This is a genomic window from Pseudomonas sp. Irchel 3H3 (assembly GCF_900187635.1).
In the GTDB taxonomy this organism is placed as follows: domain Bacteria; phylum Pseudomonadota; class Gammaproteobacteria; order Pseudomonadales; family Pseudomonadaceae; genus Aquipseudomonas.
Genome location: NZ_FYEC01000028.1, coordinates 1 through 57,671 on the forward strand (window position 1 = coordinate 1; position 57,671 = coordinate 57,671).

The window sequence follows — 57,671 nt, forward strand, 5'->3', positions numbered from 1 at the left end:
GATCAGGTCGGCTTTCAGGCCGCCTCGCTTTGTTTTTGATCCTGGGCGCCCCGTTAACCACGCTGGCCGTACTTCGATATTGATTTGGGGGGTAAACCGGCAGGACGCCGGTTTAGCCGCACTGGGCCAGGGAGGGCCCATTGCGGCGGCCCCCCAAATCAATGTCGGAGTACGGGCATGCCGAGCCTAAGCGAGGCACCGAGTGGTGGGGTAAGAGCGTTTTGCTTACTTTTGCGCTGTTCAAAAGTGAGCCGCCGTCAGGCGGAACCATAGGAGGCCGTTACCGCAAAAATGGATATGTACTCGGTCTAAGCCAACACCCTGGTGCAACGTCGCACCACAGTTGTGTAGATACCTATGCCGCGATAGCCATATCAGCTCGCGCGCTAAAACCGACTCAATCGGCGTCGCTGAGAATCAGGCTGCGGTAATGCCCCGGGTTGGACCCCGACCACTTGCGAAACGCCTTGTAGAACGAGCTGGTATCGGCAAACCCCAGGCGGGCGGCGATGTCGCTGAAGCTGATGGCCGGTTCGGCCAGCCAGACAATCGCCAGCTCCTTGCGCACGCTGTCTTTCAAACCCTGGTAGGTCTGCCCCTCTTCCGCCAGGCGCCGGCGCAGGGTCGAGGCCGACATGCACAGCTGTTGCGCCAGGCTTTCGGTCTCCGGCCAGGTGTGCGCCGGCAGATGCCGCAAGTCGTGTTTGATGCGGCTGGCCAGGCTTTGCGGGTCACGGTATTTGACCAGGATGTTGGCCGGGGCATGGGCCAGGAAGCGCTGCAGCTCTTGCACACTGCGCTTGAGCGGCAGGTCGAGGCAGTCGGCCGCGAAGATCATCCGGGTCCGTGGCCGGTCGAATCGCAGGTTCTCGGAAAACATCACCTTGTAGTCGTCGCAGAACGGCGGCTCGGCGCAACGCAGTTCAATGGCCAGGATCGGAATCCGTCGCCCCGCCAGCCAGCAGGCCACGCCGTGGACGATCATCCAATAAGTGAAGTAGGTGAAGGCGCGACGCGGTTGCGGGTCGTCTTCCAGCAGGACGATCTCCGCCAGGCTCTGCTGGTGCACCAGTTGCGCTGGCAGGCGCTCGAGCATCAGCGACAGAAAGCCCAAGCCGCTGTTCAGACCTGCCGCCAACGTCGGCTGGGCCATGGCGCACTGGCAGAGAAAGGCCAGGCTGCCGGATTTCAGCTGGCGCGGGTCCATGCCGAAGAACTCGTCGTCGCGCCGCCGCGCCAGCAGCCGCCACAGCCGGGCGTAGGCGGTAGCCGGCACCCGGGCGTCCGCCACCTCAAGTAACCGCGGCTCGATACCGACCTTGAGCAGCACTTCATGACTGGCGGCACCCGGCTCGCAGCTTTGTAACAGCGCTTCGCGCACCAGGTGAATGGAGATGCTGTCTTTTTCCGACATAAAGCGTGGCGACCCGGTTTTTATTTGAGGGCCATCTTAACGTACCGGCTGGCCAGTTGGCCCCCGATCAACGGCAAGGCGCTGACTCAATCGCGAAAATGCCTCTGATCAGCGCAACGACCCTTCCTTGGAATTGGTTCAGCCTTCGTTCAGGTAAATGTCAATCAACCTCGACTGACAATGAGTATCATTATGTTACAACTTAGCTTGCTATCTATCTCGACGGTGCTGAATGCTGGTTCCTTTTCTGATCATGCTGCGCGAAGGCATTGAAGCGGCGTTAATCGTCGGCATCATTGCCAGTTACCTCAAGCAAACCGGGCGCGGGCACTGGCTGCCGGCGGTGTGGATCGGCGTGTTTCTCGCCGCCGCACTGGCCCTGCTGGTGGGCGCTGGCCTGGAATTGATGAGCGCGCAGTTCCCGCAGAAACAACAGGAGTTGTTCGAGGCAGTGATCGGCCTCGTGGCCGTGGCCATCCTCAGTTCCATGGTGTTCTGGATGCGCAAGGTCGCCCGCTCCATCAAGCACTCGCTGCAGTTGTCCCTGGAGCAGGCCATGAGCAGCTCCCGGCATCAGGTCGGCGCCTTGATCGCCATGGTGTTTTTCGCTGTGGCCCGCGAAGGCCTGGAAACCGTGTTCTTCCTGCTGGCGGTGTTCCAGCAGAGTAGCGGCCCGGCAGCGCCAATCGGTGCCCTGCTCGGCCTGGGCCTGGCGATTATCGTTGGCTGGCTGATCTACAGCGGCAGCATGCGCCTGAACCTCGCGGCGTTCTTGCGCTGGACCGGGCTGTTCATTGTGTGGGTGGCCGCCGGGATTCTCGCCAACTCGGTGCAGGCCCTGCATGAAGCCGGGGTGTGGAATCACCTGCAACAGGTGGTTTTTGACCTCAGCGCCAGCCTGCCAATGGACGGCCCACTGGGCTCGGTGCTGGCCGGCATGCTCGGCTACCAGGACGCGCCCACCGTCAGCACCCTCGGTGCCTACGGGATTTATCTGCTGGTGGCCCTGGTGCTGTTGTGCCTGCCGGTCAGCGCACCCGCGAAACCGCCAGCCAGCCCCTCCTCTTCCGCTTCCGCTTCCGCTTCCAGTCAGTAAGGGCATACATGTCAAGCCAGGTCCCCCTTTCATCCTTGCCACCCCGTACCTTGCACTGGGCGCTGGCCGGTTCGGTGCTGGTGATGATCGCCGCCGGTGGATTGTTCTACTACGCCGCGCACATGGCCGCCGCCAAGCGTCAGGCGCACCAGGGTGAAATCACCGTGACCATCCACCCCCACAGTTGCGAACCCAACGCCCTGACCGTGCCGGCAGGCCCCACCAGCTTTCGCATCGTCAACCGCTCCGAGCGTGCCGTGGAATGGGAAATCCTCGATGGCGTGCTGGTGCTCGAGGAACGGGAAAACATCGCCCCGGGCCTGAGCCAGGTGATCAACGCCGACCTGTTGTCAGGCGACTACAGCATCACCTGCGGATTGCTCAGCAATCCCCGCGGCACCTTGCACGTGACCCCGACCGCCGCGTCCGAAGCCGCCGCCAAGGCCCGGCCTTCGATGCTCGCGTTTGTCGGCCCGCTGTCGGAATTCCGGGTCTATCTCAGCACCCAGGGCACCGAGTTGATCAAGGCGGTCAGCGCCTTGCAGCAAGCCATCGATGCGGGAGACCTGGTGCAGGCCCAAGCCCTGTACATGCCTGCGCGCATTGCCTATCAACGCCTGGCCCCGGCGGCGCAACGCCTGGCCGAACTGGATAACGCGATCAATGCCCGCGCCGACTACTTCGAGCAGCGTGAGCAGGACCCGCAGTTTGTCGGCTTCCACCGGATTGAATACAGCTTGTTCGAGCAGCGCAGCACCGCGGGCCTGGGACCAATCGCTGCACGCCTGTTGGCTGATGTCGGCCAACTCAAGCAACAACTGCTGGCGCAATCGCTGCCGCCCGGACAACTGGTGAGCAGTGTCACGCGCAACCTGCGCAGCATCGCCCAGGTGCGCGCCAGCAGCGGTGAAGAGGAGCGCTACAGCCACAGCGACCTCAACGGATTCACCGCCAACCTGGCGGTCAGCCGCAAAGTGCTCGATTTGCTGCGCCCCTTGCTGGTCAAGAGTGCCAGCCCGCTGTTGGCGCAGATTGATCGTGCAGCCAGCGACTTCGAAACCGAGCTCAATGACCTGAACGCCCAGGCTGGCGACCGTGGCTATGAGCGCCTCAACGCCGACCAGCGCCAGCGCATCGCCGATCGGGCCAAGGCCCTGGCTGACGCGCTCGATGGCATCGATCCCGCCCTTGGCCTTTCCGGCCTGTAAGCAGAAGACCAACGACAGATGAACCATTCAGATCCATTCAGTGCCCAGCGTCGCCGTGTGTTACTGGGCATGGGGGCCGCTGGCATAGCGCTGGCGGGAAGCGCCCTGAGCTGCCCGGCCATGGCCGCCAGCCCAGCACAAGTCACCCAGGCCCCAAGCAGCGACAAGACCGAGGACCGCCAGCGTTTCCACGGTCAGCACCAGGCCGGCATCGTCACCCCACGCCCGGCCGCCGGCATGCTGGTAGCCTTTGATGTGCTGGCCAGCGACCGCGACGAACTCGAGCGCCTGTTCCGCACCCTCAACAGCCGGATCGCCTTCCTGATGGCCGGCGGCCCGGTGGCTGAGCTGGACGCCAAGCTGCCGCCGCTGGACTCCGGGATTCTTGGCCCGCAGGTAACGCCGGACAACCTGACCATCACCGTGTCGGTGGGCGAATCGCTGTTCGACGAACGTTTTGGCCTGGCGCCCGTCAAGCCCCACCGGCTGATCCGCATGCACGAGTTTTCCAACGATGCACTGCAGCCGGATCTTTGCCACGGCGACCTGAGCCTGCAGTTCTGCGCCAACAGCGCCGACACCAACATTCATGCCCTGCGCGACATCGTCAAGAACCTGCCGGACCTGCTGCTGGTGCGCTGGAAACAGGAAGGCAGCGTACCGCCGCAGGCACCGGCCAAGCCCGGGGTCGCGGCGCAAAGTGCGCGTAATTACCTGGGTTTTCGCGACGGCTCGGCCAACCCCGACTCCAACGACCCCGGCAGCATGCGCCAAGTGGTCTGGGTCCAGCCCGGCAGCACGGAGCCGGCCTGGGCCGCCCATGGCAGCTATCAAGTGGTGCGGATCATCCGCAACCTGGTGGAGCGATGGGACCGCACGCCCCTGCAGGAACAGCAAAGCATCATCGGCCGGGTCAAGACCACAGGCGCACCCCTGGACGGTACCCATGAGAACCAAGTGCCGAACTACACCAGGGACCCCCACGGTCAATTGACCCGGCTGGATGCCCATATCCGCCTGGCCAACCCGCGCACCGCCGCGACCCAGGGCAATCTGATCCTGCGCCGGCCGTTCAATTACTCCAATGGCGTGAGCAAGAACGGCCAGCTGGAAATGGGCCTGTTGTTCATCTGCTACCAGGCCGACCTGCTCAAGGGCTTCATCACCGTGCAAAACCGCCTCAACGGCGAACCGTTGGAGGAGTACCTCAAGCCCATTGGCGGCGGGTACTTCTTCAGCTTGCCGGGCGTCACCGACGACCAGGACTTCATCGGTCGCTCACTGCTTGGCGCTGCACCGGCCATGACCAGGGCCTGATTGCACCTCACACCCCACCCACGGAACCGTCCCATGAACAAATCGCCTCTCGTTTTGCTCGCAGCCCTTGGTTTGCTCCACGCCCCTCTCCCGGCCTTCGCCGCCACGGCACCGCTGGACCTGGTGGGGCCGATCTCCGACTACAAGATTTACGTCACTGAACAGTTGGATGAACTGGCCAGCCACACCCAGGCGTTCACCGCCGCAGTGAAACGCGGCGACCTGGCCACCGCGCAACAACTCTATGCGCCAACCTGGGTGTACTACGAGTCGATCGAGCCGATCGCCGAACTGTTCAGCGACCTCGACGCGTCCATCGACTCCCGGGTCGACGACCATGAACAAGGGGTCAAGGCGCCCGACTTCACTGGCTTCCACCGCATCGAATATTCACTGTTCGCCGAGCACACCACCGAGGGTCTGGCGACCCTGGCGGACGGTCTCGACAAGGACATCAAGGACCTGCAGGCCCGAGTGGCTGGCCTGACCTTCCCACCGGAAAAAGTGGTGGGTGGCGCGGCGGCCTTGCTCGAAGAAGTGGCGGCGATCAAGGTTTCCGGCGAAGAAGATCGCTACAGCCACACTGACTTGTATGACTTTCAGGGCAACATCGACGGCGCGAAAAAAATCGTCGACCTGTTCCGTGGGCAACTGACGCAGCAGGACCAGGCGTTCGTGGCCAAGGTCGACAAAAACTTCGCCAGCGTCAACAGCATCCTCGCCAAGTACCGGACCGCCGACGGTGGCTTCCAGACCTACGACAAGGTCAAGGACCGCGACCGCAAGGCCCTGATCGGACCGGTCAATACCCTGGCCGAGGACCTGTCGACGCTGCGGGGCAAATTGGGATTGAACTGACGTCCCCCAGTCCCCTTCCTGGTGAGTGTATGCAAAATCTTCCAGCAGCAACAAAACACAGTGCGAGCGAGCACACTCGCTATGGGGCCGGCCCCATCGCTAGCAGGCTAGCCCACAAGGGAAATTCGTACACCAGGAAAAGCCAGGCCGCCTCGCCTAATGCCGATCAGTTAAGCGATGCTGTCAATTGTAGGAGCGAGCTTGCTCGCGAAAAACGTCAACGATAACGCGTGTATTCAGTATAAACGCGGCGCCGTTGAGTTCTTCGCGAGCAAGCTCGCTCCTACAAAAGGGCTTAACTGATCAGCATTAGGCCGCCTCGCCCGCTTTTATCACTCAGGCCGACTGCCAGGACACAGGCCCATGGTTACTACATATATCGTTAGCCTGCTTCCTTTTATCCCAACCGCACGCCATGATGCCGGGTACCGCCCGCCCGCGAACGAGCTCCCATGTCTGCGCAGCAAACACCCCCCGTCAGTTCCATGGCGATCACCCTGCAGATCGTCTCCATCGTGTTCTACACCTTTATTGCCTTTATCTGCATCGGCCTGCCGATTGCGGTGCTGCCGGGTTATGTCCACGAACACCTGGGGTTCAGTGCGGTGGTGGCCGGGTTGACCATTGGCTCGCAGTACCTGGCCACCCTGCTCAGCCGGCCCATGGCCGGGCGCATGTGTGACAGCGTCGGCACCAAGCGTGCAATTGTCTATGGACTGCTGGGGATCCTGCTCAGCGGCGTGCTGACCCTGGCCTCGACCCTGCTGCAGAGTCTGCCGCTGCTGAGCCTGGGCATCCTGATCTGCGGCCGGTTGTTGTTGGGCGTTGCCCAGGGCCTGATCGGCGTCGGCACCATCAGTTGGTGCATGGGCCAGGTCGGCGCCGAACACACGGCGCGCTCGATTTCCTGGAACGGCATTGCCTCCTATGGCGCCATCGCCATCGGCGCGCCACTGGGGGTGGTGATGATCGACGCCTGGGGCTTCGCCAGCCTGGGGATTGCCCTGGCCGTGCTGGCAGCGGCCGCCTTGCTGCTGATTCGCAACAAACCCTCGGTGCCGGTGATCCGTGGCGAGCGCTTGCCCTTCTGGTCGGTGTTCGGGCGTATCGCGCCCTTTGGCGCCAGCCTGAGCCTGGCCTCGATCGGCTATGGCACCCTGACCACCTTCATCGCCCTGTTTTATGTCAGCCGTGGCTGGACCGGCGCGGCCTACTGCCTGACGGTGTTTGGCCTGTGCTTCATTCTCGCGCGGCTGCTGTTCATCTCCTGCATCAACCGCTTCGGCGGGTACAGCTCGGCCATCGCCTGCATGAGCATCGAGACCCTGGGGCTGGCGCTGTTGTGGCTGGCCCCCTCGACGACTGTGGCCCTGATTGGTGCCGGGCTCGCAGGCTTTGGCCTGTCCCTGGTGTATCCAGCCCTCGGCGTGGAAGCGATCAAGCAAGTCCCGAGCAGCAGTCGCGGCGCCGGCTTGAGCGCTTATGCGGTGTTCTTCGATCTGGCACTGGCGATTGCTGGTCCCTTGATGGGAGCCGTGGCGTTGAACCTGGGGTATTCGTGGATCTTCTTTGGCGCAGCGCTGTTGTCGATCAGCGGCTTGGGCCTGACCTTGCTGCTCAAGCGCAGGCACCTGCGGGGCTAGTCACTGCGTCAGGACCCATGTTCCTCGCTGACAGTCTGCAGCCCGGCACGGCTGGGTTTGCCCAGGGTGCGTGAGAAAAACGCGGCAGCTTCGGTGATCAGGTTGCGGTGAATGTCCTCGCGGTCGACGCCATCGGCATCGGTGCACAGGGCCGCCATGGCCAGCCGTTGTTCAGCGCTGCACGGCGCCATGAACACAAAGTGCCCGGCCCCGGCCAGCAGCTTGAAGTCCGGCGCGGTCGGTAGCTTGCGCGCCAGGGCCGCCGCGTTCTTGTCCACTGCCACCAGCTTGTCGCCATCGCCACTGTAGAGCAGCACCGGCACATGCACTCCCGCCAGGGTTTGCCGGCCGAACTTCAGGCTCAGGGGCGCCATCAGCATCAAGGCGTGGACCCGTGGATCGGCGACCGGTTGCAGGTCGTCACGGTCGACGATCAGTTCGCCCTGGGTGTTACAGGCGTCGCGATCCTCCGGGCGCTCCAGGCAGTAGCGGCGCAAGCGATCGAGGTCGGGAGTGGCGCCGGACAGAATCAATGCAGTTTCACCACCGGCTGAATAACCGATGACCCCGACCTGCTCGGGATTGACGAATGGCGCCAGCAGCGGATCAGCCAGGGTCGCGGTGATGGCCTCGGAGATCTGGATCGGCCGCCCGTACAGGTTGCTCAAGGTGCCGAGGCGGCTGTGGTCCTTGGAGTTGTCGCCGGGGTGAATCACCGCCACCACCACAAAACCCTTGCGGGCCAGCGCCGTGGCGAGGTCGTGCAGGGCCAGGGGCGTACCGGTGTTGCCGTGCGACAACATCAGCAGCGGGAAACGGCCGATGGCGACCCGGGCATCTTGCGTGGCCTGGATTTGATAGCCCTCCAGCATGCTGGGGTGTTCGATGCCAGTCGACGGATAAAACGCGATGGCGGACATTGGTTGCAGGTCCAGCGGGTCGAGAAAGCTCAGGGAGTGGTAACCGACGCTCCAATGTGGGGTCAGTCGGGGTGCGGCGTGCACTGAATTCAGGCTGCCCAGCAGGCAGATCAGTAACAGTGCCCACAGACGCGACATGGCATGCCCCACCTTGTTAACCGATTGGTAGAAATATCGAGCTCAGCGCGAAGCTGGCAAACCTGAATTGCATAACCCCACTGCATAACCCAAGCCATTCTCACGCTGCGGGAGCGGCATTTTTAAGCGGACACAAAAAAACTGCGCGCCTTGATCGTTTTACTCTCGATCAAAGCGCGCAGTCCAGTGGTTGACGCAAGCTTTACGCAGCGGCGAACAGTTGCTCGCTGATGTGCACCTGAGCATCGCTCATGGCTTTGTTGCGAACCTCATCACCGTAGGCCAGGCCATGGGCACGGACAAACTCGATGTCGGTGATGCCCATGAAACCGAGCATGACTTTCAAATACTCTTCATGGCCAACACCGGTCGGTTGACCGGCATGCAGGCCGCCGGAGGTCGACACCAGCACCACTTTCTTGTTGCCGCACAGGCCTTCAGGGCCGGCCTCGGTGTAGCGGAACGTCTGGCCGGCGACGGCGATGCGGTCGAACCAGGCCTTGAGTTGGGTGGGGATGGTGAAGTTGTACATCGGCGCGGCAATCACCACCGCATCAGCGGCGAGGAATTCGGCCAGGGTCGAAGCACTCAGTTCGGCTTCGTGCTGCTGCGCGGCGTTGCGCAGTTCGGCGGTGGTGCCGGCAGCAACCAGGGTCGCGGCAGAAAAGTGGCTAATGGCATCGCTGGCCAGGTCGCGGTAGGTCACCTGGGTGGCCGGGTCGGCGGCTAACCAGGCCTGGACCACACCCTGGCTCAACTGACGGGAAGCGGAGTTGTCACCTAGGATGCTCGAATCGATATGCAGAAGTTTCATGTGGGATCTCCAAGTGAGGATCGCCACCGGGCGATCAAGTTGAGACAATCCTACAGGTGAATCCAATGGACGATTAGTCGGCAACAATGTGATAGTTCGTCCCACTGATAGGACAATCGAGCGCGCCATGCAAGATCTCAATGACCTCTACTATTTCGCCAAGGTGGTCGAAGCCGGCGGTTTCGCTGCGGCCGGGCGGTTGCTGGGGATTCCCAAGTCGCGGTTGTCACGACGCATCGCCGAGCTGGAAGAACGCCTGGGTGCGCGCCTGCTGCAACGGACGACCCGGCAACTGAAGCTGACCGCAGTGGGTGAACGTTACTTGCGCCACTGCCAGGCCATGCTGCTGGAGGCGGAGATGGCCGATGAAGCGGTGGCCAGCATGACCAGCGAGCCGCGGGGACGCTTGCGGGTGTCGTGCCCGGTGGGCCTGGCCCATGAGTTCCTGCCGAGCGTGATCAGCACGTTTCTCGAACGCTTCCCCCTGGTACAACTGGAGATGCAACTGCTCAACCGCCGGGTCGACCTGGTCACCGAAGGCATCGACGTGGCCTTACGGGTCCGTGATTTGGGCGACGAGGACCCCTTCCTGGTGACCCGCCGCCTGCGCCAGGCGCAAACAGTGCTCGTCGCGACCCCGGCGTTCCTGCGCGAGCGCCAGATCGAACACCCCGACGACCTGAAAAATGTGCCGGTACTCGCGGCCCTGGAAGCCGATCGCCTGGTGCATTTGCGCATGCTCGACGCGCAGGGGCACAGTTGCGACTTGAGCCTGGAGGCGCGCCTGGGCATCGATGACTTTGTCGTGCGCAAGGCCTGCACCCTGGCCGGGTTGGGTTTCACCATTTTGCCGATGCTGTATTGCGAACAGGAACTGGCCGACGGCACGCTGGTGCAACTGCTGCCCCAGTGGTCGCTGCCCGGTGGCTGGTTGCAGGCCGTCTATCCCCATCGGCGCGGCGTGTTGCCGGCGGTGCGGGCGTGGATAGACCATCTGACTGAATCGTTCAAAGGCTGTGGAGATCGACTGCTATGAAAGCCAAGGTGATGAGCGAACAACAGGTCGCCGACTTCTGCCTGACCCTGCCTGGGGCCCGGGAAGATTACAAATGGGGGGGCGTGCGGGTGTTTTCGGTAGCGGGAAACAAGATGTTCGCCCTGCAGAATCTACGGGGCGACTCATTGGCGTTCAAGGTGGACAAGGAGTTGTTCCTCGGCCACGTCGACCGCCCGGGGATAGGACCGGCGCCTTATCTGGCGCGCGCCCAGTGGATCATCATGCAGCCCCCCTACCCGCTGGGGGCCGCTGAGCTGCAGGGCCTGTTGCAACGTTCCCACCAACTGGTGGTGAGCAAGTTACCCAAGCGGGTGCAGGTCGGCTTGCTCCTTTAAAACAGGCTGAACAAGCCGGCACCGAGGAATAACTGGTCGATCCAGAACACCTGATGCAGCAGCACGATGATCCAGAACACGACCTGGAACGAGACCTTGCGGGTCTTGTGGCGGAACACTTGCTGGGCCAGCAACGCGCCCGGCCAACCGCCGGCCAGCTCCACTGCGTGCAGGACGTTTTCCGGGGTGCGCCAGCGCTCGGTACGGGCCTTGCGCTTGTCACTCCAGTACAGCAGGAATGCCAGGACGCTGACCACGCCGTAGGCCGCCAGCGCCAGCGGCGAGCCCCCGCGCAGCCACAACAGGCTGGAACCGATCAGCGGCAAGGCACACAGGCCCAGGAAGATCAGGCCCTTGAGCCGCGGATGCTGGATGGCAACACCGTTGCGGGGGGCGTTCACGCCTTGGCCGCCGTCCAGTCGATCCAGCCGAACTGCCAGGTCGCCAGGATCAACAGGCCGAAAGCTATCCGGTACCAGGCAAACGCCGCGTAGCTGTGGCTGGCGATGAACTTGAGCAGGCCTTTGACCGCGATCATCGCAAAAATGAACGCGGTGACAAAACCCACGGCAAATACCGGCAGGTCCGAGGCCTGGAACAGGTCACGGTACTTGTAGCCCGAGTACACCGCGGCACCGACCATGGTCGGCATTGCCAGGAAGAATGAGAACTCGGTGGCCGCCTTGCGCGACAGGCCGAACAGCAGGCCGCCGATAATCGTCGAGCCGGAGCGCGAGGTTCCCGGGATCATCGCCAGGCACTGGGTGAAGCCGATTTTCAGTGCATCTTTCCAGGTAATGTCATCGACCGTCTCGGCGCGCACGCTGTGCTGGCGACGCTCAGCCCACAGCATGACGACCCCGCCCACCACCAGGGCCGTGGCCACGGTGATCGGGTTGAACAGGTAATGGTGGATCAGGTCGGCGAAAATCACCCCCAGGACCACCGCTGGCAGGAAGGCAATCAGCAGGTTAGCGGTAAAGCGTTGCGCATTGCGCTGGGTCGGCAAGCCGATGACCACGTCGAGGATCTTGCGGCGAAACTCCCAGACCACCGCGAGAATCGCCCCGAGCTGGATGATGATGTTGAATGCCATCGCCCGCTCGCCACCAAAATCGAGCAAGTCCGCCACGATAATCTGGTGCCCGGTACTGGAAATCGGCAAGAACTCGGTCAGCCCTTCTACAACCCCAAGAATCAACGCCTGTATGGCCGTCCAAAGATCCATCAATCCCCCATGAAGCGATGCCCCTGGCATGCCACGTTATCTAGTTTTTTTGGTGTTCACTGCGCTCAGCGTAGCTGAATGGCAAGGCGTACAGGATCTATCGGAACCGGTAAAAATCCTGTGAAAAATCAGCACGGATTCAGGTTTTCCCGTGCGCGGCCGAAATCCTATCAGACATGCCCGGCCAGTGCTGCGCCGTCATGGGACTTCAGTCGTATTGGCGTACTGGCAAAAGCATGCCCTTATGCTGGCGCTGGTTGATGACAAGAATAAGAACCTGGAGTGACGCACTATGAACAGCTTGCGCAGTATGTCGATCAGCCGGCGGTTGTGGCTCATCCTGGTAGTGGCTGTGCTGATGCTCTTGACCCTGGGTTTGCTGATGCTCAAGCAGATTCATGACGACCTGTATCAAGCCAAGGCAGAAAAGACCCGCCATGTGGTTGAAGCGGCCAGCGGCGTGCTGGATTACTACCGGCAACTGGAAACCGCCGGCACCCTGACCCGCGACGCGGCGCAACAGCAGGCCCTGAGCGTGGTCCGCGGCTTACGCTATGAGCAGAGCGACTACTTCTGGATCAATGACCTGACCCCGGTGATGGTCATGCACCCCACCAATCCCAAGCTGGATGGCCAGAACCTGTCGGCGATCAAGGACCCGGACGGCTTTGCCCTGTTCAACGAGATGGTGGCCATCGCCAAGGCCAAGGGTGCCGGCATGGTCGACTATCGCTGGCCCAAGCCGGGCGCCAGTACACCGGTGCAGAAAACCTCCTACGTCAAATTGTTCGAACCCTGGGGCTGGGTGATTGGCTCGGGGGTCTATATCGACGACATGCAACTCGAGTTCCGGAGCCAGGTGCGGGAAGCCTCGCTAGTGGGCCTGGGCATTGCGCTACTGATGGCCCTGCTGGTGATGCTGATCGCGCGCAGCATTGTGCGGCCCCTGCAGGAAACCGTGGACGCCATGGCCAACATCGCCAGCGGCGAAAGCGACCTGACCCGCAGCCTCGACACCCACGGCCAGGACGAAGTGACCGAACTGGCCAGGCATTTCAATGCCTTCACCGCCAAATTGCGCGGAGTGATCAGCCAACTGCAGGTATCGGCCAGTGCCTTGGGACAATCCTCCACGGACTTGGGCGATAACGCCGCGCAAGCCCAGTCCCGCAGCCAGCAGCAGTCGCAACAGATGGAGCTGGTGGCAACCGCCATCAATGAAGTGACCTACGGCGTACAGGATGTCGCCAAGAATGCCGAGCACGCCGCCAGCGAAATGCGCGATGCCCAGACGCAGGCGCACCAGGGCCAGGTCAACATTGACGGCAGCCTGCAGCAGATCGATCAGTTGTCCGCCACCATTGAACAGGCGGTGCAAGTGATTCGCACCCTGGCCAGCGAAAGCACCCAGATCGGTAGCGTACTGGAGGTGATTCGCTCCATCGCCGAACAGACCAACCTGTTGGCCCTCAACGCTGCTATCGAAGCGGCCCGGGCCGGCGAACAGGGCCGCGGTTTTGCCGTGGTGGCCGACGAGGTGCGCCTGCTCGCGCAACGCACGCAGAAATCCACCGCGCAGATCCAGACGATGATCGAACGCCTGCAAAACCATTCGGAGGCTGCCGTGCAGGTGATCGGCGACAGCAGCCGAGCCTCCCAGTTGACCATCGAGCAAGCCGGACTGGCCGGTGCCAGCCTGCATGCCATCGGCCAGGCGCTGCACAACCTCAACGGCCTCAATGCGTCCATCGCCAGCGCCACCCTGCAGCAGGCCCACGTGGTCGAAGACATCAACCAGAACGTGACCCAGGCGGCCGGCCTGTCACACAGCACCGCCCTGGCAGCGCAGCAATCGAGTGCGGCGAGCGTGCACTTGAAGGAACTCAGCGAACAGCTCAATGGACTGCTGAGACAGTTCCGGGTTTAGTGCGAGCTTCTAGCGATGTTCGTCAACGATGACGCGTATTGACTGGATGCACGCGGGCGCCCGCTCCTACAGGACCGCGCGTAACCCTTGTGGGAGCTGGCTTGCCAGCGATGGTCGTTAACGATTGCGCGCCAAGCCTGGCTCAACGCAACGTGCTCGAGGTCTTCGCAAGCAGACGGAGCGCCGCCCGGCTCGCATACAAGGCCCGCTGGCGTTCACGCATGTGTTGGCATGCCCTCGATTTGCGGCGCTGCTGTACAATCGGCGCCCTCTTCGACTTCCCCAAGGAACCGCCATGTCCGGGCTTGAACTGTTTGCCGCCACGCTCGGCGTGATCGCCGTCTGGCTGACGGTCAAACAGAATCCCTGGTGCTGGCCGATCGGCCTGGTCATGGTGCTGCTCTACAGCTGGATTTTTTTCGAGGTCAAACTCTACTCGGACATGTTGCTGCAGGTGGTCTACGCCGGCTTGCAGCTGTATGGCTGGAGGCAGTGGACGCGCGGTGGCGAAACCCGCCACGGCCGGCAAGTGACGCGCCTGGGCAACGCAAGCATGCTGCGCGACCTGTCCTTGGGCGCAGTCGGAAGTCTGTTGCTGGGCGCCGCCATGGCCCATTGGACCGATGCCGCGCAGCCCTGGCTGGATGCCGCATTGACTGGTTTCAGCCTGGTTGCCCAGTGGTGGATGGCACAAAAGCGGGTGCAATGCTGGCCGTTGTGGATCGCCGTGGATGTGATCTTCGTCGGGCTGTTCCTCTATAAGGGCCTGTACCTGACGGCAGCGCTCTATGCGGTGTTTACCCTGCTGGCGGTCCAGGGCCTGCGCGAATGGCGGGCCGACCCGGCGCTGCGCACATGAAGGTGGTGGTCCTCACCGGCCCGGAATCCAGCGGCAAGAGCTGGCTGTCGGCCGAACTGCACCAGCATTTCGGCGGGCTGCTGGTGGGTGAATACGTGCGCTACTTCATCGAGCAGAACCCGCGCGATACCTGCCTGGCCGATATCCCGCAGATTGCCCGGGGCCAGTTGGCCTGGGAGGACAGCGCCCGGGTGCAACAGCCGGCGTTGCTGATTCTCGATACCCACTTGCTGAGCAACATACTCTGGAGCCAGACCCTGTTTGGCGACTGCCCGCCCTGGATCGAAGAACAATTGCTCGCCCGCCACTACGACCTGCACCTGCTGCTGTCCCCGGAAGCGGTGGAATGGACCGACGACGGCCAACGTTGCCAACCACAATTGGAGCAACGCCTGGCGTTCTTCGATGCCACCCGTGGCTGGTTGCAGCAGCAAGGACGCAAGCTGCAAATCATCGAGGGTGACTGGGCCCAGCGGCGGCGTCTGGCGTTCACTGCGGTAGAGCAATTGCTCCAGGTTTAACCCCTCAAAGCGGCCTTCGAGCCGCCCTTTTGCCCCGGTTCCGGGGCCCAAGTGTCCATTCCTGAAACACCTACATGCAGCGAAACCGCCGATACAAGCGGGTTCACCGCGTTGTCACGCGCACTGTTACACCACTGATACAGCCCCGCCAGAACCCTTGTTCCAGAGCTTTACCTCGACCCCTGCCACGTGCTGGCGGCGTGCCCTGTCTCATGCTTGATACAGTGCCAGCCGGTGATTACCCGGTTGAATCGCCAAGTCGTTGAATTCATGTAAAAAACAAAAAGCGGCACAGCTTCTGCTCTCTCCCTGACAACGCTGACAGGGCCAGCGCATAAAAGAGAAGGAGCGCCGACATGGAGAATAACGATAAAGGCTTTACCCGCTTGCTGATGTTCGGATGCGCATTGAGCTCCGTGCTCAGTATGCCGGTCCAGGCTGAGGGTAATGGCGTCATCGTGCTTCAACGTGACGTCCAGCCCCGCTCCATCGGCAGACAACCTTTCGACAAAGACCCCTACCCCACCACCGTCAACGCCAACCCGTCCGCACGGGTCGTGCAAGCCACCAACAACGAACTGAGTGACGGCGACTTTGCCGGCATCAATAGTGGCTATCGGGTGATCAATCAAAACGTTGTACCCAACCCCAAAAGCGGCGCCGGGATCAACGTACTGACCAATCCCAATGGTCTGCCCGGCATGTCGGCCGGACACGGCGGCGGCAGTGGCAACGCGATCTCCGGCACCATCACTCGCACCATCAATATCGGCCTGTCGCCTTTGACCAACATGGGGAAATGAGATGAAGCGCACCCTGATCTTCATTGCCCTGCTGGGCAGCACCTGCGCGATGGCCGACTCCGCTGTCAACGTCGTGAACAACTCGACCCTGAGCAACTCCGGGGCCAACTACAAAGGCAACATGATGATGAACCAGGCTGCCGGCGACCAGCAACAACAGGTCAACAGCCGCGCCATTGCGATCGGTACCGAGGCTTCGGCCAGCGGCAACCTGCGCCAGTCCATCACCACGCCTGCCGACCGCTCGATGAACGCAACCAGTGCCATCACGGGCAACGCGTTCAGTAATGGCAACGGCGCACTGGGTGTAAACCAGTCGGCCGGCGCCAACAACCAGATGATCAATGCCATGCGGATCAGCGTCAGCGCCGTACCGCAAAGCATCGACGACAGCGTCCTGTCCCAACAGAACGTGGCGCTGTTACCAGACTCAGGAGCAACTGGCACTTCGCAAGGCAGCCGCCAGGTCGTTACCAGCGACCAGGCCTTCACCGGCAGCCGAGGAGTGATACAGGTGAACCAGAGTGCAGGGGTGGGGAACCGAATGGCTAACACCCTGAGCATCCGGGTCGCTGACTGACCCAAACCGCAGTGCGATTAGAAAGTACCAACACTTAACCAACTAATAAGCACGGAGAAACACCATGAAACCTACAACAGCTCTGAAACCACTGGTTTTCGCTCTGGCAGCGGTCATGGCAATTGCGGCTCAGGCCGATGGCGGCAAACGTCATCATCCGACTAAACCACAAGGTCCAACCCTGGATCAGATCCTGTCCATCACCGCCGGTGCTGGCGCCGCGATCCTCGACGAACAGGACAGCAGCGACAACAGCGTGCTCAACCAAGGCACCAACAACAATGCCAAGGCTGATAACTCGCTCAATGGTTCCAACGGCAACATGGGCGCCAACGTTGCAGCCGGTGCTGGCAACCAGCAAGACAACGCTGCGGCGATCGCCACCGCCGATGAAAAATTCATCTTCGGCAGCGCCGTTGCGCTCTCCAGCGCCACTCAAACCAACACCGATAACTATGTGAAAAACCGCTCCACCCAAAACAACGCTACGCTTAACAACTCAGCCAACAACGGCTCCGGCAACATTGGTGTCAACGTGGCTGCTGGCGACTTCAACCAACAGAAAAACAACCTCGCCATTGCTGTTTCGGCAGGTCGCGTAGCCACGGCAGCCGCTGCGGCCAACCAGACTTCTACTGGTCTTGAAGTGGAAAACAAAGCGGATCGCGTAACCAAAGTGGTTGACCTCAAAGGCAGCTTCAAAGCCCACGGCAGCTACAAAGGCACCGGCTACGGCACCATTGACGGTGGCAAAAAAGGTCACGACGACGACGACAGATATGGCGGTGGCAACAACAAAGATCAGAAATTCACCTTCAAAGAACAAGGAAGTATCGAACTGGCTGGCTACTGGACTCAGCAAGTGCTGACCAAAGATGGCTGGAAAAACCCAGTGGTCAACAATGCTTCGATGACCGGCTCCATGAATGGCTTCTCGGGTAACGGCGGTGCCAACGTTGCAGCAGGCGTGGGCAACCAACAAAGCAACTCGCTGTCCATCGCTGCAGGCTGCAAAGCTTGCCCTGGCGGCAACAGCTTCTAACTGCGAAGACCAAGGAAGCCCCGGAAACGGGGCTTTTCTTCAGACCCTACAAGGCGTATCGACCATGCGTGTTGCTGCCCTCTCACTGATGCTTTGTCTGACTGGCCTGACTCAGGCTGCACAGATGCCAGTGGCCGCCCTTCCCGGCGGCGTCATGGTGTACAAAGAAGTGCAAAGCTTGCGCGAGCGCAAATTCGCTGACCTGGTCCAACAGAAAACCGATTTCAGTTGTGGCGCCGCCGCGCTGGCAACGGTGTTACGCCAGGCCTACTGGCTGGATGTCGATGAAGAGCACGTCATCAAAGGCATGTTGGTCAACGCTGACCAGGACCTGGTACGTACCCAGGGTTTTTCCATGCTGGACATGAAGCGCTACATAGAAAGTATCGGCATGCGTGCCCGGGGCTACCGGATCCCTCCGGAAAAACTGGAAGCGGTAACGATTCCCGTAGTGGTTCTGATGGATATTCGTGGTTACAAGCACTTCGTGGTGCTACAGCGGGCACAAAAAGACTGGGTGTACATCGGTGATCCGGTCCTGGGCCACAAACGTTATTCCCACGAAGACTTTGTCAAAGGTTGGAACGGTATTGTGTTTGCCATCATCGGCCCCGGTTACGACAAGGCCAACGCCTTGCTCGATCCACCGGCACCGCTGACTGCCAAGAACAAGCTGGACAATTTCAACCCTGTCAAAGATGCCGAGTTGATGGAGTTTGGATTTATTCAGAGCGATTTCTTCTAGGCGCTCAATAAATATAAAGGAGCAGTTGGACGCTCCAGGAGCCGAAGATGAAAACTTCACATTGGGTGGTCGCCGCATGCTTGGCTGCGAGCTTTCCGTCGCTCACCTACGCAGGTTTTACCCCGATAGAGATCAAAGACTCGGAACTGGCTCAGTTGCGCGGTCGTTACGTCATGCCCGGGCGGATCATCAGCTTTGGTGTGGTCATGAGCAGTACCTGGCGCAATGCCAGTGGCGACATCATCGGTGCCTCCACTTCCATGCAGATTCAGTCCTCAACGGTCAAACCACAGTTTTACGTGTCGACCGTGAATGAGCCCGGCAAAGGCGGCCATACGCCACAACAGGGCAGCGGCAACGTAATAGGCGGCAACGCCTTGAGCACGACCCAGGGCATCACCCAGACCGTGCGTGCCGCGGGCGATGGTAACAGTGCCTACAACGATGTCGGTATCAACGTCAAAGAAGCTTCCAGCGCTCCGGCGCCAATCACTCCGCCTGCGGGCAGTCAGATATTGACCGCTGGCAACACCATCAATGCCAGCAACGGCGCCGGCTCGATCGCCGTGACAGCCACCAGTGGCGGCATTCAGATGGCCATCTCCGCCAACAATAATCAGGGTAATGCCCTGCAGCAAGTCGCCCAGGGTGGACTGCTGCAAAACACCCGCCTGCTGGGCAACAGCAACGTGGTGAATAACCTGACTCAACTCAACGTGGTACTCAATAACAATGGCCCAAGCGCCGGCGCGTTGGATTGCAACCTGAGCCAACTCACAGGACTACGCAACATGGGATATTGAACTACGCTGACTTTCGACCATTGGGCTCAAAGGGACGGCTTATTTCATGTATCGATCGGTGTCATTACGCGCGGTTGTATGTCTGAGTACTCTATTCCCCGCTGCACTGCTTCAAGCAGCGACTGACCCGGACGTAGAGTCCCTGAAACAAGAACTTCTGGAGTTGAAACAACGCTACGAAGTCCAGCAAAAAGCCCTGGCGGTGCTCGAGCAGCGAGTCCGCCAGGTTGAAGATCAACCGGCCGAACCGCCGCCAAAACGGCTGGCCAAATCGCCCGCCGACATGCGCGGCAATAATCAGGTCGCCGGTACAGGCGCCGGGGCAGCATCAGGTGGGGCCGCTGGGGGCGGAGGCGCCAAGGGCAGTTCCTACGGCCAGTCGCTGGCCGACGACACCCAACCGGCACAGAGTGTGTCGAACCTCTATGACGAAGCCAGTGGCTTCTTCGGTGGCGGCAAGTTCAGCGTCGAGACCGGCCTGACCTACGCCCGCTACGACTCCCGGCAACTGGTCCTCAACGGTTTCCTGGCCCTGGACTCGATCTTCCTCGGCAACATCAACCTGGACCGGATCAAGTCTGACACCTGGACCATGGACGTCACCGGACGCTACAACCTCAACAACCGCTGGCAGTTCGACCTCAACGTCCCCCTGGTCTACCGCGAGTCGACCTATCAGTCCGGCGGTGCATCTGGCGGTTCGGCAAGCGTCACCACGGAGGAGACGGTGACCCAGGACCCAACCATCGGCGACGTCAACTTCGGTGTCGCCTACAAGTTCATGGACGAGTCGGTCACCGCCCCGGATGCGGTACTGACCCTGCGCGTCAAGGCGCCGACCGGCAAGGAGCCGTTCGGCATCAAGTTGCGCCAGGTCAGCGACAATACCAACCTGTTCGTACCGGATGACCTGCCAACCGGTAACGGTGTCTGGTCGGTTACCCCAGGGATCTCCCTGGTCAAGACCTTCGATCCGGCCGTGCTGTTCGGCTCCCTGTCCTATACCCACAACCTGGAGGAGTCGTTTGACGACATCAGCGCTGACGTCAACCAGAAGACGCCGGGCAAAGTGCGCCTGGGCGACAGTTTCCAGATCGGCGCGGGCGTCGCGTTCGCCTTGAACGAGAAAATGAGTATGTCGTTCTCGGTCTCCGACCTGGTGCAAAAAAAGAGCAAGCTCAAGCCTGATGGCGGCGACTGGCAATCGGTGACGTCCAGCGACGCCAACGCCGGCTACTTCAACGTCGGCATGACCGTGGCGGCCAGTGACAACCTGACCATCGTCCCCAACCTGTCGATCGGCCTGACCGACGATGCGCCGGACTTCACCTTCAGCCTGAAATTCCCTTACTACTTCTGACCCCTGTTACACAGCAAAAGGCCCGCTGCGAGGTGATCGCAGCGGGCCTTTCACTTTCACCCCGCCCTAGCGGATCTGGTGCTTGTGCAGCAAGCGGTAGAACGTTGGCCGGGACACCCCCAGCACCCGGGCGGCGACACTGAGGTTGTCGCTGTGCCGGTTAAGAACATCACACAAGGCCTGGCGTTCGGCCCGGGTCTTGTAGTCTTCCAGGGTGCCCATGGGCGTGGCGATCGCCTGATGGCTGATCAAGCCGAGGTCACGGGCCTCGATCTGCCGGCCTTCGGCCAACACCAGGCCGCGGCGCACCCGGTTCGCCAGTTCACGGACATTGCCCGGCCAATCGTGCTTGCCCATGGCCACCAGGGCGTCCTCGCTGAAACTGCGGGGCCGGCGTCCGGTTTCCTGGCTATAGAAGTGGGAGAAATGGTTGGCCAGCATCGACAAGTCGCCATGGCGCTCGCGCAAAGGCGCGGTAATCACTTGCAGGACATTGAGCCGGTAATACAGGTCTTCGCGAAAGCGCTTGGCCTCGATGGCCGACTCGAGGTCTACGTGCGTGGCGGCCAGTACCCGCACATCCACCGGAATTGGCTGGCTACCGCCTACCCGCTCGATATGTTTTTCCTGCAGGAAGCGCAACAGGTTGGCTTGCAATTCCAGCGGCAGGTCGCCGATTTCGTCGAGAAACAGCGTGCCGCCATGCGCGGCCTCGATGCGGCCGATCTTGCGCTGATGGGCGCCGGTGAAGGCACCCTTCTCATGGCCAAACAGTTCGGACTGGATCAGGTGTTCGGGGATCGCCCCGCAGTTGATCGCCACAAAGGGCTTGCTGTGGCGTTGCGACTGGCGGTGCAGGGTCCTGGCCACCAGTTCCTTGCCGGTGCCGCTTTCGCCACGGATCAACACCGGGGACTCGGTCGGCGCCAGCTTGCTGAGCAGTTTGCGCAGTTCGCGGATCGGCTTGCTGTCGCCCAGCAGTTCGTGCGCCGGCTGGTCGACATGAATCGTACCCTGGCCGCGCAAGCGCGCCATGCCAAAGGCCCGGCCCAGGGTGACCTGGACCCTGGAGACGTCGAACGGCAAGGTATGAAAGTCGAAGAACCATTCGCAGACAAAGTCGCCAACGTTCTGCAGGCGTAACACTTCCTGGTTCAATACGGCAATCCATTCGGTGCCGCTGCGGCTGATGAGGTCCTTGACCGCTTCGGGCCGCTCCAGGTGAAACGGTTGCAGGCGCAGCAGGCCGACGTCGCAACTGCGGTCGCCGGCATTTTCCAGGCTGCAGCTGTCGACATCCCAGCCGATGGCGCGCAGACCGGGCAACAATTGGTGGCAATCGTCACAGGGATCCACCACCAACAGACGGCGTAGTGCAGGGACTTCGAGCATGACTGTTCCTTGGCGCCAAATAATGGAAAAGTTATTAGAAACAGTCGTTTGGCAGACCTGGGTGTAACATTAGCAAGAACTTGACAGGGTCTTGTATCGTTTAACTATAAGGTTAATGGCGTTTTAGTTATAAGTAGCAAGTTGCTTAGCAAGCTATCGAATCCCAAGCTTTCATTCAGCTTTCAAAGTGTCCGCTAATCCCAAGTCTATGAAAGAAAGTTTAAATTTCTTTAGAAGATGTGTGACCTACCCGGTGGTTGCGCGCATCAGTACAAGTAACCAGCCGAACGGTAAGCCCAACCGACGGCAGATCACTTGATTGGGCACTACGAGAGAAGACCCCATGAACGCCCCGCTCCGTCTCAACGAAGCTCTTTTGATTGCCGACCACGCATTTACTCCTTTCCAATGCGTGGCTTGGGCCCCACAAGATGGCACTGGCGAACTGACGCTGACCGTGATCGACCGTACCAGCACCCCGATTGAACGCAAGCAAGTGCCGTCCAGCATCTACACCGACCCGGTACAGCTCGAGAGCCTGCTCAAGCAGGCGCGTGCCGAACTGAGCGAAGAAGGTTACCAGTTGCAATCCTGGACTATGCCGCAATAAAACAGCGCGCGGGTCACTGATCCAGGTGGCCCGCCTGTTTATCGAGATAACTTCCTGGCATCCTCTGCCGCAATCTCGGTGAGCCTTGGTTAGTTAGCCAGGAAAACTCCGGTTAATTGACGACAAGCGGTCGCTTTTCATGGCTAATCCGAACTTCAGCTCGCAAAGACACTGTTCTGGCACACAACGCCGCACCGCCTGTAATTTCTGACAGTTGTGCATTATTTGAATCAGCGCTTGAATGTTTTCTTCATTAAGTCCTCCTCCTCGATACCGGATCAGGTCGACTCGCAAGGAGAAGCGGCATGTCCATCCACGCCATTCACAGCGCCCTGGCTTACTGTGCCCCCACAGATACGGCAGGACAACTTGACAGCAGTTTTGCCTGCGCCGGCAAAGCCTGGGTCGATTTCCCCGGCAGCCAGTGGAGCCTGGCCAATGACGTTACGGTCGACCGCCAGGGCCGATTGCTGGTCGCGGCCAAAGTCGGCCTGGATCACGGCTGCCATTTCGGCCTGGCCCGCCTGCACACGGACGGTTCGCCGGACCTGAGCTTTGGCACTCAGGGCTGCGTGCTCGGACAATTCGCGCCAGGCCTGGAGTCCTCTGGCGGCAAGGTGCTGGCCTTGGCCGACGGGCGCATCCTGGTATCGGGTCTGATATATGAAAGCCCATACCGCACCCTCCCTGCCCTCGCCTTGTTCGACTCTCAGGGTCGCCCGGACTTCTCGTTCGGTGATGGCGGCGTACAGGTGGTCCGCCTGCCGGGCAACCTATCCCAGGGCCTGCGTGACGCCTGGCTGCCTCCCGGCGTACCCGGCGCCGAAGCCTGCGACGCTCAGGTTCAGGCCGATGGGCGGATCCTGCTATTGGCCAATCACCATTTCGAATTTGCCGATCATGTCGGCATCCTGATTCGCCTGGAGCCGGATGGCAGCCTGGACACCTCGTTCAATGGCCGGGGGTTTGTCATGGTCCGCCATTTGCTCCTCAACACCTGGCTGTCCAGCATCCTGGTGCAGCGCGATGGCGCAATTGTGGTCGGCGGCTCGATCGACCTGCCCCAGGAAGGTTTGCTGGCACGCTTCGACAAGGATGGCCACCTGGATAGCAGTTTTGCCGAACACGGCTTCCTGAGTTTCCGCGCCCAGGAGCGCAGTGCCCAGGTCAGTCGGGTGGTGCAACACGTGGATGGGCACCTGCAGTGTTTTGGCAGCAGTCGCGACCCAATGCATTGCCTGTCCCTAAACGTACGTTGCGATGGTCGTCCAGACATGACTAACAACGCAGGCCATGCCCACCTCACACAGATCGCCAAGGTTCCCAGCCAATGGACGGCTGCAACTACCTGCCCGGATGGTCGGGTGCTCAGCGTGGGTGCCACTATCGGCGGGGTCGAGGCAGACTTCCTGGTCGCCCGGCACTTGGCCGACGGCCGCCCGGACCTGGATTTCGGCGAGGGTAACGGCTGGGTTCGCACCCGCCTGGGGCATAGCCTGGACACCGCGACCTCACTGGTGGTGCAGGAGGACGAAGGAATCGTGGTCGGCGGCTACTCGCTGGACGGTCACTATCGTGCCGTGCTGGTTCGCTATCGGGCTTAACCCCGATCGTTCATGAACAACAATAAAACTCAAGAACTTGATCTTGTCCGAGTGTTACGGCAAGTTGCGCGCTTCTTAATCAAAGGAGCAGCCGATGTCCGGTTCAATGGCCCAGGCGTTTGCGCATAATTTCCTCGGGCATTCGCCGCGCTGGTACAAGGCGAGCATTCTCGCTTTCCTGATACTCAACCCCTTGCTGCTGTGGACCGCTGGCCCGGTGGTGGCTGGCTGGTTGCTGGTGGCCGAGTTCATCTTCTGCCTGGCCATGGCCCTCAAGTGCTACCCCTTGATGCCGGGTGGCTTGCTGATGGTCGAGGCGCTGCTGCTGGGCATGACCACGCCCCAGGCGCTGTATGACGAGTTGCTACACAACTTCCCGGTGATCCTGCTGCTGATGTTCATGGTGGCCGGGATTTACTTCATGAAGGACCTGCTGCTGTTCCTGTTCTCCCGGTTGTTGCTGGGCGTGCGCTCCAAGGCCGTACTGGCGTTGCTGTTCTGCTTTCTCTCAGCCTTTCTTTCGGCGTTTCTCGACGCCTTGACCGTGACGGCAGTAATTATCAGCGCGGCGGTGGGGTTTTACTCGGTCTATCACCGCGTCGCCTCGGGCAACGATCCGCGCCAGGACAGCGCGTTCAATGACGACCACGACTTGCCGGTGTTGCACCACGAAGACCTCGAACAGTTTCGCGCCTTCCTGCGCAGTCTGTTGATGCACGGCGCGGTGGGGACCGCCCTGGGCGGCGTGTGCACCCTGGTGGGTGAGCCGCAGAACCTGCTGATCGGCCATGAGATGGGCTGGCATTTTGCAGAATTCTTCCTCAAGGTCGCGCCGGTCTCGCTGCCGGTACTGGCCGCCGGCCTGGTGACCTGCGTGCTGCTGGAGAAACTGCGCTGGTTCGGGTATGGCACGCTGCTCCCGGACTCCGTACGCACGGTGCTGGCCGACTACGCGGCGCAGGACAACGCCGAACGCACCAACCGCCAGCGCGCAGCCTTGTTGGTGCAAGGCGCAGCGGCGGTGATCCTGATCATCTGCCTGGCGCTGCACGTGGCTGAAGTGGGCCTGATCGGGCTGATGGTGATTGTGTTGATCACTTCGCTGACCGGGATTACCGATGAGCATCGCCTCGGCAACGCTTTCAAGGACGCCATGCCCTTTACCGCGCTGCTGGTGGCTTTTTTTGCCGTGGTGGCAGTCATTCACGATCAACAACTGTTCACCCCGTTGATCCAGTGGGTGCTGGCCCTGCCCGTCGAGCAGCAACCGGGCATGCTGTTCATTGCCAATGGCCTGTTGTCGGCGATCAGTGACAATGTGTTCGTCGCGACTATCTACATCACCGAGGTCAAGCAGGCGTTCCTCTCCGGCCACATGAGCCGGGAGCACTTCGAGACCCTGGCGATTGCCATCAACACCGGTACTAACCTGCCCAGCGTTGCCACTCCCAACGGTCAGGCGGCATTCCTGTTCCTGCTGACCTCGGCGATCGCGCCGCTGATTCGCCTGTCGTACGGGCGCATGGTGTGGATGGCGTTGCCCTATACCGTGGTGATGGGCGTATTGGGTTGGTATGCGGTGAGCTACTGGTTGTAGTGGTGTGCGAGCGAGCGCGCTCCAGGCTGAACGCGTAACCTTGTGGGAGCGAGCTTGCTCGCGATGGTCTGGGGCGCGCCGCGTTTATCCTGGATTTACGCGTCGTTCTTGAGTTCTTCGCGAGCAGGCTCGCTCCTACAAGGGGTAGCGTTCACATTGTGGCTCCCGCTTGCGGCGCCCGCTTGCGAGCTTGCTCGCGATGGTCTGGAACGCGCCGCGGCCGCCAACGATAACGCGTCGGCCTGGCGTCGGGGTCAGCCCAGGCTGTGCCACTTGCGGCCGTCGCGGGCCAGCAGTTCGTCGGCGGCGCTGGGGCCGTCGGTGCCGGCGGCATAGGCCTGGACGCTGGCGTCTTCCTGCCAGGCATCGAGGAAGGGTTGCACCGCACGCCAGCCGTTTTCGATGTTGTCGGCGCGCTGGAACAGGGTCTGATCGCCGGTCAGGCAATCGTAGATCAAGGTTTCGTAGCCCGTGGAGGGCTGCATTTCGAAGAAATCCTTGTAGGCAAACCCGAGTTCGATGTTGGCCATGTCCAGCGCCGGGCCCGGACGTTTGGCCAGCAGGTCGAACCACATGCCTTCATTGGGCTGGATCTGAATTCTGAGGTAAGTCGGTTGTAGCTCATCGACTTCCGTATCGCGAAACTGCGCGTAGGGCGCAGGCTTGAAGCAGATGGCAATTTCCGTGTCGCGCACGCTCATGCGCTTGCCGGTGCGCAGGTAGAACGGCACGCCAACCCAGCGCCAGTTGTCGATCATCACTTTGAGCGCCACGAAGGTTTCCGTGGTGCTGTCAGGCGCCACTTTGGGCTCCTCGCGATAACCGGCCACCGGCTGGCCGCCGCTGTCTCCCGCGCTGTACTGGCCACGTACCGAGTTGGCACGCGCCTCAGCCGTTGACCAGGGGCGGATCGCCCCTACCACCTTGGCCTTTTCACCGCGGACCGCATCGGCGCCAAACGCAGCCGGCGGTTCCATGGCAACCATGGCCAACAGCTGGAACAGGTGATTGGGCACCATGTCGCGCAAGGCGCCAGTGTGCTCGTAAAAACTGCCACGGGTCTCGACGCCGACGGTTTCCGCGGCGGTAATCTGGACGTGGTCGATGTAATGGTTGTTCCAGAACGCTTCGAACAGGCTGTTGGAAAACCGGCTGACCAGAATGTTCTGCACGGTTTCCTTGCCCAGGTAGTGGTCGATCCGGTAGATCTGCTTTTCCGTCATCACCTTGAGCAGACACGCGTTCAAGGCTTCGGCGGTATGCAGGTCGGAACCAAAGGGCTTTTCAATCACCACCCGGCGAAAAGCCTCGGGGCCCTCCTCCAGCAGCCCGGCCGAACCGAGCTGGCGCACCACTTCGCTGAAGAAACGCGGTGCGGTGGCCAGGTAGAACACCGCATTGCCTGTGCCGCTATCGGCGATTTTCGCCGCCAGCGCCTGGTAGGTGCTAGCGTCGAGAAAGTCACCCTGGACGTAGCTGATGCCCTTGGCCAGCTTGGCCCAGAGCGCCGGGTCCAGGGAGTCATGGCCGTTACCGACCTTGTTCGCCGCCTCGTTGCGGATGAAGTCTTCGAGTTTTTTCGCGAAGTCGAGATCGCTGATGGCGTTGTGATCCACCCCGATGATCCGCAAGTTGTCCCCCAACAAACCATCGCGACTGAGGTTGTACAGCGCCGGCATCAGCAAGCGCTTGACCAGGTCGCCATGGGCACCGAACAGAAACAGTGTGGTAGCCGGTGCTGGTTGTGCCTTGGACTTCTTGCGGATCGAGGTCATTTTTTCGGAGTCTCGACGTGGCCACCAAAACCGAAGCGCTGGGCCGAAAGGATCTTGTCACCGTAGACGCCTTGCTGGCGCGAGCGATAACGGGAGAACAGCGAGCTGGACAACACCGGCACCGGTACTGCCTGTTCCATGGCCGCCTCGATGGTCCAGCGCCCTTCACCGCTGTCAGCCACGGAGCCGGAGTAACCCTCAAGCTTCGGATCGCTGGCCAGCGCATCGGCGGTCAGGTCCAGCAACCAGGACGAAACCACGCTGCCACGACGCCAGACCTCTGCGATATCGGCGACGTTCAGGTTAAAACGCTGGTCTTCCGGCAGCATTTCCGAGGATTTGGTCTTGAGGATGTCGAAGCCTTCGGCAAACGCCTGCATCATCCCGTATTCGATACCGTTGTGAATCATCTTCACGAAGTGCCCGGAACCGGCAGGGCCGGCGTGGATATAGCCGCGCTCGGCACGGTCATCTTCCGACACCCGGTCCTTGGTCCGCGGGATATCGCCCATGCCCGGGGCCAGCGCCTCGAACAACGGGTCCAAACGCTTCACTTCGTCGCAGTCGCCGCCGATCATCATGCAATAACCACGCTCCAGGCCCCACACGCCGCCGGAAGTGCCGACGTCGATGTACTTCAGGCCTTTTTGCGCCAAGGTCTTGGCACGACGGATATCGTCTTTATAGAAGGTGTTGCCGCCGTCGATGATCACGTCACCGGCTTCCAGCAGCTCGCTCAGGGTTTCGATGGTGTCTTCGGTCGGTGCGCCAGCGGGCAACATGACCCATACCGCGCGCGGCTTGGCCAGGCCAGCCACCAGTGCTGGCAGGTCGGCAACGCCGGTCGCGCCTTCTTGAGCCAGGGTATCAACGAACGCGGTGTTGCGGTCGTAGACCACAGTGCTATGCCCGTTGAGCATCAGGCGCCGTGCAATGTTGCCGCCCATGCGGCCCAGTCCAATGATCCCTAATTGCATGTGCTGATGCTCCTTACTGCGAAAAAATAGTGTGCCAAAAGTCGATAGCGCCACGAACCAAGTCAAGCTTAGTCCAGAGCGTTGCTACATAGTTTCCGGGCATTTTGCCTGAACTATAGGGATAACGTCCCAAACAATGGCGAAGACACAGGGACAACGTAAAATAAAAAAGTTCCCTTCAACGGCAAAAGAAATCAAAATCGCCGTCGAAAGTGGCTGCGCACACGCTTCTGCGTGCCGGACCACCGTTGTCAGACGCCATTTGCGAGGTGAGCAATGGGCACAGTAGTAACCGCACTCCCAGTACAAACCCTGTACGTCACCGTTCGTCGTGATGAACTGCGCCAACTCAAGGCCGAACGCGAGCAGTTGCTCAACGAAGTCGCGCACCTGCGTCAGCAGCTACAGGCGCAGCGCGGTGAAGGGTTGACTGCGCGCATGCCGATACGCTCACTGGATTGATCACCCCCGCCTGAAAGGTTGCGCCTGCTTCCCCGGCAAGCGCAACGCACTGATCAGGACACCAGGGCATGCTATGCCGTCGGTGGAACGGCATCGAAAAAGTACTTTTTCGCGAACGCCGCCTTCATTCCCCCCGGGTACACCACTTTTCCCGCGTTGAGCTCGGGGTGTTGCACCTGATCCTTGACCGTGACGAACCGCAGGCGCGCCAGTTTCAGGTGGGCTTCGGTCAGGGTCAGGACCGATTTGGCCGTACAGTGAAAGTGTGCGTACCACAGTACCTTTCTACCAATGCGGCTGGTGCTGTCGACGATGTCGTATTCCAGCAAATAGCTTGTTTGATTGGCAGTAGACTTGTCGGTCCAGGACGGATTCTCGACGTGGACCTCCCGCTCCCCCAGCAGGTACTCGAAGCTTCCGGCATTCGGTGGCAGCTGTTTGGTAATCTCGACGCGCAGCTTTTTCCCTTCGCGGATCAATTGTTCTCGAGCGCTGTTGAGATCCTGATATATCTTGACTGCCCTCCCCCGATCCGCACCTGTAACACCTTGCATTCCATGTTGGATTTGCGTAGCCAGCTCCGAGAGTTTTTGGGCCTGAGACAAAAACCGGTCTTCCACACTGGCAGGCTCGCGGTACCGGGAGACATCTTTTTTATAGTTTGCGATCAGCGGGGTTATCCCTTCGACCAGTTTCCTGCCTTTGTCCAGCAGCGATTGGAGCGCCAGGGCCGGCTTCGGTGGAGCTGCCACAGGTACTTCAGGCTCCTCCTCCCGCTGCCGGTAAAGATCTTGCCCTTCATCCTTGTAGAAAATGATCTGCTTGTCCGTTGCCGCGTCCTGGACCACCACCGTTTCGCCGGTTTCACCTGAACTTTGCTCGCGGACATCGCCCACTCGATAACCATCCGCCGTTTGGATCAGACGCTCGTTGGGGCGCTTGACTCTCCTCCTGGTTTTTTTCACCCGCTCTTCGGCAGGTAGCGTGCCCTCTTGCTCCGCGGGCTCTTCCTGCAAGTCTTCACTGATTGATTCGCTGAGTTCTGTTTCCGCGATCGCTCGTGCCCTCCTCAGAGCATCAAGAAATTTCTCGAGAAAAAACTGCGCCACGTAGCTTTGTCGATCGCCAATCTTGCGCAGGTTGGCCGCCATCAGCTCCGCATCGTTGTAGACATAGATCGCGGCCTGCAGTAGCTCAACACGTTGCCTGGGCTCAAACCCCTGCGTCGTGCTCAAGCGCAAAACGTTATCCGTCACCACGCCCAGCTTCGCCTTGCCCAGCCCTTCCAGTCCTGCGACTTCCGCCAGGCTGGGTTCAAGCGCAGGGTCACCCACCAATGCACCGCGCAAACACACCATCTCGTGCACGATTAGCCAGTCGGTGTTACTCACCCGCTTGTCCAGTATGTCCTTGAGCCTTTGAGTATTTTCCGATAGATAGCCGGTTCTTTGCAGATAGCCTTTTCGGACGCTGCGATCCAGAACCTCAAGTTCCGTCATTGTCTTCTCGAGCTGGGTACTGATCCTGATACGCTCCGCAAATCCATTGACGATGCGTTTCCTGGCTTCCAGCAACACGCTGTACGGCACATCGGTGACAGCCGTGCGCAGCTCAAAGGCCAGTGGAAAAAGGGTCCGAATTGAAACCCCTGACTCTTCCCATACCACCGACATCCTGATCAGATTTTCGTCGACAACACCATAACCGGAAACGATTCCCTGGAGATTTTCCAGTAGGGCGTCACGCTGGTAGTCTTTGTCCTTTGCAAGCAGGCCATCAATCTCTTCACACAGTTTGATCCGCCCCAGATGGCCATCAATGTAGGTCCTGGCCTTCTTCTTGTATTCGATGTCCGCGGCGTACAATTTCTTTCTCAGCGCCACACGTTCCTCCAGCAGCCGGCTCCGCTCGGCGTCACTGGAAGCCTCAATCGCCGTCGTCTTGTGCCCAATCTCTTCGGCGAGTTGCAGTACCTTTTCCTGTGCCGTCTGCCCAATTTCCTGTGCCTGCTTGATGCTGGCATCCAGTTCCGGCAGGCGATCCTTGAGTCTTTTGACTTTCAGCGCATAGTCGGCACGTCGCGCCCGCAGCTGCGAATCAGCGAAGACATCCGACAGGTAGCGACTCATGCCCGGTCCACCCCCGCGCACACGAAACTCCGGCGCTACCTCCCAGAGATTCTGGCCATTGTTCTTCAGTTCCAGTCCTTTTATCGGCCTCCCAAGATGATCGAGGATGACCACATTGCCGCCCTCGGCGGGCTCTACATTGGCCCATCCGTACCCACGCAGGCGAGCCGGCACTTTTGCATACCAGCGCCCCCCGACCACTACGATGCCTTGGGGCGCTGGCGTTGTGACCTCCCGCCCGCGTCCGGCCTGCTCGGTGCTCAGGAAACGCTCCAGCAATCGACGCGAGTCACCCGATACCGGGGTAGAGAAATCCAGCACGCTGTCACTGATGGCGCTGGCCGCACCCGGCCCAATGGGTGGTTTGATCACTGCGCTGACTTCAAGAGCACCCGGCCGGGGGACGATCGCATGGTGCTCGAAGGGTTTTACCGCTGTACCGGCGCCCGGTGAAAGACGCTGGATCAGCAAGGCCACTGCCAGATTGATGAGCAGGTTGTAGGTGAAGTCCTTGGCCGGCGCGCTGTCGTCGCTCGCCAGTGCCTCAAGGGCCTCCAGAACCGCGGTTTCCACCACTAACAACCAGCCAACGGCAGCTGCAGGTCCGCTGACAAAGGGTAATACCGTGTTAAGCACGCTATTGAAGATGATCAAGCCCATCTCTTTCAGCGTATTCCAGCGGTACTCGGCATTGGACAGCGTCTGTTCGTCAGCCAACTGGGCCAGGACGTTGGCGTTGGCTTCATACAAATGAGCCAGCACCTTATCGTCGAGCTGCTGCAGATCGAATCGGGCGGGAGCCGATGGCCATAGCTGCGTTTCGAATATGATTCCCACCGGGTGGGGTTCCAGAAAACCGCCATTGTCATAGATTTTCCGTGCATCGGGCGCCAGCCAGTCGAGAATGCTTTGCTGTAGCGAGGGGTTGGACTTGCCATCCGGGAGAGCCGACATCGCAGTTCGAGGGTTATTGCTCACGATCTCAGCCATCAAGGCGTCGAGCGAAGCAAACTCGATCAATGGCTCGGGGTACAGCGGCCGATACAGCACATGGGGCCCGGCCGTCACATCAGCGGGGCCAAACACAAACATATCGGCAACCACATGCGTGTGGCTCGATACGTCGGCCTTGAAGGCCAGGGTCCTGGCCAGCATCACTTCCCCACTCACACGCCGGGCTTGCGGATCCGGCTCCATGATGGCCGCCACACAGCGATACCCGGCATCAGTGAACCCCGAGCGCTTCCTGATCCTGTTCTCCAGTGCCAGCATCGGTAATTGAATGCGCAATTGGTCGCTGAACAGCTTTTCGCGCTCGGCTCGCTGTACCGGATCATCGAGCAGTAGCCTTTTGACTTCATCGGGGTAGTTTTTGCCGATATCGGCATCGCGAATCAGTTCCCTGACGGTGTCGAGGGTCATCCAGGCCGGTGCCGCCTGACCGTCCTTGCGCTTGAACTCAGAGACAAGGAAAGGCACGCCGGCAAGGTTGTTCAACGCTCGATGAGTCAGGCTGAGGGTTTCACTGGTAAACCGCCCGGTTCCTGGCCCTACGATCACCAACAAACCGTCTTCATTGCGATACTGAGTGATGTCGACCTGGTCTGGGTCCACCGCCTCGCCGTACGCGGCCATCCCGTCCTGCAGGACTTCCCGGGTGAATTGCTCAGCCGTACGAATCCCGTGGCTGTACTCCTGCCCCTTGCTGGCCAACTGGAGGGCGGCCAGGCGAAACATGTAGCGACTGTACTCCTGGGTCTCGGCGGGCGTGGCCAGTTCTATCCAGTCAGGCAACTGGCTGCCGACTTCGCTGTACAGTACTTGCTCATACGCACCGGGGTTCTGCTTGAGCAAATGGGGAGCCAGATCCGTCAGACTCGCATAGCGCTCTTCCAGCACTTTCAGGTCCTGGCCTTCGAATACCCCGAAGAAGCTCAAGCTTTCAAGTTGATTATTGAGCAGCGCCTGGGCCTGAGTCACAAAGACATCGCCGAACGACTCATAGGGTTGCAACTCAAGCACACTCAGTTCCTGCCTACGCCCCCATTTGTCGCCCTCTGAATCAGCGAAGGCCTGCCATGTGTCGTAAGTCTCGATAACGCCGCTGGTGCTAAACCCCATCACAATGTCCCGCGTCGATACCGTGCGCACGGCTACCAGATCAAACGCCAGGTGAGCTTTGTGAGTACGTCCGGTCCGGGCGTGATAGTCGATGAGGAAAACCTGTGTGCAGTCCGGTCCGTAACGAGCCACTCGGTCCTCCTTGATGGGGCAACGAATGACTTGCAGGACGGTATCGACCTGTCCGGCATCCAGAAACGCACCGCTGCCCGAAGGCCCCATGCTGACCAGCAATGCGCTTCTGAGGACATCGCCGAGCCATTGCCAGCGGCTGGTGCCGTCAACCGCCGGCTCATTCCAGTAATCCGTCAGCGCCTGCTGCAATGCAGCAAGCATGACCTTGGGCAGTCGTCGCAAAAGGTCTTCGACTTCGCGCATTTCGACGGCGATTCGCCGGTCGTCCCCGTCGCTCAAATAGTGCTCACGGGTGAAGGTCAATTGGGCGCTGGCAGTGATGGCGTGAATCATCACTTCAAACAGCGGTGTTGTGGTGTAGCCGTCGATCCAGGGATCGTCGTGCTCGACGAGGTGTCCGCTATCGCCCTCTCCCTCTAGCGCCGCCCGACTTGTGCGGACCCAGTTGGGTGAATTGAGCGTGGTCGTCAACACGTCGATGTTCAGCCCGGGATACCGATTGTTCAGGGCCGCGCCGAATTGTTTCAGGGCCGCTGTGACCACTATCGGTCGCCCCTTGAACTCTTCGTATACCGCCTGCGCCAATGTGTCGGAAACGTCCTCGGGTGTTGCGCGAGTGCCTGTCATTTCAGCATCCTGTTGTCATGGAATGAGCAGCAGGCGCCCTGGCCTGCTTCAACCGGATGTAATGCGGTTTCACTGAAGAACGTGCGGTAACTAAGTATCCTCACCCACAAGCTTCACAAAACTTTCACATGAACTTACAGATACTTGTAAACACTGTTGACGCTCGATTTTCGAGCGTTTTTTTGTCACTGGCGCTCAACACTTTCAGTGGTTGAAGTCATTAATCAGCTGGAGCGCTGAATGGCGATGTTTAAACGCAGCAGTACGCCTGCAAAAGGGTTTGATTGGGCAGGCTTGGGCTGGCTGTTCCTGTTCTTCTGGTATTTTTCCGGCATCACCCAACTATTGATCCTGTTGACCGGCACCTCCGGGTTCACCGGTTTTCGCCAGGCCTTCGTGATGTCCGCCATCTGGCTCGCGCCGATGCTGCTGTTCCCGGCCCGTACGCGCCTGCTCGCGGCGGTGATTGGCGTGGTGCTCTGGGCCTGTTCGATGGCTAGCCTGGGTTACTTCTTCATCTACCAGCAGGAGTTCTCGCAGAGCGTCATCTTCATCATGTTCGAGTCGAACGTCTCGGAAGCCGGCGAGTACATGACGCAGTACTTTGCCTGGTGGATGGTGGCCGCATTCCTCGCGCACACCGCCGTGGCCCTGTTCCTCTGGAGCCGCCTGCGCCCGGTTTACCTGCCGCGCGGCAAGGCCTTGCTGGCAGCCACGGCAATCCTGGTCGCGGTCATTGGCTACCCGCTGGTCAAGCAGACCGCGCGCACCGGCAGCCTGGCCGCCGGCTACGAAAAATTCGAAACCCGCATCGAACCGGCAGTGCCATGGCAGATGCTGGTTGCCTATCGCCGCTACGGCGAAACCCTGGCCAGCATGCAAGGCATGCTCGACAACGCCAGCCAGGTCCCACCGCTGCACAACTTCAAGGACTCGATGGCCGGCCAGCCCGCGACCCTGGTCCTGGTGATCGGTGAATCGACCAACCGCCAGCGCATGAGCCTGTACGGCTATCCTCGGCAAACCACGCCGGAGCTGGACAAGCTCAAGGACCAACTGGCGGTGTTCGACAACGTGATCACCCCGCGCCCCTACACCATTGAAGCGCTGCAACAGGTACTGACCTTCGCCGACGAAGAGAACCCGGACCTGTACCTCAAGACCCCATCGTTGGTCAGCGTGATGAAGCAGGCCGGCTACAAGACCTACTGGATCACCAACCAGCAGACCATGACCAAGCGCAACACCATGCTTACCACGTTCTCCGAGCAGGCGGATGAGCAGGTCTACCTGAACAACAATCGCAACCAGAACGCCCGCCAGTACGATGGTGACGTGCTGGAGCCCTTCACCAAGGCTCTGGCCGACAGTGCGCCGCGTAAATTCATCGTGGTGCATCTGCTGGGCACCCACATGAGCTACCAGTACCGCTATCCTGCGACCTACGACACCTTCAAGGACCGTCAGGGCGTGCCGCCCGGGGTCAGCGACGACCAGTTGCCAACCTACAACAGCTACGACAACGCGGTGCGTTACAACGACTTCGTGGTCTCGAGCCTGATCAAGGACTACGCCAAGACCGATCCGAACGGCTTCTTGCTGTACCTCTCCGACCACGGCGAAGACGTGTTCGACTCGGCGGGTCACAACACCCTGGGCCGTAACGAGTCCAAACCCACTGCCCCCATGTACACCATTCCGTTCATGGCCTGGGCTTCGCCGAAATGGCGGGCAAACCACGCCTGGGATTTTGCCGGCGACTTGCAGCGGCCCTACAGCAGTTCGCACCTGATCCACACCTGGGCGGACCTGGCCGGCTTGAGCTTCGACGAACTGGACCACAGCAAGAGCCTGGTCAGCGACAGCTTCAAGGCGCGCCCGCTGTTGATTGGCAACCCCTACGAACGTGAGCAGAAAGCGCTGATCGACTTCAGCCTGATGAAGCCCAAGGCGCCTACCGCGGCCGTCGTTACCCAATAAGTGAACCCTGCGGGGGCCGGTTCCGGCCCCCCGTTTTTGCTGGCCATGAGCCTTCGCGAAAGCCCCTCGAATAAAATAGATTAATAATTATTCGCATTTGAGCTAAATTTTCTGATTCACCTTCGTCTTTGAGCAAACGGAAATTTTCCATCGAAGACAAGGAGTCGGCTGCGATGTTCGCGCCTATTACCCGTTCCATGACCTTGACCCTGGGCCTGTGCAGTCTCGCCCTGTGCCCTTCCGCCCATGCGGACACCAAGCCGGATAAACAGCAGGAGCCTGCCGCCAAGGCGCTCGAGCTGGATACCACCAACGTCAATGCAGTGGGTCTGGGTACCACCACTGAAAACACCGACTCCTACACCACCGGTGCAATGAGTACGGCGACACGGCTCAATCTTTCCATCAAGGAAACCCCGCAGTCGGTCTCGGTGGTCACTCGCCAGCAGATGGACGACTTCAAGCTCACCACCCTGTCCGAGGCCATGAGCCAGACCACCGGCGTGGTGGTCCAGCACAACGACTCCGACCGGGTCAGCTATTCCTCGCGCGGCTACTCGATCAACAACTTCCAGATCGATGGCATGCTCAACACCTTCGGGCGCATGAAGTCCGACTCGGACACCATCATCTACGACCGCATCGAAGTGGTCCGCGGCGCCACCGGCCTGACCACCGGCGCGGGCGACCCTTCGGCCACCATCAACATGGTGCGCAAGCGTCCGACCGCTCAATGGGAAGCCAAGACCGGCGTCAGCGGCGGCAGCTATGACGATTACTACAGCTACGTCGATGTTGGTGGCCCGCTGGCGTTCGACGGCCGCCTGCGTGGCCGCAGCGTGCTGGCCTACCGTGACAGCAAATCGTTCCGTGACCACTACCAACTGCAACGAGAAGTCGGCTACGGGATCCTCGAGGCGGACCTCACCGATGACACCGTGCTGGCGGTGGGTTACGACTATCAGGACAAACAGGTCCAGGGCACGTCCTGGGGCACGGTGCCGTACTGGAAATCCAACGGCGACAAGGCCAACCTGTCGCGTTCGACCAACATGGCGACCAAATGGAGCTCCTGGCCCCTGAAGGACAAGACCGCCTTCGCCAACCTTGACCAGAACCTGGGCAATGGCTGGCACATGAAGGGCGCCTATACCTACCGTGAGAGTGACACCGACGGCAAGGTCTACTACGGCGGTGGCGGTTACCCCAACGACGACCGCAGCGGCATGGTCGCCTACCGCAGCCACATGAAGGGCGAGCAGAAGATGGAAGTCTATGACTTCAACTTCGCCGGCCCCTATCAGTTGCTCGGACGCGAACACGAGTTGATGATCGGCTACGGCGAGGCCGAACGCAGCGCGTCCAACCCGTACTTGGTGTCTGCACCGACGCCAGCGGGCTACGACAACATTGCCGACTGGAAGTACATGGGCAACATCGCCAAGTTCCGCGACACCGACACCGGTATCGAAGGCTCAAACGACAGCACCAAGCAAAAAGCCGGTTACCTGGCCACCCGCCTGAGCCTGGCCGAGCAGTGGCATGCGGTCCTGGGCAGCCGTTATGGCAGCTGGAAAACCGACAGCAACTACTACAGCTTCAACGACCAGAACCAGCGCACCGGCAACGATCACAGCAGCCAGACCCAAAACGACGTCTTCACCCCGTACGCCGGCTTGCTGTACGACATTACCCCTGAGTACACGGCGTATGTCAGCTACACCGACATCTTCAAGCCGCAGACCGAGCGTGATTCCAGCCGTAAGTACCTGGACCCGATTGTCGGCCAGAACTACGAACTGGGGCTCAAGGGTAGCTTGCTCGATGAGCGCCTGAACGTCGCCACGGCGGTGTTCTGGAGCAAACAGGACAACGTCGCTGAATTGGATGACTCGGTGCGACCGGACCCAACCACCGGTGAAGACTTCTACAAGTCCGGCGGCAAGGGCAACAAGGTCAACGGTTTCGAGGCTGAAGTATCGGGCGAGGTGATGCAGGGCTGGAACATGACGGCCGGCTACACCTACACCCATTCGAAAAACGGTGAAGGTGAGCGCAACAACACCAACCAGCCATTGAACATGCTGCGCATCTCGACGGCGTATCGCCTGCCGGGTGAATGGAATGCGCTGACGGTGGGGGGTGCAGTGAACTGGCAGAGCGATATCTACGAATTCGCCAGCCGCCCCGTTGGACGTGACGCCGATGGTGACATCGTGACCAAGGAAACCCGGATCAACCAGAACAGCTATTCGGTGGTCAAGCTGATGTCGCGCTACGAGTTCGACAAGCACCTCACCGCATCGTTGAACGTCGACAACCTGTTCGACGAGAAGTACTACGACAACGTCGGCTTCTACAACGGCGTGTTCTGGGGTGACCCGCGCACCGTCACCTTGAGCCTGGACTACAAGCTCTAACCCTCACGTACTGCAGGAGCGCCGTCCGGCGCTCCTGCACGTTACAGCGGCTTGGTCCAGAACAGCATCCGCCCGTGGTCCGGATCGAACATGCCGGGGGCGAAGCCAAATTTGTCATACGCCGCCTGTGCAACGGCGTTGCCTTCCAGTACTTCCAGGGTGATCTTGCAGCAGCCACGCTGACGGGCAATCTCCTCGACCTTGAGCAACATCTTCTGACTCAGCCCCAGACCGCGAAACTTGCCGACCACTGCAACGTCATGGACGTTGACCAGCGGGCGACAGGCAAAGGTCGAAAACCCTTCGAAACAATTCACCAAGCCGGCCGGCTCACCATTGACGAAAGCCAGGACGCTGAACGCATGGGGACGCTTGGCCAATTCACCGGGTAATTGCTGCAATACGTCGGCGGGCAACGGTGCGCCACTGCCCATCGGGTCTTGCGCATAGTGGTCCAGTACCACGCCTATGGCTTCGGCGTGAGTCGGGTTGCTGTAGCTGGCCTGGAGTACCAGGATGTCTGCGGATTCCATTTCCTTCCTCGATCGAACAATAAGCGGGCATCCCTGCGGCTAGCGCCCGGGGCAATCGACATTACCCTGTGACGCGCGCCCGGACAACAGTGGCATCAGCCCTGGGCCTGGGCAAACCGCCGCAACTGCATCTCCTTCAAACGGCTCAAGGTGCGGCGAAAGGCAAACTCCAGGTAGCCCTCGGTATACAGCTGATCCATCGGCACCTGCGCCTCCAGATACAACGGGACCTTGCGGTCGTAGCACTCATCGACCAAGGCAATGAAGCGCCGCACGCTGTCATCGTGGACGGACAGCTGCGGCAACTCGCGATCACCGGCAGCGACACGGGCACTGCCATCTTCGGTACCGCGGGCAATCCGCCCAGGGCGTTGCCGGGCACTGAGATTAGGCACTTCGCTGATCAAAATAGCGCTGAAGCGATCACACAGCGCCATGAAGTCCATGGCGGCCAACGGTTGCTCGCAGAGGTCGGCATAACGGCACCAGAGCACCTTGTCACTGGCCTGGACCACCGCCACCGTACGGTAACCGATAGTCACCGGCGCGCTGGACACCGGCTGGCCCGCGGTCAGCTCGGCAAAGACCTGACTCAGCCCCCCGGGCTCACCTGCTTCGCTGACCCAATAGCGCTGCAGATTCACCCCCGGATGCAAGCGGTGATCCTCACCGCCGTCCACCGCCACCACCTGCATATGCGCCTGGATCGCGGCAATCGCCGGCACAAAACGGTCACGGTTGAAGCCATCCGCATACAACTGCTCGGGCGGCTGGTTGGAAGTGCAAACCAACACCACGCCTTCATCGAACATCACCTGAAACAACCGGCCGAGGATCAGCGCGTCACCAATATCATTGACGAACAGCTCGTCAAAACACAGCACCCGCACCTCCCGGCTCAACTCCCGGGCCAACGCCCGCAGCGGGTCGGCGGTGCCGGTCAGTTGAAACGAACGCTGATGCACCCAGGCCATGAAATGATGAAAATGCTGCCGGCGCGCCGTAACCCGCAGGGTCTGGTAGAACTGATCCATCAACCAGGTCTTGCCCCGCCCCACCGGCCCCCACAGATAAACCCCAGTGATCGGCGCCTGACCTTGATGCAGGGCCTGGTGACACTCCTGCAACGCCAACACTGCGCGTTCCTGCGCAGCGTCGACAACAAAGCCCTGCTGACGGATGGCCGATTGATAAGCGCTGAGGGGTGAATCGAAAGTCATGGCTGCCTGGGGTCAGTGCGCAAAAACCGGAGTATCGCATGCCCTCAGGGATAATCCGCCAGATGCCAGGTAGAGACCGGCCGTAAGGGCTGAACCCTAATCAGCCATCACCGCACCAACGGATATACCCACAAACTTCAACGCTTTAGTGCCTTGGCACTTCTGGCCGCCCCCCCTTTCTGGCATCCTGCGCCTCCATTTTCTGACCTGGCCTTAATGGCACTCTCCCCGTGACCTCATCTGACCACGCAAAAACTGCCCTGCGTTCCGACCTGATCTACGGCCTGTACGACCGCCCACACTTCACTGCGACCGTGTTTGCCGCGCTGCAGCACGTACTGGCGAGTTTCGTCGGGATCATTACCCCGACCCTGATCATGGGCAGCGCCCTGGGGCTGCAGAGCGAAATCCCCTACCTGATCAGCATGGCGCTGTTCGTTTCCGGCCTCGGCACTTTTGTCCAGGCACGCCGATTCGGCCCGGTCGGTTCCGGCCTGCTGTGCCTGCAAGGCACCAGCTTCTCGTTTATCAGCGTGATCCTCAGCGCCGGCTTCATGGTCAAGGCGCGGGGTGGCGGCACCGATGAAATCCTCTCGACGATTTTCGGCGTGTGTTTTTTTGCCGCGTTCATCGAGGTGGTGCTGAGCCAGTTCATCGGCAAGCTGCGCATGCTGATCACCCCGGTCGTCACCGGCACCATCATCACCCTGATGGGCCTGTCGCTGATCAAGGTCGCCATGACCGACATCGCCGGCGGCTTTGGCGCGACTGACCTGGGTGGCGCCCACCATTTACTGCTGGCCGCCCTGGTGCTGGGCACTATCGTGGTACTGAACCGGGTCGACGTGCCATTCCTGCGCCTGGGGGCCATCGTCATCGGCCTGACCCTGGGTTACCTGGTCGCCTGGTTGATGGGCGACGTCGACTTCGCCAACATGACCGCCGTGCCCCTGATGAGCGTGCCGGTGCCATTCAAGTACGGGTTTAATTTCGACTGGGTGGCGTTCATTCCGATCGCGGTGATTTTCCTGGTCTCGCCCCTGGAGGCCGCGGGAGACCTGACAGCCAACTCGATGATCTCGCAACAACCGGTCAAGGGCCCGCTGTACATCCGCCGGATCAAGTCCGGGCTATTGGCCGACGGTCTCAACTCGGCGATGGCCGCGGTATTCAACAGCATGCCGATGGTGACCTTCGCCCAGAACAACGGGGTGATCCAGCTGACCGGCGTCGCCAGCCGCTATGTGGCGTTTTTCATCGCCGGCCTGTTGGTGTTGCTGGGGCTGTTCCCGATGATTGGCGCGGTGTTGCAACTGATGCCCAAGCCGGTACTGGGCGGCGCTGAACTGGTGATGTTCGGCACAGTGGCCGTGGCCGGGATCAAGATTCTCGCCGAGGCCGGGCTGCACCGGCGCAACATGCTGATCGTGGCGATCTCCCTGGGCATGGGCCTGGGTGTCGCGGCAGTGCCGGAAGTGCTGCGTGAGTTGCCCAAGGCGTTGCACAACATCTTCGAGTCACCGATCACCGTCGGTGCGTTGTGCGCTATCGTGCTGAATATCTTTTTGCCCGAGGAGTTCATCGAGCTGGAAGAAGACGACTTCGACCCCGAGGCCTCGATTCTCCAGGTCATGGAAAACCCCGATGTCAGCCACCCGGGTGAACCGCTCAAGCCCGCGGCGGTCGCATCCTTGAAGCGCTAACCCGCTGGTGGGTCGAGCCGCTGGCGGTTCGACCCTTGTTGATGAGAGCCCCTCTATGCGCCGATTCATCGTTGCCGGCCTTGCCCTGTTGCTGCTCAGCCTGAGTGGCTGCGCGCTGTTTCCCGATCGCGACCCGTTGAACGTCAACGTGGTCGGCCTCGAGCCGCTGCCAAGCCAAGGCCTGGAGGTAAGATTTGCGGTCAAGATCCGCCTGCAGAACCCCAACGACAATCCGATCGACTACAACGGCGTGGCCCTCAACCTTGAGGTCAACGGCCAACCACTGGCTAGCGGCGTCAGTGACCAGCAAGGCTCGATCCCCCGCTTCAGCGAGGCGCTGATCAGTGTGCCGGTGAGCATTTCGGCGTTCTCGGTGATGCGCCAGACCCTGGGGCTGAGCCAGACCCAGTCCCTGGACAACCTGCCCTACGTGCTGCGCGGAAAATTGGCGGGCGGCCTGTTCGGCACCCAGCGTTTTGTCGACAGCGGCCAATTGAGCCTGGCCGGCCCAACTGCCGGTGCCCGCTGACATCGCGCGCCGATCATACCAAGGAGGTGGATTGCTACATGGCCCCATACCCCACGCTGTATACCAAGCGTTTGATTCTCAAGCCGCTGGAACTCGCCGATGCCCCGGCCATCCAGCAGCAGTTCGCCCACTGGGACGTGGTGCGCTACCTCAATGCCCTGGTGCCCTGGCCGTACCCACCGGACGGTGCCCTGGTCTACCTGCGTGACATCGCCCTGCCGGCGATTGCCCGAGGCGAGGAATGGCATTGGTCGATTCGCTTGAAGTCGGCCCCCGAGCAACTGATCGGCAACATCAGCCTGATGGATGAACAGGACAATAACCGTGGTTTCTGGCTGGGCACTGCGTGGCAGGGCCAGGGGCTGATGGCCGAAGCTTCGGCCGAGGTCACTCGCTACTGGTTCCAGGACCTCGGGCGCGAGCTGATGCGAGTGCCCAAGGCCTCGCCCAACCTGGCGTCACGCCGACTCTCGGAACGCAGCGGCATGCGCCTGATCCGGGTCGATGAAGGCAACTTCGTCGGCGGTCGCTACGCCACAGAAACCTGGGAAATCACCCGCGAGCAGTGGCAGCGCCTGTAGGAGCGAGTGCCCGCTTGCGGCGTGCTCGCGATGGACCCGAGAACACCGCGCTGCCAACCCGCAGCGTTTACTTGGCCGCCATCAGGCGATTGACTTCGCTGCGCACCATGTTGGCGTATTCCGGCGGCGACATGGCGTCCAGCTCCGCGCGGACCCATTCGGCCCATTTGCCTTTGCGCTTGGAGCGCTCACCGAACAGACGGGCCGCTTCACCCTTGGATTTGCCCAGGTTGCTCTGCCAGAGGTCGAACAGACGGGACTTTTCATCTTCAAGCGCGGCGCGCTCGGCAAGGGGCTTGTCGGCCAGATTGAAGCTCATGGGAGTTACCTGCTGCATAAAATAGGCGACATCTTACACTGTAGGTGGAAATCTCCGGCGACGGATTTACCCGGACCAAGGGCCATCGCAGAAAAAATCTGCAACTTTTACCTGCCGCCTACACTCCATTGTTCACTGTCCCTTTACCCTGCAAGGAGTTACCCGATGGCCCGAAAAACTGCCGCCCAGGCTCACGAAGAGCAAATCAAGGATCAGGCGTTCAGTGAGCTGCAAGCGCTGATCGAAGAGTCGGAAAAGCTCCTGAAAAGCAGCGCCGCCCTGGTCGGCGAGGAAGCCGAGACCCTGCGCGGGCAAATTGCCCTGAAACTGCAGCAGGCTCGCGACTCGGTCACCAGCGTGCGTGAACGCACCCAACCGGTGGTCGAGGCCACTGAAACCTACATCGGCGGGCATCCTTGGCAAACTGTGGCGATCTCCGCCGGGTTTGGCCTGGTGGTGGGGTTGTTGTTGGGGCGCCGTTGAGTCCCGCAAGAGACCGCTGACTGTCGGTGTAGGAGCATCGTTGGGTGGTTGCAGTGACTGGGGTCTGGTGGACGCAGGACTTGTAGGCGCGAGTGCCCGCTTGCGGCTTGCTCGCGAAGCACTCAAGAACGACGCGTCCATCCAGGCCTGCACCTCAGCGTTGCCGCCCCTCGCCGGCAAGCCGGCGCCTACACATCGGCAGGTCAGTCCTCTGCCAGGCTGCGCAACTGCGCCAGGGTTTCATCGTCCAGCACTATGCCGGCCGACTCAGCTTTACGCCGCTCGCGATGGCGGCGGTCACCCGGCAGTCGGTGCAAACCGACTGCATGCATCTGCCGCACCAACTCCTGGCTTCTCTCGGCAAAGCTCTGCCCCGCTGCCTTGCTCGGGTCGATGACGATCAGCAACTGCCCGGTCCATGGGGTTTTGGCGCCAGGGTGGTTGGACCAGTCGAACTCGAACGAAAAATTGCCCCCCGTCAACGCCGCCGCCAGCAACTCGACCATCATCGACAGCGCCGATCCCTTGTGCCCGCCAAACGGTAACAACGCACCGCCCTCGAGGATCGCTTTCGGGTCGGTAGTCGGCTGGCCCAGGCTGTCCACCCCCATGCCCGGCGGCAAGCGCTCGCCCTTGCGTGCAGCGATCTGCACATCGCCGTGGGCGATGGCGCTGGTGGCCAGGTCGAAGACGATCGGCTCGGCATCCGCCCGTGGCGCGGCAAACGCAATCGGGTTGGTGCCAAACAGTGGGCGGTCGGCGCCATGGGGCACCACGCAGGTCATGCTATTGACCACGCTGAGCGCAACCAGCCCCTCATAGGCAAAGGGCTCGACGTCCGGCCAGAGCGCCGCAAAGTGATGGGAATTGCGGATCGCCATGACCGCGATCCCGGCGCTGCGGGCTTTCTCCACCAGTAATTCGCGGCCAGCAGCCAAAGCCGGCTGGGCGAAGCCGTTTTGCGCATCGACCCGCACGAACCCCGAGGCGACATCTTCCACCACGGGTACCGCCTGGCCATTGACCCAGCCGCTTTTAAGCGTCGAGACATATCCCGGAATGCGGAACACCCCATGGCTGTGGGCGCCATCACGCTCGGCCCCGGCACAGTTGTTGGCCAGCACCGCCGCGACCTCGGGACTGGTGCCATGGCGCAGAAAAATCCCTTGCAGAAGATTCACCAGTGCTGGGTACGACACAGCATGTGAGCCAGCTTGATCGTGTGACACAGACATCTGAAGCTCCAGATTTTTTATTGGAGGGGGCAACAGCGCGGGGGATCCTGAGGCGCTGATTAAACACCCCTTGACGCGCCCGCTGTCAACCGTCGAAAGGCGATCCGCAGCCCACTAACTATCTACCGCCCTGCGCCGTCTCGGCCAACTTAGCCTTGGACTTTCCCCCAGCGACTGAAAATCGTCGCGTCACACCGAGACCAACACCATGACTGACCAACTCCTACCGCTGTTTTTCCCTGAAGCCCTGCAAGACATCAAAGTCCTCAGCCCAAGGTTACGGGCCCTGGATTTCACCCTCGCGGACCTGGCCTGGTTGCGCAGTGTAGAACTCGCCAGCCACACGATACGTGCGGCGCAGCCCAACCCCATGACCGTCGAGTCGATCGCGCTCAAGGTCAAGGACCGCGAGCCACAGCCCCTGGCCGGCAGCTTCATGCTGCACCCGACCCCGGTTGACCATAAGGCGGTGCTGTACACGCCCTACGGTGGGTTGCAGAAGTTCGACAACCCTCGCGCCGTGATTCAGGCACTACAAGAGTCGCTCAAGGCCCCCGGCAAGCGGCTGGAACTGTTGCGCTTCCTGCCCATCGCCTGGCGTGAAGCATGGTCCGACGACAACAGCGTCAGCCTGAGCCATGCGGTCATCGACGACCTGGTGTTCGAGCACCAGTCGCGACAATTCGCGGCCAGCCAGGGCAACAACCTCAGTCTGATGCGCGAACAACTTGAACAATTGCCCACCTTGAGCCACTTGCTTGAACAATTGCTCGACCGTGAACTGGGTAGCGCGCTCCCCGGCCTGGATCAACGCCAAAGCCGTGTCGATTTCTTCGCGCTTGGCACTGAAGGTCAACGAAGCAAGGTCGACAGCAAACCCTTGACCCAGGCTCTGCTTGATTTTTTCCTGCAGCGCGCATGGCCTGCGGGCCTTAGCCGGCAGTTTGCCAATCCGCGCCTGGCGCCAACTGCCGATGACCCTGCCCCCTGGGAAAAAGCAGTCAAGACCATCGCCCAAGGGCTGGCGCCCATGTTGGCCGAGCGATTACGCAGCTATTGGGCAGCGGACGCCGGGGTCGTCGGTACGCGCCAGGTTTTTTTTGCCCAGGCCATGCGTGACAAGGCGCGCCTCGACCTGCTGCGCAAGCGCCAGGATGCAATCCTTGACCCCGAACAGCATCAGGCCCTGGTGGCGCTGCTCGAGCGTGCGGACACCCCCACCAACTACGACGCCGAACAGTTACAGGCAGAAACCGTGCGCCTGTGGGAGCACCCTGAGCATTTTGTCGAACCGGCCAGCACACTGATGCTGAGCAACCGCAGCAATGCCTACCTGTATAGCCAGCCCCTGGGCCTGCAAGTGCTGGGCAACTACGCCGAGTTGAAACAGACCGTGCAACGCATGGTCACCCACAGCGGGCATGAAGATCAGGTCTACAGCCTGTTGAGCCTGCCGGAGCGCAACCTGCTGCTGCGCCTGGAGCAGCCCCAAGTGTCTGGCGAACCGCTGTTCGGCAGCCTGTTCCAGCGCCTGGTGGCGGACATCATCAGCAAGCAACAGCAGAGCATCAGCTACGCATTGGATGTATTTCGCAACAGCGAAGGGGCGATCGACCTGCCGGCATTGTTCGATCATTCACTGGATGTGCGCGTCATGCTCGACAGCGCGTTGCTGGAGTCGGCGGATCAGCAGCGCTGGAGTCTGCGGTCGTTGATCAGCGGTGAATATCACCCCTCCATCGTGGTGACGGACAGGGTCAAGCTGCACCTCAAGTCCCTGCGCAGCGTACTCGACTCCCTGACTGCAAAATTCGCCACGTTCCCCGCGGACAACCTGGCACTCCAGCAAACCTTCCTCGAAGGTCTCAAGCCCGACCTCGGCCACGCCCTGGCGGTCGGTATTCGCGGCGAAGCCGCTCTGCGCCAACTGCTCAGTACGTTCAGTGCGTACGACAAGGCCATCGTCGACACTGCGCTCAATCCCGATGCCGCAACCAGACGACAACGCCACGCATTACGCGGCTTCCGGCCCGACGCCTGGTCGTTGACCCTGCACTGCACGGGCGAGCCTGACCTGATGCCGCTGGCCAATTGTTTGCTGCTGACCGAACGGGGTGGCATGGACCCATCACACTCGGGACGGGCCATCCTCTGGACGCCGGCACAAGGGCTGGAGGCCTTCGCTTCCATCACCCACGCCCAGCTCGAACTGGGCCAGCGCTTGCTCGATGAAGGTGCGCGCCAGGGGCTGCTTGAAAACCTGACGCGTGACCTCTACCGCCCTCATCGTCACTACACCCTGGGACCATTGCGCCTGATTGAAGGCCATGTACTGCAGGAGCGTCAGCAATCGGCGATCAACCACTTCATCGCCGCACGCCGGCATACCCGCGCACTCGGACTGTCGGATGCCAGCGTACGCGCGGATTTCGTACGGCATAAATTGTCGCCCACGCCGCTCAATCTCGAACATGCCATGCAGATTGCCCAGGCAATCATCACCCGTGGCTCATTACCCGCTTGGCTCGGCGCTGCCTCTCTCGGACAACTGCAGCAGCATGCCGAATTGCTGGAGCAATTTCGTCTCAGCCTTGACCCCGGAAGCGATTACCTGGATGACCTGCAACCCTTTTCAGCCTACGTCTGCGAGCGCCTCAAGCAACTGCTTGGTGCGCGATTCCCTGGAGTCGAGCTTGACCCCGATCAGTTGCAGGTGACGCCTACACTGGCCTTGACCGGCCCGGTACAGACCCTGAGTGAATTCGCACTCAACCCCACCCATGTGCTGCATGACGCCGGTTTCGCGATCACTTCGGGCAGTGCCCTGGCGCTCCCCGCGCAGGTAACTGCCAGTGAAATCAGGAAGCTGTTGCTACAACTGGACATCAAGACCGCCTACCGTGAACGACTGAACCAACACCTGAGCGGCAACACCAGCGCGGTCCTCAAGCGCCAGCAATGTTTCGTCCGGCAGTTACCCTGGCAATTGCTGCTGCACGCCCACGCACTGAACCTGCAGGGTGCACTCTCCGAGCAAGGCTTGACCCTGGTCGAGCAAGTGTTGGACATGCCGGATGCATTGGCGCGCGCCAGCGTCAGCGAGGCCAAGGCGATCGTCCGGCCCCTTGAACTGATCGCTACCGAAGGTGCCTCTGCCGTCAAGGCGTTGGGGTTGTACCTGATCGGCGAACCCGAGAGCGGGCCGCAGATTCTCTATGCGCCCTATGACAAACACCTGGGCTTGAGCGAGTTTGAAAACGCTGCCAGCGTGGTGGCTGCGATCAACCACCCGGGGCCGCTGCAGGATTTGCTGCTGCGCCGCTTACCCGACCCGCACAAGGCGACCTACCAGAACCTGCTGGCTAGCGGCCCCGACAGCGATATCCAGCTCGCCTGCCAGCCGATCCAGGGCAACCTGCTGCATCGCTTGTTCAGCGACAACAGCGTTCTGCTGTCACACCTGCTGGGCAGTCAGGGCGAACGTAGCGCGCTGGCCGATTGGGACGCGCTCAAGGCTCTGTTCGCCAAGGGTTTGAAATACGGCGGTAGTTTTTTGCCGGGCAAACTGGCGATTCCCATAGCGCTCTGGCAAAGCTACACATCCTTCAAGGAGTCGGCCGAGGCCTTGCAGGATCATCACTGGAGGAGCGTGCTGCCGAGTTTTATCAACGGTGTTGCGCAACTGGTGAGGCTCGGCAAGTTGTTGCATGTCCCCGAAGGGGTGCGCCGCGAGACCAAGGCCATCGACCTTTGCGCGCCCGTGCGGACCCGGCTGCAGCCGTTCGAAGCCACGCAGATGACCCTCTCCGGCAAGCGCGCTGCCGATGGCAGCTACCCCTTGGCTGTCGGGAAGCACTATGCCCCGGTGGAAGGCAAGGTCTATCAAATCAGCAAGAAAGCCATCGCACCGCGCATCATCGAGAGCCAGCGCCAGGGGCCCTATGTACAGAACCGGGGTAGCCAATGGTTGCTGGATCCTGATGTGCATAGCGTTCACTACGGCAAGGCGCTGTCGAAACTGCACAGCAAACTGGTAACCCGGCACCAGGTACGCAGGCTCATCAATATCGAGGCCCGGGGCATGGAATCGATCCGCCAACTGTTCCCGGAAAAAGCCAGGCAGATCGTGCAAGCACTCGACCTTGCTCGGTTCTACGCCTTCAACAGCCTGCACAACCTGGCCCAGCTCAAGAGCACCCAGCGCGGGGCACGCCTGGAGGTCTTCTTCAAGGAAATGTTTGACGTCGACAGCGTCGATGAAAACCTGCTGCGCAAAATCAAAGAGGCAATTGTGCCCCTGTGCAAAGCCCTGGTGGATCCGAGCCTGGACCAACTCAACCACAATCGATTTGTGGTTGGCTCCAACCTGAATCCCTCGGAGGGTGTGATCGCTTTTGTGGTCAGTGAGGACGCGCAGCGCGCGGTGCATTTCACCGAGCACTTCTTCAACCAGCAACTGGACATGTATGAGGGGGCCTTGACCGAAGCGTTCGATATTACCGCCCACGCCCAGGCCGCGACCCTCATCCACGAGTTTTCGCACCTGTTTTCCAATACCTATGACTTCGCCACCCTGGAAGCCCGCAGACCCTTCAGCGACCTGGTCTCGACCCTCACCCACGCTCACCGCCTGCTCAAGGCCGCACATGAGGAGTTCCAGCGTAACGCGCTGTCCCTGCGCACGCCGGCGGAGGAACTGTTCGCCTACTGGAACGACGCAGAAAGTGAATGGGAAAGTTTTGACGACGCCCCGGAAGCTAGCCTATTGCGCGCGGCGGTCAGGTCCGCCACCGGCACCAATAATATGCGTGAGGCGCGTATTGCCTTCTTCAACCCGGACTCAGCCGATCGACGCATCGACACCATCCTGCGCAATGCCGATTCGGTGGCACGCCTGGTATGTGAAATGGGCCGGCGCCTGGACCCAGTCCCGTAAATTGACGAAAAAGCCGCTCATTGATGCTCAATCGCCATGACGGCTGTTCTCGCCGGCTGGTGGTGAAGGTTAGAATGCGCGAAACCAGGAAGCATCAATGAGCCAAACCCCACTCACTCCAGCAGACGACGACGCCGTCACTGACGCCGCAGCGCATTGGTGCATGCGGTTGCATGCCCAGGACTGCAGCGCAGCCGAGCGCCAGGCATTTGTGCAATGGCGCGACGCCCATCCCCTGCATGCGTTGGAGTATGAGGCGATGCTGGAGATCTGGGAGGTCAGTGACCATCTGCCCCGCCCGGGACACTTGGCCGTCGCTCCCAGCCCTGTGGTCCGCCCAGGCTGGCAGCGGCTGGCAATGGCGGCGGCAGTCTGTGCCCTGGCCTTGCCGCTGGCCGCATTCAGTGGCTGGCAGCTGGGTTGGTTGCCAGACTCCTACGAGCGCTTCGAGGCCCAAGGTGCACTGCGCCAGGTGACGTTGAGCGACGGCAGCCAGGTTGAACTGAACCTGGGCACGGTGCTGACCTACAGCAATTACAAGGACCAGCGCCGGGTCACCCTGAAACAGGGCGAAGCCTTCTTTCGAGTCAGCCATGACGCCAGCCACCCGTTCGTGGTCAAGGCGGCAGACGGCCAGATTCGCGTCACTGGCACCCAGTTCAACGTCTGGAAATACCAGGACCAGGTCCGGGTGACCTTGCTCGAAGGCTCGGTCCTGGTGACCAGCAATGATGCCCAGCGCGGCGATGGCTTTCGCCTGGGTCCTGGCATGCAGGCGCGCTACAAGGGCGGCGACTACCAACCGCAGATCAATCAGACCTACGCCAACGACACGTCCCTCAGTTGGCGCGATGGCCGCCTGGTGCTCGACAACCTGACGCTCAACGAAGCCCTGCCACTGATCAATCGTTACCTGCAGGAGCCGGTGCTGCTGGCCGACACTGACACCGGGATGATCCGCATCGGCGGGGTCTACAACATCAGCCAGCTACACAGCCTGGTGCCTTCGCTGCCCAAGGTGTTGCCGGTGTACCTGACGCACAACGCCGACGGCCGGACCGTGCTCAACTCCCGGCCGAAGTAACCCCGGGGCCGGTCCCGCAATGGCAAAAACATTATTTGCCTTGCCATCGATACGAATCGGCGGAAAATAATTGACAGGCCATTGGCCCGAAATATCGGCGTCTCACCCTTCGCTGACGTACTTTCGACAAAATTTCTACATTCAGAGCTTCATGATTTGCCTCGCTCATTCGTCTTAATGACAGAGAGCACAAATCACATTTTCCTGATCAGGCTCTGAAAAGGAGTTTTCTGCATGTACAACTCGCAATTGCCAACGGATGGTAAACCCGCGCCGAAAGGTGTTTCCCTGGGTCAGGATGTCACTGTGTTCGGCAAACCGGTCGAGCGCCACGGTAACGAACGAATCCGCCAACTGCTCAAGAGCTTTGGCCTGCGCACCAGCCTGATACGCTTGAAAGTGATCGATGCACTGCTCAGCGCCGCGGAAAACGACCACCCGCTGGGCGTGCGTGGGGTGCACAGCCACTTGCTGGAACTGGACATCCCGCTGTCTTTTCTCAGCGTGCGTGAAGTCTTGAAGCGCCTGTGCAGCGAAGGCGTGATCGTGCTCAACCCGGATAAAAGCTACAGCCTGCATCCACAGGCTGCCGCCGTGCTCCAGCGCCTCGACTGACGCTGGCCCACCTCGCTCAGGGCTTGACCTTGCGCCGCATCACGCCGTTGATCACCACCACCGACACGGCCACGCCAATGGCGATGTACTGGAACAGCGTTTCGCTGATGATCCCGGCATTCTGCAGATATGACAGCCCAAGCATGATCGCCAGGACCACCAGGGAAATCAGAATAGAGTATTTCAAACGTTGCGACTGGGTCATTGCGGGTTCCTGAACCTGTGAATGTGTGAGTCCTGCAGCGGGCCGGCCCCATCCCTGTTCGGGGGCGCCAGCAGCGCGCGGGCCACATGGTACACCCAAGATGTTTCGCCGGGCGCGCCACGCAGCTGACAAATCGGTAATCCGCGCCTCAGTTTACTGACAGCGCGGGCCATTTAAGGTCCTGCCAAACCTGAAGCTTCAGGATTGACGGGACTTTTTTATGCCTTCAACACCCTCGCGACGCTCTTTGCTCAAAAGCCTGGCCGCCGGTACTGTCCTGGCGGGCACCGGCCTGTGGCGCCCCACCAGTTGGGCCGTGACCGCAGACACAGCCTCCTCGACCCTGACCGGTAGCCGCTTCGACCTGTGGATCGGCGAATCGCCAGTCAACTTCAGTGGCAGCCCACGCACCGCCATGACCATCAACGGCGGTATTCCCGGCCCCTTGCTGCGCTGGCGTGAGGGCGACACGGTGACCTTGCGCGTGCACAACCGACTCAAGCAGGACACCTCGATCCACTGGCACGGGATTATCCTGCCGGCCAACATGGACGGCGTGCCCGGCCTGAGCTTCCACGGCATCGCCCCCGATGGCCTGTACGAATACCAATTCACCCTGAAGCAGAACGGCACCTACTGGTACCACAGCCATTCCGGCCTGCAGGAACAGGCCGGCGTCTATGGCCCGCTGGTGATCGACGCCCGCGCCCCCGAACCCTTCGCCTACGACCGGGACTACGTGGTGATGCTCAGCGACTGGAGCGACCAGGCCCCGGAACACCTGATGCGCACCCTGAAAAAGCAGTCCGACTACTACAACCGGCACCAGCGCACGGTCGGCGACTTCATAACCGACGTCAGCCGCGACGGGTGGGCGGCGACAGTGGCGGACCGCACCATGTGGGCCCAAATGAACATGAGCCCCACTGACCTGGCAGACGTCAGCGGCGAAACCTACCACTACTTGCTGAACGGCCAGACGCCACAAACCAACTGGACCGCCCTGTTTCAGCCGGGGGAAAAGCTGCGCCTGCGACTGATCAACGGCTCGGCCATGAGTTACTTCGACTTTCGCATTCCCGGCCTGCAGATGACCGTGGTCGCGGCCGATGGCCAGTACGTGCAGCCGGTCACCGTCGACGAGTTGCGCATCGCCGTTGCCGAGACCTACGACGTCATCGTCCAGCCCACCGGCGCCCGCGCCTACACCCTGTTCGCCCAATCGATGGACCGCAGTGGTTATGCCCGCGGCACGCTCGCCACCAGCCCGGGGCTCAGCGCCGAGGTCCCGCTGCCTGACCCGCGCCCGTTAATCAGCATGGCCGACATGGGCATGGACCACGGCAGCATGGCGGGCATGGCGGGCATGGACCATAGCCAGATGGCCGGCATGGATCACAGCAACATGCCCGGCATGGCCGCCCCACTGCAGAGCCATCCGGCTTCGGAAACCGCCAATCCGCTGGTGGACATGCAGACCATGCGCCCCAGCGCCAAGCTCGCCGACCCGGGCATCGGCCTGCGCGACAATGGCCGCCGAGTGTTGACCTACGCCGACCTCAAGAGCACCTTCGCCGACCCCGACGGGCGCGAGCCCTCGCGCACGCTCGAGTTGCACCTGACCGGGCACATGGAGCGCTTCGCCTGGTCATTCGACGGCATCAAGTTCAGCGACGCCCAACCCCTGCGCCTGACCTACGGCGAGCGGCTGCGCATCACCCTGGTCAACGACACGATGATGACCCACCCGATTCACCTGCACGGCCTGTGGAGTGATCTTGAGGACGAGCACGGGCGCTTCCAGGTGCGCAAGCACACCATCGACATGCCGCCCGGTACCCGCCGCAGTTATCGGGTAACCGCCGATGCCCTGGGCCGCTGGGCCTATCACTGCCACCTGCTGCTGCACATGGAGATGGGCATGTTCCGTGAAGTACGCGTCGATGAACCGGGGAGCCCGACATGAACATTCGCCTGCTGCTGGCCGCACTGTGCGGCGTTTACCTGAGCCCGACCCAGTCGGCCGAAAGCATCGACCACGCGGCCATGGGCCACGGCGCGATGCCTGCCATGGACCACAGCCAGATGCCCACGCTGCAGAGCCGCACGCCGATTCCCGTGCTCAGCGACGCGGACCGCCGGGCAGCCTTCCCGGCGGTCAATGGGCATAGGGTTCACGACAAGGCGCTCAATGGCTTCTGGCTGATCGACCAACTGGAGTACCAGGATGCCGACGACGGCAGCGCCCTGGCCTGGGACATGAGTGGTTGGGTGGGCGGCGATATCGACCGGCTGTGGCTGCGCACCGAAGGTGAACGCAACAATGGCCACACCGAAAAAGCCGAAGTGCAGGCGTTGTGGGGACATGCCATCGGACCCTGGTGGGACCTGGTCGCCGGCCTGCGCCAGGACTTCGAGCCAGGCTCGCCGCAGACCTGGGCCGCGTTCGGGGTGCAAGGCCTGGCCCTGTATAACTTTGAAACACAAGCCACGCTCTTCGTCGGCGAAAAGGGGCAAAATGCCCTCCGCCTGGAAGGCGAGTACGACATTCTGCTGAGCAACCGGCTGATCCTGCAGCCCAGCGCCGAGCTCAACCTGTACAGCCGCAACGACCCCGAACGGCGGATCGGCGCGGGGTTGGCCAACACCGAAGCCGGTGTGCGCCTGCGTTATGAAATCGTCCCCGAATTTGCCCCGTACATTGGCGTGACCTGGAGCAGCACCTACGGCAACACCGCCGACTACACTGGCGAGGATGACGAACAGCGCAACCAAACGCGCTTCGTCGCCGGCGTGCGGCTCTGGTTCTGAGCCCATCAACGCAACGATCGACAAAGAGATTCCCCATGCACACCACAGCACTTCGCCTGGCCGCCCTGGGCGCCCTGTTCATCAGCACCCAGGCCCTGGCGGCCGAACTGATCCCGATCGACGTCCATCGCGACGCCAACTGCGGTTGCTGCAAAGCCTGGATCAGCCACCTGCAGGACAACGGCTTCAAAGTCATCGACCACGTCCAACCCAACATGAGCGAAGTCAAGCAACGCCTGGGTGTGGCGCCGCGCCTGGCGTCCTGCCATACCGCGCTGATCAACGGCAAGTTTGTCGAAGGCCACGTCCCGGCCGAACAGGTGCTGGCCCTGGCCAAGCGTGACGACTTGCTGGGCATGGCCGTACCGGGCATGGTCACCGGTTCGCCGGGCATGGAAATGGGCGATACCGTCGACCCGTACCAGGTAATCGGCGTGTCCAGGGATGGCAGTCAAACGGTGATCGCCGACTACCCGGCCAAGTAGTGCTGCTGGCGTACCTCGGACTGTTTGCGGCGGCATTCGGTGCCGCCACACTATTGCCCTTGCAGTCCGAGGCAGTGCTGGTGGGATTGCTGCTCAATGGCCAGTACTGGTTGTGGCTGCTACTGGCCGTCGCGACCCTGGGCAATGTCCTCGGGTCGCTGGTCAACTGGTGGCTGGGCCGCGGCATCGAGCGCTTCAAGGATCGCCGCTGGTTCCCCGTCAGCCCAACCAACCTGGAAAGGGCCCGCCGGCATTATCAGCGTTACGGGCACTGGTCGTTGCTGCTCAGCTGGTTGCCGGTGATCGGCGATCCATTGACCCTGGTGGCCGGCGTAATGCGCGAGCCGCTTGGGCGTTTCCTGCTGATCGTCACCCTGGCCAAAGGCGCCCGGTACGGCGTGCTAGCCCTGGCCACGCTCGGCTGGCAGGGCTGACCTTTTCCCCGGACACAACAAACCCTGTGGGAGCCGGCTTGCCGGCGATGGTCTTCAACGATGACGGGTATTTCCCAGGCCAACCCCCTCCAAGTCGCGCACTTATTTGGTGCGGCCACCTGCAACCCTCCGCTCCACAGGCACCCATCCCCTGCCTCTTTTTAACCGACCACCACTGAAAACCTGCCCTTCGTCGGTGCAATTGTCACAATTTTCCAGTTGTCTTCTCCTGATCCAAACCGATTGTCGAACAATCCGAAAACCCGCCTACCCCGCTCTAGGTTCTGGCCTAGACTGGATTTCGCGGGGCCAGACCGTCGGGTCATATAACGGAGAAAAACTCGAAACTTTCCGCTATAGCGACGGGTCAGGTGATTAGAGGGGGCACGGCCGCTGGTGCAATCCTTGCAATGTTCACAACAGCCTTGGGAGCTTCAACGCATCGGGCCGCGCTTGCGCCACGACGCGTGGCGCATTTGCGCCTGGCCACAGGAAACGGCCGCTTGATGCACGGGTGAGATGCCTAAAGCAGATCAATAAAACGGGAGAAACACATGAACAGTGCCGCTTTAGAAATCCAGGGAGAACGTACTCAGCAGGCCATCGGCGAGGCGACATCGATGGCGATCCTGGCCCCCGGTGCAAAGACGGTACTGCCCACTCCACGTCAGAATCCGAACAAAAAGAAAGTCTTGTTCGTGACGTCGGAAATCGCTGACCTGGTGAAGACCGGCGGCCTGGGTGACGTCTCTGCCGCACTGCCTCGGGCCATGGCCCACCTGCACGACGTCCGGGTGCTGATCCCGGGTTACCCGCAAGTCATGCACAGCGATAACCCGATCCACATCATTGGCGAACTCGGCGGCCACGCGGCCCTGCCACCGTGCAAGATCGGACGCATGGACATGCCCGACGGGCTGGTGATCTACGTCCTGATCTGCCCCGAACTGTACGAGCGCGAAGGTTCGCCCTACGGTGCCAACAATGGCCGTGACTGGCCCGACAACCATATCCGGTTTGCCCGCCTGGGCCTGGCTGCCGCCGACATCGCCGCCAACCTGGCGCAAATCCACTGGTGCCCGGACCTGGTGCACGCCCATGACTGGCCCGCCGGCCTGGCCCCGGCCTACATGCACTGGCGTGGGCAGCGCACCCCGACCCTGTTTACCATCCACAACCTGGCCTACCAGGGCGTGGTCAGCCTGGCTTCGTGCCCGGAGCTGGGAATTCCCGAACACGCCCTGCAGCAAGAAGGCATGGAGTTCTACGGCAAACTGTCCTTCCTCAAGGCCGGCATGGCCTATTCCAGCCACATCACCACGGTCAGCGCGACCTACGCCCAGGAAATCACCACCCCGGCGTTTGGCTGCGGCCTCGATGGTTTTCTGGCCAGCAAGACCCAGCAGGGCCTGCTCAGTGGCATCCCCAACGGCATCGATGAAAGCTGGGACGCGGCCACCGACCCGCACCTGTCCTGCCCCTTCACCATCGGTGACTGGGACGGCAAGGCCGCCAATGCCGCCCAGGTCCGCGAGTTGTTCGGCCTGCAGGACAGCGAGGGCCCGCTGTTTGCCGTGGTCTCGCGCCTGGTCTACCAGAAAGGCCTGGACCTGACCGAAGGAGTGGCCGAGTACATCGTCAAATCCGGCGGGCAGATCGCAATCATCGGCCGTGGTGAACCGGAGGAAGAACAAGCCATGCGCAACCTGGCCCTGCGCTTCCCAGGGCAGATCGGCGTGCGCATCGGCTTCAATGAAACCGATGCGCGGCGCATGTTCGCCGGCAGTGACTTCCTGCTGATGCCCTCGCGCTACGAGCCCTGCGGCCTGAGCCAGATGTACGCCCAGCGTTTTGGCTCCTTGCCGGTCGCGCGTAATACCGGGGGCCTGGCCGACACCATCGAAAATGGCGTCACCGGTTTTCTGTTCGACGAGTCCACCGTGCCCAGCTACGAAGAGGCGCTGAGCCGGGCCTTCAAGGTCTTTGCCTTCCCTGCCCTGC

Annotated in this window: 47 protein-coding genes and 2 pseudogenes (1 of these 49 running past the window's edge); 35 read left to right on the forward strand and 14 right to left on the reverse strand. The window is 61.0% G+C overall.

All coding sequences use genetic code 11. The features are described 5' to 3' along the window. Positions 1-397: 397 nt before the first annotated feature. Positions 398-1,414 (reverse strand): AraC family transcriptional regulator, encoded by a 1,017-nt coding sequence (locus CKW24_RS22790; protein ID WP_095170426.1) that lies wholly within the window; start codon positions 1,412-1,414, stop codon positions 398-400. A gap of 232 nt (positions 1,415-1,646) precedes the next feature. Here CKW24_RS22790 and efeU point away from each other — a divergent pair, with 232 nt between their 5' ends. The 5 genes from efeU to CKW24_RS22820 all read left to right on the forward strand — a co-directional run bounded on the left by efeU (position 1,647) and on the right by CKW24_RS22820 (position 7,536). Continuing rightward, complete coding sequence (gene efeU / locus CKW24_RS22795; protein WP_095170427.1) at positions 1,647-2,510, forward strand: iron uptake transporter permease EfeU; 864 nt, start codon at positions 1,647-1,649, stop codon at positions 2,508-2,510. Between the two features lie 8 nt (positions 2,511-2,518). Further along, positions 2,519-3,718 carry an iron uptake system protein EfeO gene (gene efeO / locus CKW24_RS22800; protein WP_095170428.1) on the forward strand — a complete coding sequence of 400 codons (1,200 nt, stop codon included), beginning with the start codon at positions 2,519-2,521 and terminating at the stop codon, positions 3,716-3,718. Between the two features lie 18 nt (positions 3,719-3,736). After that, a complete protein-coding gene (efeB, locus tag CKW24_RS22805) occupies positions 3,737-5,035 on the forward strand; it encodes an iron uptake transporter deferrochelatase/peroxidase subunit (RefSeq protein ID WP_095170429.1) in 1,299 nt (432 codons plus the stop codon). A gap of 33 nt (positions 5,036-5,068) precedes the next feature. Then, positions 5,069-5,893, forward strand: a complete 825-nt coding sequence (gene efeO / locus CKW24_RS22810; RefSeq protein WP_095170430.1) for an iron uptake system protein EfeO — start codon at positions 5,069-5,071, stop codon at positions 5,891-5,893. A 452-nt stretch (positions 5,894-6,345) separates the two neighbouring features. Then, the gene (locus CKW24_RS22820; RefSeq protein ID WP_095170431.1) at positions 6,346-7,536 is read left to right on the forward strand and encodes an MFS transporter; all 1,191 of its coding nucleotides are present in this window, start codon (positions 6,346-6,348) and stop codon (positions 7,534-7,536) included. A gap of 8 nt (positions 7,537-7,544) precedes the next feature. Here CKW24_RS22820 and CKW24_RS22825 read toward each other — a convergent pair whose 3' ends face one another. Both CKW24_RS22825 and CKW24_RS22830 read right to left on the reverse strand, forming a co-directional pair. Further along, entirely contained in the window at positions 7,545-8,594 is a 1,050-nt protein-coding gene (locus CKW24_RS22825) for a dienelactone hydrolase (protein ID WP_095170432.1), read from the reverse strand. A gap of 202 nt (positions 8,595-8,796) precedes the next feature. Next, entirely contained in the window at positions 8,797-9,408 is a 612-nt protein-coding gene (locus CKW24_RS22830; protein WP_095170433.1) for an FMN-dependent NADH-azoreductase, read from the reverse strand. A gap of 127 nt (positions 9,409-9,535) precedes the next feature. Here CKW24_RS22830 and CKW24_RS22835 point away from each other — a divergent pair, with 127 nt between their 5' ends. Both CKW24_RS22835 and CKW24_RS22840 read left to right on the forward strand, forming a co-directional pair. Then, positions 9,536-10,444 carry a LysR substrate-binding domain-containing protein gene (locus CKW24_RS22835; RefSeq protein WP_095170434.1) on the forward strand — a complete coding sequence of 303 codons (909 nt, stop codon included), beginning with the start codon at positions 9,536-9,538 and terminating at the stop codon, positions 10,442-10,444. A gap of 11 nt (positions 10,445-10,455) precedes the next feature. Further along, positions 10,456-10,800 carry an MmcQ/YjbR family DNA-binding protein gene (locus CKW24_RS22840; protein WP_095170511.1) on the forward strand — a complete coding sequence of 115 codons (345 nt, stop codon included), beginning with the start codon at positions 10,456-10,458 and terminating at the stop codon, positions 10,798-10,800. Here the strand turns inward: CKW24_RS22840 and CKW24_RS22845 are convergent. Further along, positions 10,797-11,201 carry a DUF1294 domain-containing protein gene (locus CKW24_RS22845; protein ID WP_095170435.1) on the reverse strand — a complete coding sequence of 135 codons (405 nt, stop codon included), beginning with the start codon at positions 11,199-11,201 and terminating at the stop codon, positions 10,797-10,799. The genes CKW24_RS22840 and CKW24_RS22845 overlap by 4 nt on opposite strands. After that, the gene (locus CKW24_RS22850) at positions 11,198-12,028 is read right to left on the reverse strand and encodes an undecaprenyl-diphosphate phosphatase (protein ID WP_095170436.1); all 831 of its coding nucleotides are present in this window, start codon (positions 12,026-12,028) and stop codon (positions 11,198-11,200) included. The genes CKW24_RS22845 and CKW24_RS22850 overlap by 4 nt, the downstream gene beginning before the upstream one ends. A 382-nt stretch (positions 12,029-12,410) precedes the next feature. Between CKW24_RS22850 and CKW24_RS28740 the strand changes: the two are divergent. The 10 genes and pseudogenes from CKW24_RS28740 to CKW24_RS22895 form a co-directional block, all read left to right on the forward strand. Further along, a pseudogene (locus CKW24_RS28740) lies at positions 12,411-13,049 on the forward strand (cache domain-containing protein); the annotation flags it as partial. Between the two features lie 318 nt (positions 13,050-13,367). Next, positions 13,368-13,955 (forward strand): annotated as a pseudogene (locus CKW24_RS28745) (methyl-accepting chemotaxis protein); the annotation flags it as partial. Positions 13,956-14,250: 295 nt separating this feature from the next. Further along, positions 14,251-14,814, forward strand: coding sequence for a nicotinamide riboside transporter PnuC (gene pnuC / locus CKW24_RS22860; protein WP_095170438.1), 564 nt, complete (start codon positions 14,251-14,253; stop codon positions 14,812-14,814). After that, entirely contained in the window at positions 14,811-15,335 is a 525-nt protein-coding gene (locus CKW24_RS22865) for an AAA family ATPase (RefSeq protein WP_095170439.1), read from the forward strand. The genes pnuC and CKW24_RS22865 overlap by 4 nt, the downstream gene beginning before the upstream one ends. Before the next feature lie 356 nt (positions 15,336-15,691). Beyond that, entirely contained in the window at positions 15,692-16,138 is a 447-nt protein-coding gene (locus CKW24_RS22870; protein ID WP_095170440.1) for a hypothetical protein, read from the forward strand. A gap of 1 nt (position 16,139) precedes the next feature. Further along, on the forward strand, positions 16,140-16,718 hold the full coding sequence (locus tag CKW24_RS22875; protein WP_095170441.1) for an adhesin: 579 nt from the start codon (positions 16,140-16,142) through the stop codon (positions 16,716-16,718). A 64-nt stretch (positions 16,719-16,782) separates the two neighbouring features. Further along, a complete protein-coding gene (locus CKW24_RS22880; RefSeq protein WP_095170442.1) occupies positions 16,783-17,760 on the forward strand; it encodes a heme utilization protein in 978 nt (325 codons plus the stop codon). A gap of 64 nt (positions 17,761-17,824) precedes the next feature. Then, positions 17,825-18,505 (forward strand): C39 family peptidase, encoded by a 681-nt coding sequence (locus tag CKW24_RS22885; protein WP_095170443.1) that lies wholly within the window; start codon positions 17,825-17,827, stop codon positions 18,503-18,505. Between the two features lie 47 nt (positions 18,506-18,552). Continuing rightward, on the forward strand, positions 18,553-19,308 hold the full coding sequence (locus CKW24_RS22890) for a hypothetical protein (protein WP_095170444.1): 756 nt from the start codon (positions 18,553-18,555) through the stop codon (positions 19,306-19,308). 46 nt (positions 19,309-19,354) lie between these two features. Beyond that, positions 19,355-20,668 (forward strand): transporter, encoded by a 1,314-nt coding sequence (locus CKW24_RS22895; protein ID WP_095170445.1) that lies wholly within the window; start codon positions 19,355-19,357, stop codon positions 20,666-20,668. Positions 20,669-20,734: 66 nt separating this feature from the next. Here the strand turns inward: CKW24_RS22895 and CKW24_RS22900 are convergent, their stop codons facing one another. After that, the gene (locus tag CKW24_RS22900; RefSeq protein WP_095170446.1) at positions 20,735-22,060 is read right to left on the reverse strand and encodes a sigma-54 dependent transcriptional regulator; all 1,326 of its coding nucleotides are present in this window, start codon (positions 22,058-22,060) and stop codon (positions 20,735-20,737) included. Between the two features lie 343 nt (positions 22,061-22,403). On the opposite strand from CKW24_RS22900, the gene CKW24_RS22905 reads away from it, so the two are divergent. The 3 genes from CKW24_RS22905 (at position 22,404) to nhaB (ending at position 25,871) form a co-directional block, all read left to right on the forward strand. Further along, positions 22,404-22,670, forward strand: coding sequence for a hypothetical protein (locus tag CKW24_RS22905; RefSeq protein WP_095170447.1), 267 nt, complete (start codon positions 22,404-22,406; stop codon positions 22,668-22,670). Between the two features lie 305 nt (positions 22,671-22,975). Beyond that, the gene (locus tag CKW24_RS22910) at positions 22,976-24,274 is read left to right on the forward strand and encodes a hypothetical protein (RefSeq protein ID WP_095170448.1); all 1,299 of its coding nucleotides are present in this window, start codon (positions 22,976-22,978) and stop codon (positions 24,272-24,274) included. A 94-nt stretch (positions 24,275-24,368) separates the two neighbouring features. Continuing rightward, entirely contained in the window at positions 24,369-25,871 is a 1,503-nt protein-coding gene (gene nhaB / locus CKW24_RS22915) for a sodium/proton antiporter NhaB (RefSeq protein ID WP_095170449.1), read from the forward strand. Between the two features lie 254 nt (positions 25,872-26,125). On the opposite strand, the gene zwf is transcribed toward nhaB, so the two are convergent. Beyond that, on the reverse strand, positions 26,126-27,646 hold the full coding sequence (gene zwf, locus CKW24_RS22920; RefSeq protein ID WP_095170450.1) for a glucose-6-phosphate dehydrogenase: 1,521 nt from the start codon (positions 27,644-27,646) through the stop codon (positions 26,126-26,128). Continuing rightward, the gene (gnd, locus tag CKW24_RS22925) at positions 27,643-28,677 is read right to left on the reverse strand and encodes a phosphogluconate dehydrogenase (NAD(+)-dependent, decarboxylating) (protein WP_335929850.1); all 1,035 of its coding nucleotides are present in this window, start codon (positions 28,675-28,677) and stop codon (positions 27,643-27,645) included. Before gnd ends, zwf begins: the two co-directional genes overlap by 4 nt. A 222-nt stretch (positions 28,678-28,899) precedes the next feature. Here gnd and CKW24_RS22930 point away from each other — a divergent pair, with 222 nt between their 5' ends. Continuing rightward, positions 28,900-29,085, forward strand: coding sequence for a DUF6026 family protein (locus CKW24_RS22930; RefSeq protein ID WP_095170455.1), 186 nt, complete (start codon positions 28,900-28,902; stop codon positions 29,083-29,085). 71 nt (positions 29,086-29,156) lie between these two features. Here CKW24_RS22930 and CKW24_RS22935 read toward each other — a convergent pair whose 3' ends face one another. Next, positions 29,157-34,097, reverse strand: a complete 4,941-nt coding sequence (locus CKW24_RS22935) for a dermonecrotic toxin domain-containing protein (protein ID WP_095170457.1) — start codon at positions 34,095-34,097, stop codon at positions 29,157-29,159. Between the two features lie 240 nt (positions 34,098-34,337). Here CKW24_RS22935 and CKW24_RS22940 point away from each other — a divergent pair, with 240 nt between their 5' ends. Then, a complete protein-coding gene (locus tag CKW24_RS22940; RefSeq protein ID WP_095170459.1) occupies positions 34,338-36,077 on the forward strand; it encodes a phosphoethanolamine transferase CptA in 1,740 nt (579 codons plus the stop codon). Positions 36,078-36,250: 173 nt separating this feature from the next. Beyond that, positions 36,251-38,497 (forward strand): TonB-dependent siderophore receptor, encoded by a 2,247-nt coding sequence (locus CKW24_RS22945; RefSeq protein WP_095170461.1) that lies wholly within the window; start codon positions 36,251-36,253, stop codon positions 38,495-38,497. A 41-nt stretch (positions 38,498-38,538) separates the two neighbouring features. Here CKW24_RS22945 and CKW24_RS22950 read toward each other — a convergent pair whose 3' ends face one another. Together CKW24_RS22950 and zapE are read right to left on the reverse strand one after the other, a co-directional pair. Then, positions 38,539-39,030: a GNAT family N-acetyltransferase gene (locus CKW24_RS22950; protein ID WP_095170463.1), complete on the reverse strand. Its 492-nt coding sequence runs from the start codon at positions 39,028-39,030 to the stop codon at positions 38,539-38,541. A 95-nt stretch (positions 39,031-39,125) separates the two neighbouring features. After that, the gene (zapE, locus tag CKW24_RS22955; protein ID WP_095170465.1) at positions 39,126-40,250 is read right to left on the reverse strand and encodes a cell division protein ZapE; all 1,125 of its coding nucleotides are present in this window, start codon (positions 40,248-40,250) and stop codon (positions 39,126-39,128) included. A gap of 230 nt (positions 40,251-40,480) precedes the next feature. On the opposite strand from zapE, the gene CKW24_RS22960 reads away from it, so the two are divergent. The 3 genes from CKW24_RS22960 to CKW24_RS22970 are packed head-to-tail and all read left to right on the forward strand — an operon-like array spanning position 40,481 to position 43,063. Beyond that, a complete protein-coding gene (locus tag CKW24_RS22960; protein WP_095170467.1) occupies positions 40,481-41,953 on the forward strand; it encodes a nucleobase:cation symporter-2 family protein in 1,473 nt (490 codons plus the stop codon). A 55-nt stretch (positions 41,954-42,008) separates the two neighbouring features. Next, a complete protein-coding gene (locus CKW24_RS22965) occupies positions 42,009-42,482 on the forward strand; it encodes an LEA type 2 family protein (protein ID WP_095170469.1) in 474 nt (157 codons plus the stop codon). Positions 42,483-42,520: 38 nt separating this feature from the next. Next, positions 42,521-43,063, forward strand: a complete 543-nt coding sequence (locus CKW24_RS22970) for a GNAT family N-acetyltransferase (protein ID WP_095170470.1) — start codon at positions 42,521-42,523, stop codon at positions 43,061-43,063. Between the two features lie 67 nt (positions 43,064-43,130). Here CKW24_RS22970 and CKW24_RS22975 read toward each other — a convergent pair whose 3' ends face one another. Beyond that, positions 43,131-43,382, reverse strand: a complete 252-nt coding sequence (locus CKW24_RS22975; RefSeq protein ID WP_095170472.1) for a hypothetical protein — start codon at positions 43,380-43,382, stop codon at positions 43,131-43,133. A gap of 165 nt (positions 43,383-43,547) precedes the next feature. On the opposite strand from CKW24_RS22975, the gene CKW24_RS22980 reads away from it, so the two are divergent. Continuing rightward, complete coding sequence (locus tag CKW24_RS22980; protein WP_095170474.1) at positions 43,548-43,865, forward strand: YqjD family protein; 318 nt, start codon at positions 43,548-43,550, stop codon at positions 43,863-43,865. 203 nt (positions 43,866-44,068) lie between these two features. On the opposite strand, the gene CKW24_RS22985 is transcribed toward CKW24_RS22980, so the two are convergent. Then, on the reverse strand, positions 44,069-45,100 hold the full coding sequence (locus tag CKW24_RS22985) for an Ldh family oxidoreductase (RefSeq protein ID WP_095170476.1): 1,032 nt from the start codon (positions 45,098-45,100) through the stop codon (positions 44,069-44,071). 208 nt (positions 45,101-45,308) lie between these two features. Here CKW24_RS22985 and CKW24_RS22990 point away from each other — a divergent pair, with 208 nt between their 5' ends. From CKW24_RS22990 to CKW24_RS23000, 3 genes are all read left to right on the forward strand, one after another. Then, on the forward strand, positions 45,309-50,036 hold the full coding sequence (locus tag CKW24_RS22990) for a dermonecrotic toxin domain-containing protein (protein ID WP_095170478.1): 4,728 nt from the start codon (positions 45,309-45,311) through the stop codon (positions 50,034-50,036). 97 nt (positions 50,037-50,133) lie between these two features. Beyond that, positions 50,134-51,120, forward strand: coding sequence for a FecR family protein (locus tag CKW24_RS22995; protein WP_095170480.1), 987 nt, complete (start codon positions 50,134-50,136; stop codon positions 51,118-51,120). A 234-nt stretch (positions 51,121-51,354) separates the two neighbouring features. Further along, positions 51,355-51,735: a fe2+ zn2+ uptake regulation protein gene (locus tag CKW24_RS23000; RefSeq protein ID WP_095170482.1), complete on the forward strand. Its 381-nt coding sequence runs from the start codon at positions 51,355-51,357 to the stop codon at positions 51,733-51,735. Positions 51,736-51,751: 16 nt separating this feature from the next. Here CKW24_RS23000 and CKW24_RS23005 read toward each other — a convergent pair whose 3' ends face one another. Beyond that, the gene (locus CKW24_RS23005) at positions 51,752-51,940 is read right to left on the reverse strand and encodes a hypothetical protein (protein WP_095170484.1); all 189 of its coding nucleotides are present in this window, start codon (positions 51,938-51,940) and stop codon (positions 51,752-51,754) included. A gap of 220 nt (positions 51,941-52,160) precedes the next feature. Here CKW24_RS23005 and CKW24_RS23010 point away from each other — a divergent pair, with 220 nt between their 5' ends. The 5 genes from CKW24_RS23010 to glgA form a co-directional block, all read left to right on the forward strand. Next, the gene (locus CKW24_RS23010) at positions 52,161-53,906 is read left to right on the forward strand and encodes a copper resistance system multicopper oxidase (protein WP_095170486.1); all 1,746 of its coding nucleotides are present in this window, start codon (positions 52,161-52,163) and stop codon (positions 53,904-53,906) included. Further along, positions 53,903-54,751, forward strand: coding sequence for a copper resistance protein B (locus CKW24_RS23015; protein ID WP_095170488.1), 849 nt, complete (start codon positions 53,903-53,905; stop codon positions 54,749-54,751). The genes CKW24_RS23010 and CKW24_RS23015 overlap by 4 nt, the downstream gene beginning before the upstream one ends. 35 nt (positions 54,752-54,786) lie before the next feature. After that, positions 54,787-55,236, forward strand: coding sequence for a DUF411 domain-containing protein (locus tag CKW24_RS23020; protein ID WP_095170490.1), 450 nt, complete (start codon positions 54,787-54,789; stop codon positions 55,234-55,236). Then, positions 55,236-55,670, forward strand: a complete 435-nt coding sequence (locus CKW24_RS23025; RefSeq protein ID WP_095170492.1) for a YqaA family protein — start codon at positions 55,236-55,238, stop codon at positions 55,668-55,670. The genes CKW24_RS23020 and CKW24_RS23025 overlap by 1 nt, the downstream gene beginning before the upstream one ends. 554 nt (positions 55,671-56,224) lie before the next feature. Then, positions 56,225-57,671: the 5' portion of a glycogen synthase GlgA gene (gene glgA, locus CKW24_RS23030; protein WP_095170494.1), read on the forward strand. 122 nt of this gene lie beyond the right edge of the window; only the first 1,447 of its 1,569 coding nucleotides appear in the window; it begins with the start codon at positions 56,225-56,227; the stop codon falls past the right edge of the window.

What these genes read in the sequence shown, in the direction of transcription:
- CKW24_RS23010 (WP_095170486.1), top strand. Translation starts at nt 52,161, where the DNA reads ATGCCTTCAACACCCTCGCGACGCTCTTTGCTCAAAAGCCTGGCCGCC.
- CKW24_RS22975 (WP_095170472.1), bottom strand. Translation starts at nt 43,382, where the DNA reads ATGAGCTTCAATCTGGCCGACAAGCCCCTTGCCGAGCGCGCCGCGCTT.
- zapE (WP_095170465.1), bottom strand. Translation starts at nt 40,250, where the DNA reads ATGACTTTCGATTCACCCCTCAGCGCTTATCAATCGGCCATCCGTCAG.
- efeU (WP_095170427.1), top strand. Translation starts at nt 1,647, where the DNA reads ATGCTGGTTCCTTTTCTGATCATGCTGCGCGAAGGCATTGAAGCGGCG.
- pnuC (WP_095170438.1), top strand. Translation starts at nt 14,251, where the DNA reads ATGTCCGGGCTTGAACTGTTTGCCGCCACGCTCGGCGTGATCGCCGTC.
- CKW24_RS22980 (WP_095170474.1), top strand. Translation starts at nt 43,548, where the DNA reads ATGGCCCGAAAAACTGCCGCCCAGGCTCACGAAGAGCAAATCAAGGAT.
- CKW24_RS22850 (WP_095170436.1), bottom strand. Translation starts at nt 12,028, where the DNA reads ATGGATCTTTGGACGGCCATACAGGCGTTGATTCTTGGGGTTGTAGAA.
- CKW24_RS22935 (WP_095170457.1), bottom strand. Translation starts at nt 34,097, where the DNA reads ATGACAGGCACTCGCGCAACACCCGAGGACGTTTCCGACACATTGGCG.
- efeB (WP_095170429.1), top strand. Translation starts at nt 3,737, where the DNA reads ATGAACCATTCAGATCCATTCAGTGCCCAGCGTCGCCGTGTGTTACTG.
- CKW24_RS22940 (WP_095170459.1), top strand. Translation starts at nt 34,338, where the DNA reads ATGGCGATGTTTAAACGCAGCAGTACGCCTGCAAAAGGGTTTGATTGG.
- CKW24_RS22875 (WP_095170441.1), top strand. Translation starts at nt 16,140, where the DNA reads ATGAAGCGCACCCTGATCTTCATTGCCCTGCTGGGCAGCACCTGCGCG.
- CKW24_RS22945 (WP_095170461.1), top strand. Translation starts at nt 36,251, where the DNA reads ATGTTCGCGCCTATTACCCGTTCCATGACCTTGACCCTGGGCCTGTGC.
- CKW24_RS22840 (WP_095170511.1), top strand. Translation starts at nt 10,456, where the DNA reads ATGAGCGAACAACAGGTCGCCGACTTCTGCCTGACCCTGCCTGGGGCC.
- CKW24_RS22970 (WP_095170470.1), top strand. Translation starts at nt 42,521, where the DNA reads ATGGCCCCATACCCCACGCTGTATACCAAGCGTTTGATTCTCAAGCCG.
- CKW24_RS22880 (WP_095170442.1), top strand. Translation starts at nt 16,783, where the DNA reads ATGAAACCTACAACAGCTCTGAAACCACTGGTTTTCGCTCTGGCAGCG.
- CKW24_RS22820 (WP_095170431.1), top strand. Translation starts at nt 6,346, where the DNA reads ATGTCTGCGCAGCAAACACCCCCCGTCAGTTCCATGGCGATCACCCTG.
- CKW24_RS22905 (WP_095170447.1), top strand. Translation starts at nt 22,404, where the DNA reads ATGAACGCCCCGCTCCGTCTCAACGAAGCTCTTTTGATTGCCGACCAC.
- CKW24_RS22950 (WP_095170463.1), bottom strand. Translation starts at nt 39,030, where the DNA reads ATGGAATCCGCAGACATCCTGGTACTCCAGGCCAGCTACAGCAACCCG.
- CKW24_RS23000 (WP_095170482.1), top strand. Translation starts at nt 51,355, where the DNA reads ATGTACAACTCGCAATTGCCAACGGATGGTAAACCCGCGCCGAAAGGT.
- CKW24_RS22895 (WP_095170445.1), top strand. Translation starts at nt 19,355, where the DNA reads ATGTATCGATCGGTGTCATTACGCGCGGTTGTATGTCTGAGTACTCTA.
- CKW24_RS23005 (WP_095170484.1), bottom strand. Translation starts at nt 51,940, where the DNA reads ATGACCCAGTCGCAACGTTTGAAATACTCTATTCTGATTTCCCTGGTG.
- CKW24_RS22910 (WP_095170448.1), top strand. Translation starts at nt 22,976, where the DNA reads ATGTCCATCCACGCCATTCACAGCGCCCTGGCTTACTGTGCCCCCACA.
- CKW24_RS23020 (WP_095170490.1), top strand. Translation starts at nt 54,787, where the DNA reads ATGCACACCACAGCACTTCGCCTGGCCGCCCTGGGCGCCCTGTTCATC.
- CKW24_RS22930 (WP_095170455.1), top strand. Translation starts at nt 28,900, where the DNA reads ATGGGCACAGTAGTAACCGCACTCCCAGTACAAACCCTGTACGTCACC.
- CKW24_RS22865 (WP_095170439.1), top strand. Translation starts at nt 14,811, where the DNA reads ATGAAGGTGGTGGTCCTCACCGGCCCGGAATCCAGCGGCAAGAGCTGG.
- efeO (WP_095170428.1), top strand. Translation starts at nt 2,519, where the DNA reads ATGTCAAGCCAGGTCCCCCTTTCATCCTTGCCACCCCGTACCTTGCAC.
- CKW24_RS22890 (WP_095170444.1), top strand. Translation starts at nt 18,553, where the DNA reads ATGAAAACTTCACATTGGGTGGTCGCCGCATGCTTGGCTGCGAGCTTT.
- CKW24_RS22990 (WP_095170478.1), top strand. Translation starts at nt 45,309, where the DNA reads ATGACTGACCAACTCCTACCGCTGTTTTTCCCTGAAGCCCTGCAAGAC.
- CKW24_RS22825 (WP_095170432.1), bottom strand. Translation starts at nt 8,594, where the DNA reads ATGTCGCGTCTGTGGGCACTGTTACTGATCTGCCTGCTGGGCAGCCTG.
- CKW24_RS22965 (WP_095170469.1), top strand. Translation starts at nt 42,009, where the DNA reads ATGCGCCGATTCATCGTTGCCGGCCTTGCCCTGTTGCTGCTCAGCCTG.
- CKW24_RS22870 (WP_095170440.1), top strand. Translation starts at nt 15,692, where the DNA reads ATGGAGAATAACGATAAAGGCTTTACCCGCTTGCTGATGTTCGGATGC.
- CKW24_RS22995 (WP_095170480.1), top strand. Translation starts at nt 50,134, where the DNA reads ATGAGCCAAACCCCACTCACTCCAGCAGACGACGACGCCGTCACTGAC.
- CKW24_RS22835 (WP_095170434.1), top strand. Translation starts at nt 9,536, where the DNA reads ATGCAAGATCTCAATGACCTCTACTATTTCGCCAAGGTGGTCGAAGCC.
- CKW24_RS22900 (WP_095170446.1), bottom strand. Translation starts at nt 22,060, where the DNA reads ATGCTCGAAGTCCCTGCACTACGCCGTCTGTTGGTGGTGGATCCCTGT.
- nhaB (WP_095170449.1), top strand. Translation starts at nt 24,369, where the DNA reads ATGTCCGGTTCAATGGCCCAGGCGTTTGCGCATAATTTCCTCGGGCAT.
- CKW24_RS23015 (WP_095170488.1), top strand. Translation starts at nt 53,903, where the DNA reads ATGAACATTCGCCTGCTGCTGGCCGCACTGTGCGGCGTTTACCTGAGC.
- efeO (WP_095170430.1), top strand. Translation starts at nt 5,069, where the DNA reads ATGAACAAATCGCCTCTCGTTTTGCTCGCAGCCCTTGGTTTGCTCCAC.
- zwf (WP_095170450.1), bottom strand. Translation starts at nt 27,646, where the DNA reads ATGACCTCGATCCGCAAGAAGTCCAAGGCACAACCAGCACCGGCTACC.
- CKW24_RS22885 (WP_095170443.1), top strand. Translation starts at nt 17,825, where the DNA reads ATGCGTGTTGCTGCCCTCTCACTGATGCTTTGTCTGACTGGCCTGACT.
- CKW24_RS22985 (WP_095170476.1), bottom strand. Translation starts at nt 45,100, where the DNA reads ATGTCTGTGTCACACGATCAAGCTGGCTCACATGCTGTGTCGTACCCA.
- CKW24_RS22830 (WP_095170433.1), bottom strand. Translation starts at nt 9,408, where the DNA reads ATGAAACTTCTGCATATCGATTCGAGCATCCTAGGTGACAACTCCGCT.
- CKW24_RS22790 (WP_095170426.1), bottom strand. Translation starts at nt 1,414, where the DNA reads ATGTCGGAAAAAGACAGCATCTCCATTCACCTGGTGCGCGAAGCGCTG.